51 protein-coding genes (1 of these 51 only partly in view) are annotated in these 55972 nt (G+C 65.2%); 28 read left to right on the forward strand and 23 right to left on the reverse strand.

What is annotated here, in order from left to right; translation table 11 throughout:
* Positions 1 to 30: 30 nt before the first annotated feature.
* Entirely contained in the window at positions 31 to 1026 is a 996-nt protein-coding gene (locus tag ABXH26_RS02040) for a YihY/virulence factor BrkB family protein (protein WP_353565363.1), read from the forward strand.
* 283 nt (positions 1027 to 1309) lie between these two features.
* On the opposite strand, the gene ABXH26_RS02045 is transcribed toward ABXH26_RS02040, so the two are convergent.
* Both ABXH26_RS02045 and ABXH26_RS02050 read right to left on the reverse strand, forming a co-directional pair.
* Positions 1310 to 1939: a response regulator gene (locus ABXH26_RS02045; RefSeq protein ID WP_353565364.1), complete on the reverse strand. Its 630-nt coding sequence runs from the start codon at positions 1937 to 1939 to the stop codon at positions 1310 to 1312.
* The gene (locus tag ABXH26_RS02050) at positions 1936 to 2871 is read right to left on the reverse strand and encodes a sensor histidine kinase (protein ID WP_353565365.1); all 936 of its coding nucleotides are present in this window, start codon (positions 2869 to 2871) and stop codon (positions 1936 to 1938) included. The genes ABXH26_RS02045 and ABXH26_RS02050 overlap by 4 nt, the downstream gene beginning before the upstream one ends.
* A 318-nt stretch (positions 2872 to 3189) precedes the next feature.
* Between ABXH26_RS02050 and ABXH26_RS02055 the strand changes: the two genes are divergently transcribed.
* Positions 3190 to 3675 carry a hypothetical protein gene (locus ABXH26_RS02055; RefSeq protein WP_353565366.1) on the forward strand — a complete coding sequence of 162 codons (486 nt, stop codon included), beginning with the start codon at positions 3190 to 3192 and terminating at the stop codon, positions 3673 to 3675.
* 115 nt (positions 3676 to 3790) lie between these two features.
* Here ABXH26_RS02055 and ABXH26_RS02060 read toward each other — a convergent pair whose 3' ends face one another.
* Positions 3791 to 7117, reverse strand: a complete 3327-nt coding sequence (locus tag ABXH26_RS02060) for a class I tRNA ligase family protein (RefSeq protein WP_353565367.1) — start codon at positions 7115 to 7117, stop codon at positions 3791 to 3793.
* Positions 7118 to 7275: 158 nt separating this feature from the next.
* Between ABXH26_RS02060 and ABXH26_RS02065 the strand changes: the two genes are divergently transcribed.
* The gene (locus ABXH26_RS02065; RefSeq protein WP_353565368.1) at positions 7276 to 7671 is read left to right on the forward strand and encodes a response regulator; all 396 of its coding nucleotides are present in this window, start codon (positions 7276 to 7278) and stop codon (positions 7669 to 7671) included.
* A gap of 7 nt (positions 7672 to 7678) precedes the next feature.
* Here ABXH26_RS02065 and ABXH26_RS02070 read toward each other — a convergent pair whose 3' ends face one another.
* The 3 genes from ABXH26_RS02070 to ABXH26_RS02080 all read right to left on the reverse strand — a co-directional run bounded on the left by ABXH26_RS02070 (position 7679) and on the right by ABXH26_RS02080 (position 11595).
* Positions 7679 to 9979, reverse strand: a complete 2301-nt coding sequence (locus tag ABXH26_RS02070; protein ID WP_353565369.1) for an ATP-binding protein — start codon at positions 9977 to 9979, stop codon at positions 7679 to 7681.
* Between the two features lie 3 nt (positions 9980 to 9982).
* Positions 9983 to 10903: a CheR family methyltransferase gene (locus ABXH26_RS02075; RefSeq protein WP_353565370.1), complete on the reverse strand. Its 921-nt coding sequence runs from the start codon at positions 10901 to 10903 to the stop codon at positions 9983 to 9985.
* 233 nt (positions 10904 to 11136) lie between these two features.
* On the reverse strand, positions 11137 to 11595 hold the full coding sequence (locus ABXH26_RS02080) for a thioredoxin family protein (RefSeq protein WP_353565371.1): 459 nt from the start codon (positions 11593 to 11595) through the stop codon (positions 11137 to 11139).
* A 112-nt stretch (positions 11596 to 11707) separates the two neighbouring features.
* Here ABXH26_RS02080 and rdgB point away from each other — a divergent pair, with 112 nt between their 5' ends.
* Both rdgB and ABXH26_RS02090 read left to right on the forward strand, forming a co-directional pair.
* Positions 11708 to 12310, forward strand: a complete 603-nt coding sequence (gene rdgB, locus ABXH26_RS02085) for an RdgB/HAM1 family non-canonical purine NTP pyrophosphatase (RefSeq protein WP_353565372.1) — start codon at positions 11708 to 11710, stop codon at positions 12308 to 12310.
* Positions 12311 to 12361: 51 nt separating this feature from the next.
* Positions 12362 to 12880: an NlpC/P60 family protein gene (locus tag ABXH26_RS02090; RefSeq protein WP_353565373.1), complete on the forward strand. Its 519-nt coding sequence runs from the start codon at positions 12362 to 12364 to the stop codon at positions 12878 to 12880.
* On the opposite strand, the gene ABXH26_RS02095 is transcribed toward ABXH26_RS02090, so the two are convergent.
* The gene (locus ABXH26_RS02095; RefSeq protein ID WP_353565374.1) at positions 12874 to 13332 is read right to left on the reverse strand and encodes a cupin domain-containing protein; all 459 of its coding nucleotides are present in this window, start codon (positions 13330 to 13332) and stop codon (positions 12874 to 12876) included. The two genes, ABXH26_RS02090 and ABXH26_RS02095, sit on opposite strands and share 7 nt — an antisense overlap.
* Before the next feature lie 160 nt (positions 13333 to 13492).
* Between ABXH26_RS02095 and ABXH26_RS02100 the strand changes: the two genes are divergently transcribed.
* Positions 13493 to 14353 carry an AraC family transcriptional regulator gene (locus ABXH26_RS02100; RefSeq protein ID WP_353565375.1) on the forward strand — a complete coding sequence of 287 codons (861 nt, stop codon included), beginning with the start codon at positions 13493 to 13495 and terminating at the stop codon, positions 14351 to 14353.
* Positions 14354 to 14471: 118 nt separating this feature from the next.
* Entirely contained in the window at positions 14472 to 17288 is a 2817-nt protein-coding gene (locus ABXH26_RS02105; RefSeq protein WP_353565376.1) for a DUF7133 domain-containing protein, read from the forward strand.
* 7 nt (positions 17289 to 17295) lie between these two features.
* On the opposite strand, the gene trmD is transcribed toward ABXH26_RS02105, so the two are convergent.
* From trmD to ABXH26_RS02125, 4 genes are all read right to left on the reverse strand, one after another.
* Positions 17296 to 17973, reverse strand: coding sequence for a tRNA (guanosine(37)-N1)-methyltransferase TrmD (gene trmD / locus ABXH26_RS02110; protein ID WP_353565377.1), 678 nt, complete (start codon positions 17971 to 17973; stop codon positions 17296 to 17298).
* A gap of 247 nt (positions 17974 to 18220) precedes the next feature.
* Positions 18221 to 19861 carry an RNA/DNA-binding domain-containing protein gene (locus tag ABXH26_RS02115; protein ID WP_353565378.1) on the reverse strand — a complete coding sequence of 547 codons (1641 nt, stop codon included), beginning with the start codon at positions 19859 to 19861 and terminating at the stop codon, positions 18221 to 18223.
* Between the two features lie 174 nt (positions 19862 to 20035).
* Complete coding sequence (locus ABXH26_RS02120; RefSeq protein WP_353565379.1) at positions 20036 to 21250, reverse strand: zinc ribbon domain-containing protein; 1215 nt, start codon at positions 21248 to 21250, stop codon at positions 20036 to 20038.
* Between the two features lie 32 nt (positions 21251 to 21282).
* Positions 21283 to 22353, reverse strand: coding sequence for an SPFH domain-containing protein (locus tag ABXH26_RS02125; RefSeq protein WP_353565380.1), 1071 nt, complete (start codon positions 22351 to 22353; stop codon positions 21283 to 21285).
* A 76-nt stretch (positions 22354 to 22429) separates the two neighbouring features.
* Here ABXH26_RS02125 and ABXH26_RS02130 point away from each other — a divergent pair, with 76 nt between their 5' ends.
* Complete coding sequence (locus ABXH26_RS02130) at positions 22430 to 24298, forward strand: SLC13 family permease (RefSeq protein ID WP_353565381.1); 1869 nt, start codon at positions 22430 to 22432, stop codon at positions 24296 to 24298.
* A 504-nt stretch (positions 24299 to 24802) separates the two neighbouring features.
* Here ABXH26_RS02130 and ABXH26_RS02135 read toward each other — a convergent pair.
* Positions 24803 to 25825, reverse strand: a complete 1023-nt coding sequence (locus ABXH26_RS02135) for a hypothetical protein (protein WP_353565382.1) — start codon at positions 25823 to 25825, stop codon at positions 24803 to 24805.
* Between the two features lie 175 nt (positions 25826 to 26000).
* Between ABXH26_RS02135 and ABXH26_RS02140 the strand changes: the two genes are divergently transcribed.
* The 4 genes from ABXH26_RS02140 to ABXH26_RS02155 all read left to right on the forward strand — a co-directional run bounded on the left by ABXH26_RS02140 (position 26001) and on the right by ABXH26_RS02155 (position 28376).
* Positions 26001 to 26918: a 6-phosphofructokinase gene (locus tag ABXH26_RS02140; protein WP_434783415.1), complete on the forward strand. Its 918-nt coding sequence runs from the start codon at positions 26001 to 26003 to the stop codon at positions 26916 to 26918.
* Positions 26919 to 26976: 58 nt separating this feature from the next.
* Positions 26977 to 27597 carry an aminoacyl-tRNA hydrolase gene (pth, locus tag ABXH26_RS02145; protein ID WP_353565384.1) on the forward strand — a complete coding sequence of 207 codons (621 nt, stop codon included), beginning with the start codon at positions 26977 to 26979 and terminating at the stop codon, positions 27595 to 27597.
* Positions 27563 to 27847 (forward strand): 30S ribosomal protein S6, encoded by a 285-nt coding sequence (gene rpsF, locus ABXH26_RS02150; protein ID WP_353565385.1) that lies wholly within the window; start codon positions 27563 to 27565, stop codon positions 27845 to 27847. The genes pth and rpsF overlap by 35 nt, the downstream gene beginning before the upstream one ends.
* Positions 27848 to 27917: 70 nt before the next feature.
* Positions 27918 to 28376: a single-stranded DNA-binding protein gene (locus ABXH26_RS02155; RefSeq protein ID WP_353565386.1), complete on the forward strand. Its 459-nt coding sequence runs from the start codon at positions 27918 to 27920 to the stop codon at positions 28374 to 28376.
* Between the two features lie 148 nt (positions 28377 to 28524).
* Here ABXH26_RS02155 and ABXH26_RS02160 read toward each other — a convergent pair whose 3' ends face one another.
* The 3 genes from ABXH26_RS02160 to ABXH26_RS02170 form a co-directional block, all read right to left on the reverse strand.
* Entirely contained in the window at positions 28525 to 29679 is a 1155-nt protein-coding gene (locus ABXH26_RS02160) for a 5-(carboxyamino)imidazole ribonucleotide synthase (RefSeq protein ID WP_353565387.1), read from the reverse strand.
* A gap of 11 nt (positions 29680 to 29690) precedes the next feature.
* On the reverse strand, positions 29691 to 30185 hold the full coding sequence (gene purE, locus ABXH26_RS02165) for a 5-(carboxyamino)imidazole ribonucleotide mutase (protein ID WP_353565388.1): 495 nt from the start codon (positions 30183 to 30185) through the stop codon (positions 29691 to 29693).
* A 316-nt stretch (positions 30186 to 30501) separates the two neighbouring features.
* Positions 30502 to 30975 (reverse strand): nucleoside deaminase, encoded by a 474-nt coding sequence (locus ABXH26_RS02170; RefSeq protein ID WP_353565389.1) that lies wholly within the window; start codon positions 30973 to 30975, stop codon positions 30502 to 30504.
* Between the two features lie 179 nt (positions 30976 to 31154).
* On the opposite strand from ABXH26_RS02170, the gene ABXH26_RS02175 reads away from it, so the two are divergent.
* The 5 genes from ABXH26_RS02175 to ABXH26_RS02195 all read left to right on the forward strand — a co-directional run bounded on the left by ABXH26_RS02175 (position 31155) and on the right by ABXH26_RS02195 (position 37283).
* Positions 31155 to 31883 (forward strand): N-acetylmuramoyl-L-alanine amidase, encoded by a 729-nt coding sequence (locus tag ABXH26_RS02175; protein WP_353565390.1) that lies wholly within the window; start codon positions 31155 to 31157, stop codon positions 31881 to 31883.
* An 8-nt stretch (positions 31884 to 31891) separates the two neighbouring features.
* Positions 31892 to 33436, forward strand: a complete 1545-nt coding sequence (locus ABXH26_RS02180) for a hypothetical protein (protein ID WP_353565391.1) — start codon at positions 31892 to 31894, stop codon at positions 33434 to 33436.
* Positions 33433 to 35160 (forward strand): hypothetical protein, encoded by a 1728-nt coding sequence (locus ABXH26_RS02185; RefSeq protein ID WP_353565392.1) that lies wholly within the window; start codon positions 33433 to 33435, stop codon positions 35158 to 35160. The genes ABXH26_RS02180 and ABXH26_RS02185 overlap by 4 nt, the downstream gene beginning before the upstream one ends.
* Before the next feature lie 84 nt (positions 35161 to 35244).
* On the forward strand, positions 35245 to 35934 hold the full coding sequence (locus ABXH26_RS02190; RefSeq protein WP_353565393.1) for a hypothetical protein: 690 nt from the start codon (positions 35245 to 35247) through the stop codon (positions 35932 to 35934).
* 131 nt (positions 35935 to 36065) lie between these two features.
* Positions 36066 to 37283: an SHD1 domain-containing protein gene (locus ABXH26_RS02195; protein WP_353565394.1), complete on the forward strand. Its 1218-nt coding sequence runs from the start codon at positions 36066 to 36068 to the stop codon at positions 37281 to 37283.
* A gap of 7 nt (positions 37284 to 37290) precedes the next feature.
* On the opposite strand, the gene ABXH26_RS02200 is transcribed toward ABXH26_RS02195, so the two are convergent.
* The 5 genes from ABXH26_RS02200 to ABXH26_RS02220 all read right to left on the reverse strand — a co-directional run bounded on the left by ABXH26_RS02200 (position 37291) and on the right by ABXH26_RS02220 (position 41083).
* Complete coding sequence (locus ABXH26_RS02200) at positions 37291 to 38289, reverse strand: HupE/UreJ family protein (protein ID WP_353565395.1); 999 nt, start codon at positions 38287 to 38289, stop codon at positions 37291 to 37293.
* A gap of 29 nt (positions 38290 to 38318) precedes the next feature.
* Positions 38319 to 39611 (reverse strand): threonine synthase, encoded by a 1293-nt coding sequence (gene thrC / locus ABXH26_RS02205; protein ID WP_353565396.1) that lies wholly within the window; start codon positions 39609 to 39611, stop codon positions 38319 to 38321.
* A gap of 49 nt (positions 39612 to 39660) precedes the next feature.
* Complete coding sequence (locus tag ABXH26_RS02210) at positions 39661 to 39843, reverse strand: type II toxin-antitoxin system HicA family toxin (RefSeq protein ID WP_353565397.1); 183 nt, start codon at positions 39841 to 39843, stop codon at positions 39661 to 39663.
* Between the two features lie 2 nt (positions 39844 to 39845).
* Positions 39846 to 40052 (reverse strand): type II toxin-antitoxin system HicB family antitoxin, encoded by a 207-nt coding sequence (locus ABXH26_RS02215; RefSeq protein ID WP_353565398.1) that lies wholly within the window; start codon positions 40050 to 40052, stop codon positions 39846 to 39848.
* A gap of 77 nt (positions 40053 to 40129) precedes the next feature.
* A complete protein-coding gene (locus tag ABXH26_RS02220; RefSeq protein WP_353565399.1) occupies positions 40130 to 41083 on the reverse strand; it encodes a homoserine kinase in 954 nt (317 codons plus the stop codon).
* 249 nt (positions 41084 to 41332) lie between these two features.
* Between ABXH26_RS02220 and ABXH26_RS02225 the strand changes: the two genes are divergently transcribed.
* On the forward strand, positions 41333 to 41707 hold the full coding sequence (locus ABXH26_RS02225; protein WP_353565400.1) for a hypothetical protein: 375 nt from the start codon (positions 41333 to 41335) through the stop codon (positions 41705 to 41707).
* Between the two features lie 110 nt (positions 41708 to 41817).
* Positions 41818 to 43029, forward strand: coding sequence for a TolC family protein (locus ABXH26_RS02230; RefSeq protein ID WP_353565401.1), 1212 nt, complete (start codon positions 41818 to 41820; stop codon positions 43027 to 43029).
* A gap of 31 nt (positions 43030 to 43060) precedes the next feature.
* On the opposite strand, the gene ABXH26_RS02235 is transcribed toward ABXH26_RS02230, so the two are convergent.
* Complete coding sequence (locus ABXH26_RS02235; RefSeq protein WP_353565402.1) at positions 43061 to 43402, reverse strand: HepT-like ribonuclease domain-containing protein; 342 nt, start codon at positions 43400 to 43402, stop codon at positions 43061 to 43063.
* The gene (locus tag ABXH26_RS02240; protein ID WP_353565403.1) at positions 43399 to 43692 is read right to left on the reverse strand and encodes a nucleotidyltransferase family protein; all 294 of its coding nucleotides are present in this window, start codon (positions 43690 to 43692) and stop codon (positions 43399 to 43401) included. Before ABXH26_RS02240 ends, ABXH26_RS02235 begins: the two co-directional genes overlap by 4 nt.
* A gap of 66 nt (positions 43693 to 43758) precedes the next feature.
* Between ABXH26_RS02240 and ABXH26_RS02245 the strand changes: the two genes are divergently transcribed.
* The 8 genes from ABXH26_RS02245 (at position 43759) to ABXH26_RS02280 (ending at position 54823) form a co-directional block, all read left to right on the forward strand.
* Positions 43759 to 44862, forward strand: a complete 1104-nt coding sequence (locus tag ABXH26_RS02245) for an efflux RND transporter periplasmic adaptor subunit (protein WP_353565404.1) — start codon at positions 43759 to 43761, stop codon at positions 44860 to 44862.
* A complete protein-coding gene (locus ABXH26_RS02250; RefSeq protein WP_353565405.1) occupies positions 44835 to 48017 on the forward strand; it encodes an efflux RND transporter permease subunit in 3183 nt (1060 codons plus the stop codon). The genes ABXH26_RS02245 and ABXH26_RS02250 overlap by 28 nt, the downstream gene beginning before the upstream one ends.
* 18 nt (positions 48018 to 48035) lie before the next feature.
* The gene (locus ABXH26_RS02255; RefSeq protein ID WP_353565406.1) at positions 48036 to 48494 is read left to right on the forward strand and encodes a hypothetical protein; all 459 of its coding nucleotides are present in this window, start codon (positions 48036 to 48038) and stop codon (positions 48492 to 48494) included.
* Positions 48494 to 49408, forward strand: a complete 915-nt coding sequence (locus tag ABXH26_RS02260) for a cation diffusion facilitator family transporter (protein WP_353565407.1) — start codon at positions 48494 to 48496, stop codon at positions 49406 to 49408. Before ABXH26_RS02255 ends, ABXH26_RS02260 begins: the two co-directional genes overlap by 1 nt.
* A gap of 121 nt (positions 49409 to 49529) precedes the next feature.
* Positions 49530 to 50033 carry a YciE/YciF ferroxidase family protein gene (locus ABXH26_RS02265; protein ID WP_353565408.1) on the forward strand — a complete coding sequence of 168 codons (504 nt, stop codon included), beginning with the start codon at positions 49530 to 49532 and terminating at the stop codon, positions 50031 to 50033.
* Between the two features lie 112 nt (positions 50034 to 50145).
* Positions 50146 to 51540, forward strand: a complete 1395-nt coding sequence (locus tag ABXH26_RS02270) for an O-antigen ligase family protein (RefSeq protein ID WP_353565409.1) — start codon at positions 50146 to 50148, stop codon at positions 51538 to 51540.
* An 82-nt stretch (positions 51541 to 51622) separates the two neighbouring features.
* On the forward strand, positions 51623 to 52969 hold the full coding sequence (locus tag ABXH26_RS02275) for a glycoside hydrolase family 183 protein (RefSeq protein ID WP_353565410.1): 1347 nt from the start codon (positions 51623 to 51625) through the stop codon (positions 52967 to 52969).
* 3 nt (positions 52970 to 52972) lie between these two features.
* Positions 52973 to 54823 carry a sialate O-acetylesterase gene (locus tag ABXH26_RS02280; protein WP_353565411.1) on the forward strand — a complete coding sequence of 617 codons (1851 nt, stop codon included), beginning with the start codon at positions 52973 to 52975 and terminating at the stop codon, positions 54821 to 54823.
* Between the two features lie 14 nt (positions 54824 to 54837).
* Here ABXH26_RS02280 and ABXH26_RS02285 read toward each other — a convergent pair whose 3' ends face one another.
* A complete protein-coding gene (locus tag ABXH26_RS02285; protein ID WP_353565412.1) occupies positions 54838 to 55752 on the reverse strand; it encodes a VPGUxxT family thioredoxin-like (seleno)protein, type 2 in 915 nt (304 codons plus the stop codon).
* A 165-nt stretch (positions 55753 to 55917) separates the two neighbouring features.
* Between ABXH26_RS02285 and ABXH26_RS02290 the strand changes: the two genes are divergently transcribed.
* A protein-coding gene (locus ABXH26_RS02290; RefSeq protein ID WP_353565413.1) for a lamin tail domain-containing protein crosses the window boundary here: on the forward strand, positions 55918 to 55972 show its start. It continues 4064 nt past the right edge of the window; 55 of the gene's 4119 nt are visible here — the first part of the coding sequence; the start codon lies at positions 55918 to 55920; the stop codon falls past the right edge of the window.

The raw sequence follows: 55972 nt of genomic DNA on the forward strand, positions 1-55972 counted from the left end.
CATGGCACGGCTCGTGATGGGCGGGGGACCATGGCCATTTCAGAACGTTCCACCCGGGCCACGGGTCGAGAGGCGTCCCAACCCCTCCAAATCCCCCTGAGCGGGTGGCTCTCGATCGGCAAGCGCGTCGTCGGGCAGATCGGGCAGGATCATGTCCAGATCGTCTCCGCGGGGGTGGCGTTTTATTTCTTCCTCAGCCTGTTCCCCGCCATCGCGGCCTTTCTTTCGATCTACGGGTTGATCACCACGCCTGCGGAGGCGGCGGAGCAGATGCAGCGCCTGCAGCCGCTGCTGCCCGGCGAGGGCTTCAAGTTGATCTCCGATTTCGCCGGAACCCTGGCTGCCAATGAAAGCAGCAACCTCGGATGGGGAGTGGTGGTGAGCATCCTCCTGAGCATCTGGAGCACCAACAAGGGCACCACCGCGCTCTTCACCGGACTGAACATCGCCTACGACGAAAAGGACTCGCGGTCATTCCTGAAGAAGAAGCTGATGACGCTGGGCGTGACCGTCGGGGCGATCCTCACCGGCACCATCCTCCTCTCCGCGGTCGCGGTGTTGCCCGCCGTGCGGAATTTTCTCCCCGTCCCCGGCTGGGTCGATTCATGGGTCGGTGTGCTGCGCTGGCCGCTGTTTGCGGCCGTCGCCCTGTTCGGCCTCGCCTTTCTCTACAAAATCGCCCCCCACCGGACGAATCCGGAGTGGCACTGGATCACGCCCGGCTCGATCGTCGCCACGGGGCTGTGGCTACTGGGCTCGGTGGCCTTCGCCTGGTACATCGAGAAGTTCGGCGACATGTCGAAGACCTACGGCAGCGTGGCGGCGATCGCCGTGATGATGCTGTGGTTTTACATCACCGCGTTCTCGATCCTGCTCGGGGCGGAGATCAACGGCGAGGCAGAGCATCAGACCGCGCGCGACTCGACCGTCGGGCCGGATGAACCGCTGGGGCAGCGGGGTGCGTTTTACGCCGATCACGTGGCAGGCAAGAGCGGCGACGCCGGAGGATTCGCCGACAAGGGCTGAGCCGGGAGGCGCGCCGTCGGCGCCCATGAGCTATTTTTCCCCCCTAATGGTAACATTCCGCGGTTTCCCCCCAGAAACGTCGCGGAACCGATAGCCCATGGTGCCGACGGCAGGTCTCCCGAACCGAAGAAGCTGGCCCGGCACCAAATGCCGGTGTCCCCAAGCCTCCTCTGATCCGGAGCGACCAAAGTCACACCAAACGAGGTGACCTTGGCAGGAAACGGTCCTTGGGTCTGTCGGAGACCTGTCCGATTCGCTTGTAGGGAAAACACCCGACACGCTGCTAGTCGATCAGCCCCTGTTTCAGGGCAAAGCGCGTCAGGTCGACGTTGGTGGCGAGTCCGAGTTTGGAGGAAATCCGCGCCCGGTAGGTGGCGATTGTCTTTTCGCTCAGGGCCAGCTTCGAGGCGATGCTCTTCAGCGAGTGGCCCGCGGCGACCAGCTTCAGGACCTCCAGCTCGCGATTGGAAAGGGCGGCCTGCGGGGCGTCGATCGCCGGTCCGCCCAGCTGGCCCGCCAGGTCCTCCGCCAGCGCGGGACTGACGTAGCGTCCGCCAGCGAGCACCCGCCGGACGGCGGAAATCAGCACCTCGGTCGCGCTTTCCTTGGAGATGAAGCCCGCCGCTCCGAGCTTGAAGGCGCGCACGGCGTATTCCTTTTCCGCCAGGGCGCTGACGACCAGCACGGGGAGGTTCGGCCGGCACGATCGCAGGTCGCGCAGCAAATCCAGGCCGCTGCGGCCGGGCATGGTCACGTCGGCGATCACGAGATCGAATTTCTCCTCCATCGCGAGGTTGAGCGCCTCTTCCGAGCTACCGCATTCCCGCCATTGGAGGCCCATGATTTCCTCCCGCAGCAGCGAAACGATGCCCATGCGGACCACGGCGTGATCGTCGGCGATGAGGATCTTCATGCGGCCTGGGTTTCGCGCGGGTGAGGGTCCACGGGAAGCTCCAGATGGACGGTGGTGCCCTCGCCGGCGGAGGTTTCGAACGACAGATGCCCGCCCGCATTGCGCGCGCGCTCCCACATGCCGAGCAGGCCGAGGGTGGACGGGGCTTCCGCCAGCGTCGGATTCATGCCCGTGCCATTGTCGCGGACCGACAGCGTCAGACATCCTCCGCTCATCGCGCAGGCGGCGGCGACCTCGGTGGCCCTCGCGTGGCGGGCCACGTTGGTCAGGGATTCCTGGAAAATCCGGAAGGCGGCCGTGGCCATCGGGCGCGGCAGCGGGTCGGACATGTCGCCCACCGAGAGCTGGCAGGGAATCCCGGTGCGCTCGGTGAAAACCCGTGCCTCCTCCTCCAGCGCCGCGGCCAGGCCCACCTTGTCCAGCGTTTCCGGCCGCAGCCCGTAGGAGACCCTGCGTGCCGCCTGGATCGTCTCATCGACCAGCGCCGAGGTTTCGACGACCAGATCGACCAGCGGGTTGAGTTCACGGTCGTCACGGCGGTCGAGGATCTTCTCCGCCAGCCCGAGCTTGAGCTTGATGCCGGTGAGCCGTTGGCCGAATTCATCGTGGATCTCCCGCGCCAGCTCGGCCCGCTTGTCCTCGCTCCGCGCCTGCAGGCCGGCCGACAGTTCGCGGAACTTCTCGCTGGAGGCGATCAGCTCGGCGGCCCTCAGGCTCTCGGCCTTGCGCCACCCTCCGAAGGACCGGTGGAGCGCCACAAATAGCAAGGCAGCGGTGATGAAGATGAAATTGAGGCCCTTGAAGGAGTGAAGCATCGCCGCCATCGGGTGGTTCTTGGCCAGGGATTCCACCAGGGCGTCCGATCCGAGAATCCAGGCACAGCCCAGCAGGAGATAGGCGGTGGAGATCCGGACCTCGGGAAGGCGGACCACGGCATGGAGCTTCTCCCACGGGTCGGGCTCGGGGTTTTGACGGGCCTCCGGGGGCGGCCCCGGGTCCATGGCGTTGGGCTTTGATAACGGCAAGGGACCATGCAATCAGCCACGGAAGCCTGAGTCACGAAGGGAATAGGGGAGAAGCATGATTAATGTAGTGAAGTTTGTCATGAACGACCTCCGTCTCTACGCGGATCCTGCTGAACCAGTGGGAGACGCGCCATCGAAAGGTGGTCAAATGAACATTTTTCTTGCGGATCTCGACGGGATCCGGCAAATCGGAAACGCGCCGTTGGGCGCCAACCTCATGTTTCGATGAAAACCGACACCTCCCTCCCTCCCTCCGATCCGGTCCTCCGCTCCGATGCCACGGCGACCCGTCGGCCGCAGCATGCCATTTACAAGCCGAACTCCCGCGGCACCGGCGGGGTGGTCCGTTTCGAACTCAACGGTTACAAGGAGGCGGTCTTCGTCGATGCCGCCCCCCAGTCCGGCGATCGGCAGTTCGACTGGGAGGCCAAGCTGACCATGAAGTGGGGCCTGTCCGACCTCGGAGCCGCCTTGTCGGTATTTCAAGGGCGGCAACCCGCGGCGAAGCTCTTCCACCGCTCGGAGAAGTCCAACAGCGCTTGTGAAATCGTCGCCCGCGACGACGCGGATCGCTCACCCTTTTTGTTCAGCCTCTCCCGGCAGGAAGAAGACAAGTCGGTGAGGAAGATCGCGATCCCGGTGACCCACGCCGAAGCCGCGATCCTGGAAGTGGTTCTCGGCCGGGCGGTGGAAACCCTGGCCGGCTGGTAGGCCGGGACTATCCCTGCCAAGTCGCGCCGGTGAGGGGCCGGGCGCGCCGGCGGCCCGGTTTGCGCCGTGGTGGTCGTTGCCGGGATCAGGGGGCGCGCTGGGGGGCTTGCCGGGATCAGTGGGCCACGATGTTCACCAGTCGCCCGGGGACGACGATGATCTTGCGGACCGTCTTGCCGGCGAGTTGTTCCTGGATCTTGTCGGTGGCCTGGGCGGCGGCCTCGATGTCTTCCTTCGGCGCGTCCTTGGCGACGGTGATCTTGTCGCGGAGCTTGCCGTTCACCTGCACGACGATCTCGATTTCCGACTCGATCAGCGCGGCTTCATCATGCTCGGGCCATGGCTGGTGGGCGAGCTGCGGCTTTCCGCCGATGAGGCGGTTGATTTCCTCGGTCAGGTGCGGGGCGAAGGGGTTCAGCACGCTCAGCAGAAGGGTGAACTCCTTCATCGGCACAACTTCGGCGGCGGTGAAGGCATTGGTGCAGACCATCATCTGCGAGATCGCCGTGTTGAAGGACATCTTGGCGATGTCGTCGGTGACCTTCTTGATGGTTTCGTGGACGACCTTGAGCAGTGACTTGTCGGTGCAGGGGACGTCCTGGAGCTTTGAGGAAACGGTCCATTCGCCGGCCTGGTCCTGCTCCATGGCCACGCGCCAGACGCGGGCGAGGAAACGGGACACGCCCTCGACCCCTTTCATTTGCCACGGCTTCACCTCGGTGAGCGGGCCCATGAACATTTCGTAGAGGCGCAGCGCGTCGGCGCCGTAGTCGCGGACGACCTCGTCGGGGTTCACGACGTTGCCGCGGGACTTCGACATTTTCTGGCCGTCTTCGCCGAGAATGAGGCCTTGATTGACGAGTTTCTGGAAGGGCTCGTTGGTGGAGAGGTGGCCGAGGTCGTGGAGGACCTTGTGCCAGAAGCGGGCGTAGAGCAGGTGCAGCACGGCGTGCTCGGTGCCGCCGACGTAGAGGTCCACCATTGCCGATTGCCGATTGCCGATTGCCGATTGTCCCTCTGGAGTTCCGCTCCAATAAGATTCGACGTCCTCGCCGATGAAGCGGTCGTTGTTACGGGGATCGCAGTAGCGGAGATAGTACCAGCAGGAGCCGGCCCACTGGGGCATGGTGTTGGTTTCGCGCTCGAATTGGTCGGTGTAGTTGATCCAATCGGTCGCTTTGACCAGCGGGCCGCGGGGGTCGCCGGTGGGTTTGAAGTCTTCCATGTCGGGCTGCAGCAGGGGCAGCTCGCTTTCCGGGATGGCTTCGTGCTCGCCGGTCTGCTTGTTCCAGATCAGCGGGAAAGGCTCGCCCCAGTAGCGCTGGCGGCTGAACAGCCAGTCGCGCAGCTTGTAATTGATGCGGCGGACGCCTTTGCCCTCGGACTCCAGCCAGTCGATCATCTTCGCCTTGGCCTCGGCGGTCGGCAGGCCATCCAGGAAGCCGGAGTTGATGGCGGTGCCGTGGTCGGAAAACGGGAGCACAGGCGTCCCGCCTGTGGAAGGGGGCAGCCCGTTGCTTTCTTTCACATACAGTCCGCCTTCATCCACCGTGGTTCCGGCCTTCGCGGGGTTCTCCGAGATGTATTTCCGGACCGCCCCCAGATGCCGTGGGCTGCGGATGATGCGATCGAAGGACTCATCCTGCCAGACCTCGCCGCTGGTCTCGCGGGCCTTGTTGATTTCCTTTGAGGTGAAGCTTTTCCAGGAATGGAGGACTTTCGAGAGGTCCTCGCCCTCGTGGAGGCGGACGGCAACGTGGACATGGTTCGGCATGACCACGAAAGCTTCCAAGTCGTAGCGTTCGCCATCGAAGTGACGAAGGGCGGAGGCCACGATGCGGTTGCATGCGGGATCGGCGAGCAGGCAGGAGCCCATGCCTTGGTCGAGCCAGTCGTCGATGCGGGCACTGAAGAGGTCGTGGAACTCGGCTTGCTGGTCGTCGGTGAGTTCGCCGGGGTGGTTCTTGGTCCATTCGGCGCGCTCAAGCTTCCACTGGTTGAGCTTTTCCTGCGGAAGGCTGTCGGCGAGGCGCCAGGTGACGAAGTAGCTGCGGCCGTCCTGTTGCCAGTGGGGCAGGTTGCGTTCGGTGGCGGTGGTGGGGATGTTGCCGCTGGGGTCGTAGTAGGGTGAATGGAGGGTCGGGCTGCCGGGGTTCACAGGCGGGACGCCTGTGCTCCTTTGTACGACCGGAACGATCGGCAGCTCGAACTTCTTCGCAAACTCGAAGTCGCGTTCGTCGTGCGCCGGGACGGCCATGATGGCGCCGGTGCCGTAGCCCATCATGACGTAGTCGGCGATCCAGATGGGGATCTGCTCGTCGTTGACCGGGTTGATCGCAAAGGCGCCGGTGAAGACGCCGGACTTGTCCTTGTTCAGGTCGCCGCGCTCGAGGTCGGACTTGCTGGCGCAGGCCTTGATGTAGCTCTCGACGGCGTCCTTCTGCTCGGCGGTGGTGATTTCCGAAACATACGGATGCTCGGGCGCGAGCACCATGTAAGTCGCGCCGAACAGCGTGTCGGGTCGGGTGGTGAAGGCGGTGATCACGTGTTCTGCGATCTTCGATGGCACCGGTGGACGTCCGTCGACCTCGGTCCAGTCGTCGACTGCAGTGGGGGAAACAATACCAGGGATATCAAAGTGGACCTCCGCGCCTTCGCTGCGGCCGATCCAGTTCTTCTGCAAGAGCTTGATGCCCTCGGGCCAGTCGAGCGGGTCGAGCTCGTCGATCAGCCGCTGGGCGTACTTCGTGATGCGGAACATCCACTGCTTCAGCGGACGGCGCTCGACGGTGTGGCCCTTCGACTTCCATTCCTCGACTTCCTCGTTGGCGAGGACGGTGCCGAGGTCGGGGGACCAGTTGACCGGGGCTTCGTGGATGTAGGCCAAACGGACGGCGTCGATCTGCTCGCGGGTCCAGCCTTTCGCTTCCAGCTCGGAAACGGGGGCGGCCTTGCCGGTTTCCTCGTTGAAATACGACTTGTAGAGCTGGAGGAAGATCCACTGGGTCCAGCGGACGTATTCGGGGTCGGTGGTGGCGATCTCGCGATCCCAGTCGTAGCCGAAGCCGAGCGACTTCAGCTGGCGCTTGAAGGTCTTGATGTTCGCCTCGGTGGTGACGCGCGGGTGCTGGCCGGTCTTGATGGCATACTGCTCGGCGGGCAGGCCGAAGGAGTCCCAGCCCATCGGGTGGAGGACGTTGAAACCTTGCCGCATCTTGGCGCGGCCGATGATGTCGGTGGCGGTGTAGCCCTCGGGATGGCCGACGTGGAGGCCGGCTCCGCTCGGGTAGGGAAACATGTCGAGGACGTAGAACTTCGGCTTCGAGGCGTCGAAGTCGGCATCGCCGGGATTGGGCGTGCGGAAGGTTTTTTCCGCGTCCCAGAGCTGCTGCCAGCGGGGCTCGAACTCGTCGAAAGGAAACGGTTTGCGGCGGTCGGACATGGTCGGAGAAGGGTCGGGATTTCCCGCGAGGGGCCGCGGAAATTGGCGGAAGGGGCTGGATTTGAAAAGGAAAACTCCGGCCGGGTCCGAGGCCTGCGCAGAGATTCCGGGAGGTTTCGGTTGCGCGGCGGCGGGCAGGTCGTTTGTTCTCCACCGACATGCCCGACGCTCCCGCTCCGTCTGCCAGCCGTCTGAAAGTCCTGATTGTCGATGACGGCCGCAACGCCGCAGACGTGATGGGGATGTTTTTCGAGATGGAGGGCCATCAACCGAAGGTCGTCTATGACGGGCTGTCGGCGATCGAGGCCATTCCGGAGTTCGAGCCGGATCTGGTGATCATGGATCTGACCATGCCAGGCATGGATGGCCTCCGGGCAGCCCGCGAAATCCGCGCCCGCCACCCGCACCGCGAGCTGCGCATGATCGCCTGCTCCGGCGGCCAGCCGGAGGTCGATGAGCGGTTGGCGCTGGAGGCCGGCTTCGATGGCCACCTGCCGAAGCCCGTCACGCCGGCGATGCTCCGCGAGTGCCTCGCCGACCCGCTGGCGGGCTGAGCGGCCGTCAATTCATCAACGGCAGGTCGGGGCGCTGGCTGGACAGCGCGGACTTGAGCTTCTCGATATCGACCGGCTTCGGGATCAATTCGTCGGCGCCGAGCAGCTTCACCTCCTCGATGCGCTCCGGGCGGACATCGCCGGAGACGACGAAGATCGAGCTCAGCGACTCGCAGCGGCTGGCTTGGAGGCTCTTGAGGATTTCGGTGCCGTCGAAGTCGGGAAGGTTGAGATCGAGCAGCAGGATGTCGGGATTGCAGGACGATAGGAGGTTGAGCGCCTCGCGGCCGGTGGCGGCCTCGAAAATCTCGGCACCTTCGGCGGCGAGCAGCGCGGAGGTCGTTTTGCGGGCCGTCTCGTGATCCTCAACCAGCAGGATGCGCACGCCGTCGAGCAGCGCCTTCGGGGCCTCTCGGGCGGGCCGCCGGTGGCGCTCGTGGATGGCGGAGAGGTCGCCCGACACCTTGCGGTCGGGAGTTTCCGGCTTCGCCGAAAGGAGGGTCGCCGGCAGGCGGATGCTGAAAGTCGAGCCGACACCGACCAGGCTCTTCACGCCCAGCGTGCCGCCCAGGCTATCGAGCAGGCGGCGGCAGATGGCGAGACCGAGACCGGCGCCCTTGTCGCGGTTCCGCTCGGGGTTCTGGAGCTGGAAAAACTCGTCGAACACATGCTCGACCTTGTCGCTGGGGATGCCCACGCCGGTGTCGATCACGTGCAGCGCGAAGCCGCCGTCGTCGAGGATTTCGCCGTGGATGCGGACTTCGCCGTGCTCGGTGAACTTGAGCGCGTTGCCGACGAGGTTGCCGATGACGCGCTGGAGCTTGGTGCGATCGGTGCGCAGGCGGATGGGCGAGGCGGGCAGCTCGATGGACAGCCGGAGGCCCTTCTTTTCCGCCACCGGCGAGGACTGGCGGTGCTCCCCCTCGACCAGGTCGGTCAGGGAAAAATCGCTGACTTCCAAGTCGCTGACGCCGGTGTCGAATCGCGTCAGGTCGAGCACGTCGCTGACCAGATCGATCATCGAGCGGGCGTTGCTGCCCAGGTCGTGGGCGAGCTTGGGCACCTGCTGGATGCGTTCGGGATCATCGGCGCAGCGCTCGATCAGCTCGGCCAGCAGCGAGATCGCGTTGGCCGGCGTGCGGACGTCGTGCGAGACGGCGGCGAGGAAGCGCGATTTCTGCAGCGAGGCCTGCTCGGCGGCCTCGCGCTTCTGCTCCAGCTCCTGCTGGAAGCGCAGCGATTGCAGGGCCAGCGCGGCCTGGGCGGCGAGCCACTCGATGACCTTGAAGTCATCCTCGCTCCACTGCCGCGGGCGGTGGCTGAAGACCTCCAGCGCCGCGATCACTTTCCCCTGATACCAGATCGGCGAGCCGAGGATGGCGCGGAAAGGCCGGCCGGCTCCGGGTTTCGGAAGCTGGAGGTCGGGGCGGTTGGCCACGTCCTCGAGGCTGGCGGTACGACCACTCTCGTAGATCAGCGCGGCGAAGGTGTCGGCGAAGGGGATGTCGGGCGTGACGGCGCCGTGCAGGCCGAAGCCGGAATCGCCGCGCAGATGGAGTCGTCCGCTGCGGTTCTCGACCACGCAGGAGGCGTGCACGGCATCGCCGAGGATCTGCAGGGCGGCATCGCAGATGCCATTCATCACCACCGCCTCGCTGAGGTCGCCGCGCAGCCAGCGGCCGGATTCCAGCAGGATCTGCAGGCCGCGCTCGCGGCGGCTCAGCTCTTCGTTCACGTGCTGGAGGTTCGAGCTTTGCTGCTCCATTTCCTCGGTCTGCTGGCGCAGCTCCTCGGACTGCTGCTCCAGCTCCTCGGCCTGGCATTGGAGTTCCTCGTTCTGGCGGCTGATCTCCTCCTCGCGGGCGGCGAGTTCCTCGTTGCTGGCGGAGAGTTCCTCATTGCCGGCCTCCAATTCGGCGTTCAGCTCGGACAGCTTGCGCGCCTGGGTGACGAGCTGGCGGCGGTGGCGGATCACGGCGTGCAGCACGCCGGCGAAGATCCAGATGTCGCACAGCTGGGTGGCCATGGCGAGGTTCTCGTTCGCGCGCGTGAGCGTGCGTTCAGGGATCACCTCGGTGATTTTGTAAATGGTCAGCGCCGAGAGCACTGCGGCCATGCCGTAGAGCACGCGCAGGTCCCGGTTCCACAGGCACAGCAGCAGCGGCAGCGCGGCGGAGAGCGGAAAAATCCGGTCGTCGAAGACGCTGACCCGCGCCCAGATCATCAGCGCGGCGGCGGCGATGCAGACCAGCAGGGAAACCGGCAGGGATACGGACGGGCCGGGCTTGCTCTCGAAGTCGGGCTTCATGGTTCAGGAGGCGTCTTTTCGGTAAATGCAGGACGATGCGCGGTGCAGGCCATCGATCTCGGGCTTCTCGGCTTTTCCCACGACCAGATAGCCGCCGGGGGCGAGCGAGGCGTGGAGCTGGAGCCACAATTGCCGCGCCTGGTGCGGGCTCAGGTAGATGGCGAGGTTGCGGCAGAGGATCAGGTTCCAGCCGGTGCCCTCGGTTTCCGCCAGCAGATCGGCGAGCTTCCATTCGAGGCGGGTGGAAATGACGGGCTGCAGCCGGCAGTGCTTGTCATCGCGGCGCAGGAAACGCTCGCGCAGGTCCGCTGGGAAGAGGTCGGCCGCCTCGACCGGGTAGCTGCCTTCGATCGCACGGCCGATCGCCGATGGCCGGCAATCCGTGCCGAGGAAGCGGGTGCGGTCGAGCCCGCCGTGTTTGGCGAAAAGCATGGCCACGGACGAAAGCTCGGAGCCGTCCGAGCAGGCCGCGCTCCACACCTGCGGCTTGGCGCAGCGGGTCAGCAGCTCGGGCACGATCCGCTGGTCGAGTTCATGAAACACCGTCGTGTCCCGGAAGAAGCTGGTGGTCCCGATGAGCAGCGCATTCACGCCGATCTGGAGCCGGTTCGGGTCGTTGGCCGCGATGCGGTCGGCGCTGTCCATGTCCCGCGCCCGCAGCGCCCGCAGGCAGGCCGGGATGCGGCGGACCAACGGCGTAATCCGGTAGCCTTCCGCCCGGATGCCCGCCATGCGCAGGATGCGCCGCACGAAGGCGACCTGCTCCATCGGGTAGTCCTCGATCTCCTCGGCTGGCGGCGGGCTCAGCTGGCTGCATTTCGCCGGCGTGTTCCCGATCTCGCCGCTGAGCGCCACAGGCACCGCCCGGGTGCCGGCGAAGCGGATGTGGCGGAAGCGGGGATGATCGTCGGCAGGCTCATCCAAATGAACGGGCTCCACTCCGTCCCTCGGGGGGACGAAGCTCGAACTGGGGGCCACAGATTTCTCTGCTGATTCGACGCGCACGCGCCCGAATAACGTTTCTTTTACCGCGATGTCAAAAACGTCACGCCAACCCTGCGATTTGCACGGCGCGGAAGTTCGGGGGTGGGTTTCAGGCCACGAAAAAGCCCGACGCCATGAGCATCGGGCTTGGAGGAGAAAAAAGGGCTCGTCGATCAGTCAAGCTTGGCGCGGTCCGAGACCTTGGCCAGGTGGGCGAGAAACTTATCAATCGAGGGATATTCGGAAGCGTAGAAACGGGACAGCTCCTTGCCGGAATCGCTGAGAATGATGACCGTCGGGAAGCCGTCGATGTCGTACTTTTTCGCCAGCGGTTCATTCTTTTTCCGCACCTCCTCATCGCCGCGCGGGAAGTCGAGTTCGACCAGGATGAAGTCCTTCGAGGCCTTGCTGACGAACTCGTCCTTCGAGAACACGTTCTTGCGCATCATCTGGCAGGGCGGGCACCAGTCCGAGCCGGTGAACTCCACGAGCACCGCCTTTTCCTTGGCCTTGGCGTCCTTGAGGGCCTTGTCGAGATCGGTGGTCCAGCCCTTCGGGACGTTGGCCAGCGCACTGCTGACCATGGCGGACCCGGCGAGGGCGAAGGAGGCAAGGTAGGTGATCGCTTTCATCGACCTCTAGGCGTAGCACCCGGCCGGATTATTTCAAATTTCTTGTCGGCGGAGGCTCGGTCAGCCGCATCGCCACTTGCCCGGATCGGATCGCTCCGCTGTCCTCGCATCCATGCAAACGGACAAGCCCCGGCTGGTGGTGGCCACGCGCAACGCGCACAAAACCGACGAAATCCGGCAGATGATCGGCGACCGCTTCGTGGTGCTCAATGCGACCGACTTTCCGGACCTGCCGGAGGTCGAGGAAACGGGCACCACCTTTCTGGAAAACGCGACCCTCAAGGCGGTGGCGGTGAGCCGGCAGGTCGGCGGGATCGTGCTGTCCGATGACTCGGGCCTGGAGGTCGATGCGCTCGGCGGCCGGCCCGGGGTGTGGTCGAGCAGCTTCGGTGGCGAGGAGGGAAATCATGCCAGGAACAACGCCCGCCTGGCCGAGGAAATGGCCGGCGTGGAGGATCGGGCCGCCCGTTTCCGCTGCGTCATGGTGCTGGCGCGGGACGGCGAGGTGGTGGCCGATTTTTCCGGCGCGGTCGAGGGCCGGATCCTGACCGAAATGTCCGGCGCGGGGGGCTTCGGATACGATCCGTTTTTCGCGCCCGAGGGATCTGACCAAAGCTTCGCCGAACTCGGCGCGGAGGTGAAAAACCAGCTCAGCCATCGCGGCCGGGCGCTGCGGCAGGTCGTTCGATTTCTTGAAAAGGAGGACGTTGGTTAAATTCTAAAAATATTTTGTAAAAATTAAACAAATGCGCTACAAGCACCGCCCATGAAAGCGTTGACGTGGTCGGTGATGACCGTTCTGGCCGTTTCGGCGATGACTTCCTGCAGCCGGCAGGTGAAGGCGCGGCACGAGGTGGCGTATCACTTCGAGAAGGGGGAGACCGCTCTTTTGAAAAACGGCCTGGCCTACGCGCCTCCCGGGGCTCCCAAGGCCGTGAAGCTGGCGATCCAGGCCGGCAACCGCCTGCAGAACAAGCCCTACAAGTGGGGCGGTGGCCACGCCAGGCTCGATGACAATGGCTACGACTGCTCCGGCTCCGTGTCCTATGTCCTGCGCGAGGCGGGCCTGATGGACGGCCAGATGCCGTCGCGAGGGTTTTTCAACTACGGTAAGAAGGGCCCGGGCAACTGGATCACGGTCTATGTTCGCGACGGCCACGTGTTCATGACGGTCGCCGGCCTGCGGCTCGATACCGGCTACGGCGGCGGTCGCACGGGTCCGCGGTGGAAACCGATGCCCCGTCCGGGGGCCGGCCATGTGATGCGCCATCCGGCCGGTTATTGATCGTCGCGCAGCAGCGTGCACGGCGTGAGGCCGTCGCGGAGCGTCGACCACGGCGCTTCGCCGGAGACGTCGCACGGGTCCGGATCGGCATCGAGCGGCGGCGCGAGCATCGCCGGCGAGAGAATGGCGTGGAAAACGAGCGGCTCGTCGAAGGGATTGTAGGTCGCATGGACCACGCCGGGCGGGATGACGGCGACCTCGCCGGGGCCGAGGATGCGGCGTTCCTCGCCGACCCATTGCTCGGCCCGGCCTTCGAGCACGTGGATGATCTCCTCCCGGTGCGGGTGGCGGTGAAACGGATGGCAATGCCGGGGCTTCATGCGCGCCCGGACCATCAGCAGCCGCTCGGCTTCCGCGATGTCCGGCCGGCACAGCCACTCGTTGTGGGTCCAGTCGTTCGTTTCGTGGACCACCTCGGGGTGGGAAATGAAGTGCTTGGAAGGATTCGGCATGGCTCGAGACTGGACCGGGCCCGGACCGCGGAAGAGCCTGCATGATGTCCGGATAGGTGAAAGGGGATCCGGGATATATTTGCCGCGCCACGGGGCTGGGAAAGACGGCCCGATCTATTCACGATCCCACCCGACGCTCTCGCGACTCCCGTCCTTTTCCATGTCCGCCACCCAAGTCCCGCTCCGCCGCTCGCACGTCGTCCGCTGCGATGACCGGGACCAGCGCGAGTGGCTCCGCAGCCAGCCGGTGTGCGGGCTGCTCAAGCAGCACCACATCGCCCACGTGGAGATCATCGAGGCCGGCCGGCCATTCCAGATGATGCGGCGCGACCAGTCCGGCACCTTCATGTTCGCCTGCTTCGGCGGCGAGGGCCTGGTGCTGGCCGATGGCAAATGGCAGCCGGTCCGGTCGGGCGAGGCCTGCCTTTTGCCGCCCTTCATCACCAATGGCATCAAGGCGACCGGCTCCACGCCGTGGCAGCTCTGCGGCGTGCGCTACCTCGAATCGCGGGAAACCGTGCCGATCGTGGCCCAGCGCTCGCCGGTCATCGGGGCCTACGAGCCAGAGCCACTGAGGCTGGCGATCCAAGGCCTGCACGCGGAAAGCTCCAAGGGATCGCCGGCGCAGATGCATCTGTGGACGGAGCTCATCCATTCCTACGTGCTGCGTTTTGCCGAAGGCTACCAGACCGACCCCCGGCTGTGGAAACTCTGGGAGCAGGTCGGCGCGACGCTCGGCCAGCCATGGACGCTCGACGAGTTGGCGACCTGCGCGTGCCTGAGCAAGGAGCAGCTGCGCAAGCTCTGCCACCGCGAACTCGGCCGCACCCCGATGCAGCAGGTCGCCTTCCTGCGCATGCAGCGCGCCCGCCACCTGCTTTCCACCACGCGGGACAAGATCGAGTCGATCTCGCGCCAGGTCGGCTACGCGAACCCGTTCACCTTTTCGAACACCTTCCAGAAATGGATCGGCTGGCGGCCATCGCAGATCCGACGCGCCGGTCAGGCGGGAGATATCTGAAATCCACATCCGGTTATTTGTCCGGCTCCGGGGCTATACAGCCGGATGGTCGCCGGTAGTAGTGGGAGCGGGTCGTCCGCGCCGACCTTTCCGCCGGCCGCCGACCCCGAACCCGCCCATGAAACTTTCGAAAACCCTGCCCCTCTCCCTTTTCCTGATCCCCTCCCTCCATGCCGCGGAGGGCTGGGATCCGGATGTGGTTTATGAGGCCCTGAAGCCCGCGGAAGCGATCCGGACGATCGAGGTGCCCGACGGCTACGAGCTGAAGTGCGTGGCGAGCGAGCCGATGGTTCAGGATCCCACTTCGTTCGCGTTTGATGGAAATGGGGCGCTCTACGTGTGCTGTTGGCGGACCTACATGCAGGACGAACACGGCACCGACCAGCTGGCGCCGGACAGCCAGGTGGTGAAGCTGGTCGATACCGATGGCGACGGCGTGATGGATCGAAAAACGGTTTTCATCGACAACGTTGTCCTTCCGCGGGCCGTGCTGCCCTTGTTCGACCGCGTATTGGTGCACTTCACCCAGGACTCGTCGATCTGGTCGTATTTCGACGACGACAAGGACGGCGTCGCGGACCGGCGGGAGCTTTCGTGGCGAGGCGAGCCCACCAACGAAAACGCCGAGTTCCAGCAGAACGGCCTGCTCTGGAACCTCGACAACACCATCTGCACGAACGACCGGCGTTTCCGCTGGGAGGATGGAAAGCTGGTGGAGATGCGGCACGACGTCGGCCGCCTCGGGCAGTTCGGGCTCGCGCGCGATGATGATGGCCGGCTGGTCTGCAGCTGGGGCGGCGGTGGAAATCCCGCGCACTCGTTCCAGCTTCCGGCGGGCTATCCGGTCCTGCAGGTGGACGAGCACGCGCCGGGCTATGAGCGCACCTGGGGGATCTGCCCGGTGTGGGATGACAGCGACGGCGGCTTCGACATGGAGCGGCGCGCGACCTTGTATCGCTTCACGGCCTGCTGCGGCCAGACGGTGCTCCGCTCACCGCTGATGCCGGAGTGGTATGGAAACGCCGTCACCTGCGAGCCGGCGGGCCGCTTGATCCGGATGAGCCGTTTCGAGTGGAAGGATGGCGTCGGGGTCGCCCACAACGCCTTCCCGGGTCGCGAGTTCATCCGCAGCACCGATGCCTTTTTCCGCCCGGTGTGGACCGAAAGCGGACCGGATGGCGCGCTCTACATCTCCGACATGTATCGCGGCGTCATCCAGGACAAGGAGTGGTTTCCGACCGAAATCACTCAGGAGCTCCGGGACCGATATGTGGAGGACTATCGAAAGAACAAACTGGAGGAATGGGTCGCGAGGTATGAGCGGGTGAAAAAATGGGGGATGCTCGAGGTGGTTCGTCACGGCCGGATCTATAGGCTCCTGCCGAAGGACGCCCAACCGCTCGCGGTTCCCCGGATGCTGGAGGAAACGCCGGTGCAGTGGGTTTCCCACCTCGCGAGCCCCAACGGCTGGACGCGGGACATGGCCCAGGCCCTTCTGGTCTCTTACGGCGATCCCGCCGCCATTCCGGCACTACGCCAGCTGGCGGAAAATAGCGAATCGCCGCGGGCCCGGATTCACGCCTTGTGGTGCCTGCGGGGGCTTGATGCCTTGCCGCCGTCGCTGATCCTGAAATCCCTTTCCCACGACGATGCCGACCTGCGGCGGGCCGCCGTCCAGCTCGCGGAGCCGCTGCTCATTGAGGGAGATCCGGCGATTTCCTCCGCGCTCTCCGGCATGCAGGACGATCCCGATGCGCGGGTGGCCACCCAGGTCTACCTCGCCTATCGTGCGGCCGGGCAGCTTCCTGTCTCCTTCACGTCGTCGACACGTCCGCTGCCCTTGGTTTCAAAAATCATCGAGCGGGACCGGCAGCAAGCGCTTCAAAAGCTCAGTGCGGAGGGGAAAAAGGGCAAGTTGGTCTATGAAAGCCTGTGCACCGCCTGCCACGGGCCCGATGGCAGCGGCCTCCGGGTGGCGGGCAAGCTCATGGCGCCGGCGCTTACGGAATCCACATGGTTCGATGGCGACGGCAATGTTCCGGTCCTCGCCCGCATTCTGCTCAAGGGGCAGGCCGGGCCGATCGATGGCGTCGAGTTCGGTGAAGGACTCATGATGCCGCTGGAGCATTCCCACAGCGACGAGCAGATCGCCCAGGTGCTGTCCTACATCGGCGAAGCGTGGCATGACTGGTCCCGGCCTGCTGACGCCAGCCAGATCACCGCCGTCCGAAGCGAGGTCGCCGAGCGCAAGGATCCGTGGAGCCACGCCGAATTGGTCGCTTGGGAAAAACATCGCCTGGAGTCGTTTCATCCCGTGCCGCTTGGCGAGGCGGCCACCGCCGACGGCTCGCGCGGCGTTTATTTCTCGCAGGAAACCCGCGGCGATCGGGTCGGACTCAAGCGTTATGGCCTCGTCCAGGAACGTGGCATTCCGTTTCAGTTTCAGGAGCCGGCAGCAGGCGGAAAGAACGTGATCGTCCTGCAGGGAGGCATGGATGCGAACGCCTTCAGCTGCACGATGCCTCGCGAGGTGGAGATCCCGGTGAACAACGCCGCCGGTCGCTTGCATGTCCTCGGTGCGGTCGCCGGCTGGGGCTACCCGGCATTCGGGGAAAAGGTGCCTCTCTTGAATATCACCGTTCATTACCGGGGCGGCGGAGAACAAGAGATCGTCCTGCGCAACGGCATCGACATCGCCGACCACGTCGCCGGCGTCGATGTTCCCGGCTCGGCGCGCACCAGCCTCACCGACCACGGCCAGATCCGCTACCTGTGGCGGGATCTGGAAAAAACCGACCTGGTCATCGAGGCGATCACCCTGAACAGTCCGGGCACCATGGCCGCGCCGATGATCGCCGCGATCACGCTGGAGTCCGCCGGCGAGGACGGGCAACTGGCGCCGCCTCCGGCTGACGGGGGACCGGTGCCGAAGTGAAGCCTTCTCAGTCTTCGAGCAGATCCGGCCGGTTGGCGCGGGTGCGCTCGAGGGCCTTCTGCTTTTTCCACTCCGTGATCTTCGCGTGGTGGCCGGAAAGCAGCACCTCGGGGACCTTCAGTCCGCGGAAATCAGCGGGCTTGGTATAAGCCGGCGCTTCGAGCATTTTCGGATCGGAAAACGACTCGTCTTCCGGCGAGCGGGCGTCGCCGAGCGCACCGGGCAGCAGGCGGACGATCGCATCGGTGACCACCGCGGCGGCGATCGCGCCGTTGGTCAGAACGTAGTCGCCGATCGAGAGCTCGAGGTCGATGAGCTGCTCGATCACGCGGTGATCGACGCCCTCGTAATGGCCGCAGACGATGAGCAGGTGCCCGCCTTTTTCCGCCAGCTCGCGGGCGACGGCCTGCTTGAAGGGTTTTCCCTGTGGCGTCATGAGGATGACCGTGGTGTCCGGTCGCTTGAGCTCGCCGATGGCGTCGAACAGCGGACCGGGCAGCATCAGCATCCCCTGGCCGCCGCCGCAGAGGTAGTCGTCGGTGCGGCGGTGCTTGTCGGTGGCCCAGTCGCGCAGATTGTGGGCGCGGATGGCAACGATGCCCGCCTCCCGGGCGCGCTTGATGATGCTCTCGCCCAGCGGAGCGAGCGCGATCTCGGGAAAGAGGGTGAGGATGTCGATTTCCATGGGGTTCAGCGCTTGGGCATAGGCTTGCTCTCCTTGATGAGCTTGATCAGGGCGCGCTTTCTTGTCTCGGAGAGGTCGTAGCGAGCGGATTCAGGGCCGGGCATGGCGGATGGGCGAAGAATGGATTTGGACCGGACTTTTGACTGGTTTTGAAATGATCCAGAGATTCAAAGGGTCATATAGAGAGCTGATTGCCAGCGACTTGAGTTTTTGATTTGGGCGGATTTTGGCTGCGTTTGAACGCATTTCATTTAAAACCGGCATCCTCGGGGAGATGCCAGCGGGAACCTCGGCGCGATCCCCTGAGCTGAATCCTGTTCTCGGTCCTCAGTTCTTGGAGGAGCGACTGGACGACTTTTCGAGAGCAAGCCGGGAGAACCTGGCAAAGTTCGGAAATTGGCGCGCCCCCGGGGCTGTTGTGATCCAGATGCCGCAATAACAGTTCCTTGTTTGTTTCATGATCGAGCCCCCGCTGGCGCGTGTAAGCCCCGGGGCTACCCATTTCCGCAAAAAGCTCCCTGGAAAGAAAGTGTCGGGCTCCCCGGCCTCTTCCTTGGGATTCGACGGCCCCGATTTCCATCAGGCGAGGAAGCCTCTCGCGCATCGCCGGCGTGAGAGGGGCGTCGCGCCCCAAGGCATCCAGAGCGAGGAAGTCGAGAGTGCTAAGGTTCTGCAGATGCTCTTCGCCGAGCCGTTCGAGGAAACGGATGAATGCTGGATTCTGAACAGTGCCGGCAAGAGTGAGCCGCACTTCATGAGCGGACGATCCGGAGAAGTCGGGCAATGGCTTCGTCTGGCGGACGGCATTCTCAATCATGAGGTTCACGCCTTGGCCGGATCGCTCGATGAATCCGCAACGGTTCAGGGCTTCTGCGAGGCGGCGGTTCCGCGGGTTCTGCTGATCGGCGATGTTCTCCTGCGTAATGCCGGTGGGGAAGCCGCCAGGACTGACGATCTCAAGTCTCCGGGCATACTGGCGGATGAAAACCGATCCGCCCGCCCGATAGTCCCGGTGGCAGACGGCGTTGAGCACGGCCTCACGGACCGAGGTCTCGTCGAAGGTGGGGATGTCGTAGCGGAAGAAGTCCTGCTGGTAGCTCTGACGGTCGTTGCGGAGGCTAATCTTGGCCCACAGCCGGTCGTGATAGAGGAGAAAGGGTTCGCGATATTCTTCCCGGTCGGCGGCGGGGCCGGCGGCCTCGCTGGCGCGATACTCGAAAACGACCTCCGCCTGTGGCAGATACCGGGCGATCGACTCGGCACGCCCGAGAAGGATCAGTGCGGCGTAGTTGATCCGGTTGCCATCAATGAGTGTGGAATCATTCAAGATCTGGCCGGCGGTATGAGTGCGCAGGCGGACGTTGACGGATTTTCGGATGACCCGCTCCCGGAACTCGTCGATCGCGGACGGGTCGAGATCAGCGGTGGTGGCGCCCGGAATCCACTCGGCGGTGAAGTCAGGACCGGTTTCGGCGAAAATGTCGCGCAACTCATGGTCGGAGAGAGGCGTGAGTGCGTCGCCGGCACGTTTCAGAAAGCGCCCCCGATACTGCCAGGCGCACCCGGGGAGCCGGCTCGGAACGTGGAAGAGAAGGACGCGGTGTCCTTCGGAGGTCAGCTCTTCCACCGGGATCCGGTGGTGCAGCCGTTGGTGAAGACCGGCCTCAGTTCTCCCGGGTTCGTCAAATGCGGAGGTGCCGGTGACCGTACGGGGGCGGCGGTCGGTCACGCCGAGAATGATGATCCCTCCTCCTTCGTTGGCGAGGGCCACGCAGTAGTCGGTGATTTCGTCGAAATCGAAACGGTGCTGCGCGGTTTTAAACTCGAGGCTGGTTCCCTCGGGTTCGGAGAGGTAGTGCCGGAACTGCTCTGGAGTGGTGGTCGGCATCAGTCCTGATCATCCATGGCGTTGGCGGCAACATCGGGGTTGCCATCGACCTTCATGCAGCGGACCGAGCGCTCGCTGGGGACGAGCGAAGCGTGAGAGGAGGGAGAATTCGGGTGCTGGCCCATTCTTGGGGCGACGCTACAAGTTGAGCGTTTGGGGTCAATCTCCGGAGGCTCAGCGCTGGGCGAGGAGGAGGAAAATACCGATCGCCAGGAGCACGAGAAGAACTACCAGCGCGACCTTCCATGGCGAGATGGGGAACTTGGCGTAGGTCTGGCCGGTGACGGCGTTGGCGGCGCCGTGGTAGGTTTTTCCGCGATACTGGTAGGCGAGGATCCAGATCGGGCAGAGGATGTGCTTGAAGGTCTTGTCCGAGTAATCGGGTTGGATGCGGAGGTTGCGGTAGGTGTCGCCGGGCACCTCGCGGGCGCACATTTCCCTCAGCATGCCCTCCATGACGCCGAAGCCGGTGCGCGCGGCCTGCAGCAGCGGGATCTGGTACTGCTCGACGTCCCAGCCGGAAACGTAGCGGGTTTCGTAGGGAATCAGGTCCTTGGTGGGAAACGGCTCGAGCTTGGAGAGAATGGTCGGATCGACGCCCTGCGAGCCGGCGACGAGGATGTCGTCGAACCAGGTCGAAACGTGCCCGCTCGCCGGCCGCCAACGGACTTTCCTCTCCTGGTAGGTCTGCGTTTTCCCGTCGGGACCGCGTCGGGTACGGGTGACGTAGTAGTAGGTGCCGCTGTCGGCCGTCCACGGACACTCGGCGGCGCTGTCGAAGGTCCAGTAGGGCAGGTAGATGCCGTGGATGCGGTCGACGAGGTTGCGGCGCTTGAGATCGCCGGGCGCGAACCACTTCGAGCCGAGGAAGTGCTTCAGGTGATGGTAGGCCTGCTCCTTGGAAACGATGGCCGGCAGGAGGGATTCCGGCCGGACGGGTGCCTCGATCTCCTCGTAGTCGAGCATTTCCGGCGAGCCGCAGAAATCGCAGCTCTTGCCGACGTTCGAGGCATCGCGGGTGAGAACCGCGTGACAGTGGGTGCACTGGACCTTGCGCTCGGTGGTGCGGACGGACGAGGCCTTGTCGCCGAGCTGGGCGAGCATGGCATCGAGATCGTGCTCCTCGATCGAGCCGGGTGGCGGCGGTGGCGCGACGCGGTCGAAAACCGTGCCGCAGTAGGGGCAGACCAGCTTGCGCTTGGCGGGATCCCACTCGCCCTTGCCGCCGCATTCGGGGCACACGTGGCGCTCCAACGACCGCACCTCGGCGGCCGAGCCGCGGAGGTTCGGCAGCGGCGGCGGGACGCGCTTCTTTTCGACGACGAGCGGGGAGGTGTCGGCCTCGTCCGGTTCGGCGTCGCTAGGGAAAGGTGGTGGCTCGGGGGCCATGGTTCAGACACAGGCGGGACGCCTGTGCTCCCTTACTTGGCGAGGAACTCGTCGAGGGCGGCGCGGGTGATGCGGTGGGCGGACCCGATCTTCTTGGCGGGCAGGTTGCCGGCCTCGATCTCGGCCATCACGTCGGCCTCGGTGACGCCGAGCATGCGGGCGACGGTCGGCGGGTCGAGGATGTCGGGGTTTTGCGCCACCGGCGCGGCGGCACCGGGCTGGCCGGGAAGCGGCGGCGGCGAGCCGGCCATGCCGGAGGTCTTCATCATTTCCTGTGCCATGGCGAAGCCGATCGCCATCTCGCTGGCCATGCCGCCCGCGCCGCCTCCGCCCTCGCCCTTGGCCATGCCCTGGCCCATCTGGTATTTGACGTAGTCGTTGAGGTTGCCGATGGCGGACATGGCGGAGCGCTTGTCGATGGCTTCCTCGACTTCCGGCGGGACGCTGACGTTTTCGACGATGAACGAGGCGACCTCGATGCCGTATTTCGTCGAAATGGCGGGGTTGATGATGGGCAGCAGCGCGTCGCCGAGTTCGGAGTAGCGGGTGGCGACGTCGAGCACCGGCACGTGGGCCTGGGCGAGGGCTTCGGAGAAGATGCTGACGACCCGCGAGCGCATGGTGTCGGCGAACTCATCGACGCGGAAGTCGTGATCGGAACCGGCGACCTCCTTGAGGAAGGTCTGCACGTTGACGACCTTGAAATCATACGTGCCGAAGGCGCGGGCGCGGACGATGCCGAAGTCCGGATCGCGCAACATGATGGGATTCGAGGTGCCCCACTTGTTGCCGGTGAAAAGGCGGGTGTTGACGAAATAAACGTCGGCCTTGAAGGGCGACTGGAAGCCGTATTTCCAGCCCTTGAGGCGGGTCAGGACCGGGATGTTGTCGGTGGTCAGCGTGTGCTTGCCGGGACCGAAGGTGTCGCCGAACTGGCCAAGATAGACGAACTGCGCGGTCTGGCTTTCGCGGACGATGAGCTGGGCGCCGTTCTTGATCGCCTTGTCGTCGTCGGGAAAGCGCCAGGCGATGGTGTCGCGTGAATCGTCCTGCCACTCGATGATTTCGAGCAGCTCACCTTTGATGAAATCCATGATGCCCATAGTCGTGATCGTCTGAGGTTGGGTGGCATCTTGGCCGTTAGGCGGTGCGGGGGGCAATGAGAAATCCGGGACGGAAATGGAACCGGCGCGCCGCAATTCGATCTTGGCCGCGGGGCGGGTCCGGCGGATGCTCGCCGACGTGTCGCCCGACTGGCATCAGTGGTTTGTTTTCGCTCTCACGATCGCGATTTTCGCGGCCTTCCTGTGGGATCGCTGGTCCGTGGAGCTGGTGGCGCTCGGCGGGGCCGGGGCTTTGTTGCTGACCGGCATCATCGACCGCGACGACCTGCTGGCCGCCTTCGCCAACCCGGCGCCGGTGACCATCGGCGCGCTCTTCATCATCAGCGCCGCGCTGGAAAAAACCGGCCAGATCGCGCGGCTGGGCGAGCTTTTCAACTCGGTCGCCAAGGGCAGCGAGCACCGGGCGCTGGTCGCCATCCTGATCGGTTGCACCGTCTGTTCGGCCTTTATCAACAACACCCCGCTGGTGGTGATCCTGCTGCCGGTGATCCTCGGATTTTGCCGCGACAGCGGTGCCAAGCCCTCGCGGCTGCTCATCCCGCTGTCCTACGCCACCATTCTCGGCGGGACCTGCTCGATGGCCGGCACTTCGACGAACATCCTCGTCGACGGCATCGCCCGCAACCAGGGCCTGGCTCCCTTCCACCTGTTCGCGATCGCGCCGCTCGGCATCATCTACGCGCTGGTCGGCGGGCTTTACCTGGTGCTTTTCGGAAAAAAACTGCTGCCTGCGCGCGACACGCTGGCCACGCTGCTCGATGCCACACGGGGACGCGAATTCCTCATCCAGGCGGCCGTGACCGAGGGCTCGTCGCTGATCGGAAAGTCGGTCATCGAGGCCATGAGCGGCCGCTCCCGCAAGCTGCGCGTGATGGAAGTCCGGCGTCGCGGCCGGGTGCTCGACGCTTCGCTCGGCGAGATCCGCCTTGAAGTCGGCGACCGTTTGCTGATCCGCACCGGCACCAAGGGCGTGGCCGAGCTGCACCGCTCGGAGGGCGTCAACGTCGGCCTCGGTGAAAGCGACCTGGCGCCGATGGAGCAACGGGAAGCCGTGCTGTTGGAGGGCATGATCGGGCCGAACTCCTCGCTGGTCGGCCGCACGCTCAAGGAGATTGCTTTCCGCCAACGCTTCGGTGCCCTGATCCTGGCCATCCACCGCGAGGGGCAGAACATCACGCGGGATTTTGAAACGCTGACCCTCGAATTCGGCGATACCCTGCTGGTCGAGGGCGCGCGGGAAGGCATCGAGCGGCTCAAGGCGGAGCGGGACTTCATCACCCTGTCCGAGCCGCGGCCGGAGTCGTTCAACCTCCGCAAGGCCCCTTTCGCCCTCGGCGGGATCGGGCTGTTCGTGTTCCTCGCGTCGTTCGATTTCCGCTGGATCGGGCTCGATCTGAATCTCGACACCTTCTCCGCCGCCTTCATTGCCGCCCTTTTCGTGCTGCTCACGAAATGCCTGCGGCCGCGCGAGGCCTACGAGGCGGTCGATTGGAAAATCCTGCTGTTGATCATCGGCATGCTGGTGCTTGGCACCGCCATGGAAAAGACCGGTGCGGCCCGGACGCTGGCGGAGCTGGTGGCTACCAAGCTGGAGCCGCTCGGGCCTTGGGGAATCCTTTGTGGCATCTATTTGCTGGCCAGCATCATGACGGAAATGGTGTCCAACAACGCCGTGGCGGTGGTCCTCGCGCCGATCGCGATCCGCATCGCCGAGGCGGTCGATGTTTCTCCAACGCCCTTCCTGGTGGCGGTCATGTTCGGCGCCAGCGCGTCGTTCGCCACGCCGATCGGCTACCAGACGAACACCTACGTGTTCGGTGCCGGCGGCTACAAGTTCAAGGACTTCGTGAAGGTCGGCCTGCCACTGAACCTGACCTTGTGGGTCGTGGCCTCCGTCGCGATTCCGCTGATTTGGCCGTTCTGAAAAGCGGGGCGGCGGGCATCGACCGCCGGGCGGGGGGGCTGGAGGGGGGCAGTTGAAGGAGCGACTTGGAGGTCTTGGAAGTGCCGCCACCGTGGGGTGAGTCGGGCTGCCGCCTGCCCGCCGCGGGGCGGCGGGCATCGACCGCCGGGCGGGGGGGCTGAAGGGGGTCAGTTGAAGGAGCGACTTGGAGGTCTTGGAAGTGCAGCCACCGTGGGGTGAGTCGGGCTGCCGCCTGCTCGGAGCCATTCCGCCGGGGGTCCCGCTGCGACGCCCCTGCCCGGCGGTCGATGTCCGCCGCCCCCATCGCTGGTGGGCACGAGTCGGGCTGCCGCTTGCTCGGAGCCATTCCGCCGGGGGGCCCGCTGCGACACCCCTGCCCGGCGGTCGATGCCCGCCGCCCCCATCGCTGGTGGGCACGAGTCGGGCTGCCGCTTGCTCGGCACCATTCCGCCGGGGGTCCGACTGCGACAACCCTGCCCGGCGGTCGATGCCCGCCGCCCCCCATCACAAATCCAGCATGTGCGTGATGTGGGCGGCGGTCAGCTCGCCCATCGTCCGGCAGTCGCGGAAAATGTCGGTGTGGTGATACTTGGCGAGATCCTTCGAGAGCTGCACCACGTGCTCGCGCGGCGCGAGTTCCTCCCGCTGCATCACGCCGAGCAGGGCCTTGAGCCGGCCACTCTCGACCTTGGCCCGCCGCGTCATCTGCGCGTGCTCCTCGGCCACATATTGCTCGATTGCCCGCCGGTTCAGCACCTCGAAGGCCAGCCGGGTGACGGTGCGGTTCGAGTCGAAGTGGTATGCCAGGTAGATCTTGCCCTTTCCCTGGTAGCTCTGCTGGTCGAAGTCGATCGGCCGCACGCGGTACTGCACCTCCTCGAAGTCCGGCGTGATCTCGACCACGTAGTTCACGCTCCGCATGTCGCCCAGCAGGCGGATGAAGCAGCGCTCGTTGAACTTGGTGAACTCCTTGGCGATCCGGACCTTGTTGAGGCCCTTTCGTTTCATGTGCTCGTGCTGATAGACGTCGCCCGGCACGCCGGCGATGTGCTCCTCGATCAGCGTGTTCCCCTTTACCAGATAGTTGATTCGGCTGGGCGAAAGGATGTGCTCCAGCTCCAGGCCGTAGATCCGCGAGGCGTCGGCGTGCTTGACGTAGAAATAGTCCGAGTTGTCGTTGTCGAGGTTGGTGATGCGGATCCGGAAGGGCCGGGAATTCCCGAACTCTCCGAAATCGATGCGGTCGACCAGCAGGTGGTCGTGCCTTTCAGTGGCGCCCCCGACTTTCAGCTCGGTGTAGATCTCCGTCAGCTTCGGCCGCAGCTCGGCCATGTGCTGGGGCTCGTAAAACACCGTCAGCCAAAGCGTTTCCTTGCCCGTGGGGTCTTCGTAGGGGATCGACCCGGAAAAGTGGAACAGGTCGTCGTAGACCTGCGGGATCTCCCGCATGCGGTCGAAGTGGTAGAGATACTGCCACAACGGCGGGCTGACCGGATAGCGCTGCTTGCGGCGCGAAATCATCGCCATGCCGGCGGATCATGCCCGGCAGCCTCGGCGATGGCCAGCCCGGGTGCGGATTTCCGGTGTCAGCCGGACCCGGGCACAAGGCGTGCTTGCCATGGCAAGGGCGGTCGTCATTCCCTCCCGCGCAAACATGAGCAAGGGACTCGCCATATTCACCTCAGGAGGAGATTCGGCCGGCATGAACCCGGCCGTGAAGTGCGCCGCCGAATACGCCGCGCGGATGGGCTACAAGCCGTGGGTCGTCTACGACGGCCTGCGCGGGCTCATCGACGACAAGTTCGCCGAGGCCGACAAGGCGCTCATGTCCGGCATCCTCCACCGCGGCGGGACTTTCCTGCGCTCGTCCCGCTCGAAGCGCTTCTTCGATATCGAGTTCCGCCGCCAGGCCTTTGAAAACCTCCAGAAGCGGGGGATTGAAAAACTGATCGTCGTCGGTGGCGACGGCTCGTTCCGGGCGATGAACCAGTTCTATGCCGACTTCGGCATCCCCTTCGCCGGCATCCCTGCGACCATCGACAACGACATTCCGGAAACCGACTACTGCCTCGGCGTCGACACGGCCCTCAACATGATCCGCCAGTCGGTCGATTCGATCCGCGACACGGCCGACTCGTTTTCCCGTGCCTTCGTCATCGAGGTGATGGGCCGCCACTGCGGCTACCTCGCCATGGTCAGTGCGCTGGCCTGCGGGGCGGAGATCTGCCTGACGCCCGAGCTGCCCTACAACCTCGACTCCATCGGCGAGCGGCTGCGGGCGGACTTCAAGCGCGGCCGGAACTACATCCTGGCGATCGTTGCGGAAGGCACCAAGATGGGCGACTACCTCACCCGCTGGATCAATGACACCATCGGCATGGAAGCCCGGCTCACCGTGCTCGGCCACGTCCAGCGCGGCGGCTCGCCGACGGTGCGGGACCGCCTCATGGCCTACAAGTTCGCCGTCGGGGCCGTGGATGCCCTCGAGCGCGGCGAGAAGGACTCGATCATGATCTACCGCGACGGGACCTACGCCACCAAGCCGATCCACGAAGTCTGCGATTCCCGCTATCAGCTGGACCCCACCGTGCTCCGCCTCTGCCGGCCGCTGTGCCAGTGAGCGCGGCGTGCGGGAAGTTGGAACTTGGCACCTGCCGGTCCGGCGCGAAGCTGCCGCCGTGCCTGCGTTTCCCCTGATCGTCGGCCTCGGCAACCCGGGGCGGCAGTATGAAAACACCCGCCACAACGTCGGCTTCATGGTGCTCGACCGGCTGGCCGCGGAGGCCGGCGTGGGATTCGAGTCGAAGCCGAAATGGCAGGCCCACCTCGCCAAGCTGCCGGACGGCACCTTGCTGGTGAAACCGCAGACCTTCATGAACCTGAGCGGCCGCTCCGTGCGGCAGATCGCTTCGTTTCACAAATGGGCGCCGGACGACCTGCTGGTGGTGTACGACGATGCCGCCCTGCCGCTCGGCCGACTGCGGTTGCGGGAAAAAGGCAGCGCCGGCGGGCACAACGGAATCCGCTCGATGATCGAGCACCTGGGGTCGGAATCGTTTCCACGGCTGAAGGTGGGAATCGGCGCGGCGGGGCCGGGAAACATGACCGGACACGTGCTCGGGAGCTTCCGCGAGGAGGAGCGGGAGGTGCTGGAAAACACGCTTGCAAGCGCGGTTTCAGCCGTTCAGCTTGCGCGTTCCCAAGGGTTCGCGACCGCCGCGAACCGCTACAACGCCACCTCTCCTCCATCCCAGAATGCAGACCATGAGCCGCAATTACGAAGGCCTGATCATCCTTAACACCAAGGGTCTCGACAGCAGCGTCGAGGACCTCGTCCAAGCGATCGGCAAGGAAATCGAAGCCGAGGGCGCCAAGCTTGAGGAAGTGAAGCCGATCGGCCGCCGCCAGTTCGCCTATCCGCAGAAGAACGCCGAGAGCGGCCACTACGTGAACTACCACTTCTCCGCCGATCCGAGCGTGATCGATGCCATCCAGAAGCGCCTGAAGCTCAACCCGCAGGTGCAGCTTCAGCACTACCAGGCCCGCTGAGGCCCGGTTCTGTTCACGGGAACAGTTTTTTTGACGGGCGGCGTGGGTGCTGCCCAAGCTTCAGACCGCCATGGCCAACCTGAACAAAGTCCTGCTGCTGGGCAACCTGACCCGCGACCCCGAGCTGCGTTACACGCCAAAGGGCACCGCGGTGGCCGACCTTTCCATCGCCGTCAATCGCCGGGTCTCGGACGGTTCGGGCAACTGGAGTGACGAGACGACCTTCGTCGACGTCACCGTGTGGGGAAACACCGCGGAAAACTCACAGAAGTACCTTACCAAGGGCCGCGGCGTGTTCATCGAGGGCCGGCTCCAGCTCGATACCTGGGAGGACAAGCAGAGCGGCCAGAAGCGCAGCAAGCTGAAGGTCGTGGGCGAAACCGTCCAGTTCCTTCCCGACGGTCGCGGAGGTTCCGGCTCCGGGGGTGCCAGCCGTCCCGCCGAAAGCGGGTCGAGCGGCCCGCCGCAAGGAGGCTCCGCCGCCTCGCCGGAGGATTACGAGGACGAGGGCGACGACATCCCGTTCTGAGAACGGCTCCGCCGCGGTCTGAACGTCCAAGGTCGAAAAGTCTCAAAGTCCGAACTGCCGGCTGGGTCCGCGGTTCGGACTTTTGGCGTGATGGCGAGCTCCGAACTGCCGGCTTGGCTCGCCGTCCGGACCTCGGGACTTTCGACTTTCAGCCCTTCGACGCGATTTCGAGCCAACCGGCTTTGAGCTTTTCGGCCCGTGCGAGGCAGTCGTCGAGGTCCGGGCCGGTGAGGTTGGCGTGGCCCATTTTGCGGCGTCCGCGGGCGTGGTGCTTGCCGTAGAGGTGCAGGTAGGCCTGCGGGTCGGCGAAGAGCGGGGTCCAATCCGGCGCCGTGGTTTCCTCCGGCCACATATCGCCGAGGAGATTGAGCATGACCACCGGCGTGAGCAGTCGGGTGGAGGCCAGCGGGTGGCCGCAGATGGCGCGCAGCTGCTGCTCGAACTGCGAGGTGGCGCAGGCGTCGAGCGTGTGGTGGCCGCTGTTGTGCGGCCGGGGGGCCATCTCGTTGACCAGCAGGGTGCCGTCTTTCAGCATGAAAAACTCGACCCCCAGGATGCCGCGGTAGTTGAGCGCCTCGGCTACGCCGGTGGCGATTTTTTGCGCCTCCGCCGCGACCTCGGGGCTGATGCGGGCGGGCACGATGGAAAGATCGAGCACGTGGTGGCGGTGCTGGTTTTCCGCCGGATCGTAGCACGCGAACTTGCCGCGGCCGTTGCAGGCGACCATGACGGAAAGCTCCAGCTTGAAGGGGACGAAGGCTTCGAGCACGGCGCGGGCGCCATCGAAATCGCGCCAGATGGCCTCCGCGTCGTCGCCGTCCTCGATCTTGCGCTGGCCTTTGCCATCGTAGCCGAAGTCGGCGGTCTTGAGCACGGCGGGGGTGCCGATTTCCTTGAGGGCATCGGCGAGTTCCTCGGCGCTGGAGACCACGGCGAACTCGGCGCAGGGGATGCCGTTGGACTGAAGGAAGGTTTTTTCCCGCTCGCGGTTCTGGCAGATGGCGAGGGCGTCGGGCGAGGGGTGGATTGGGATTTCCCCGGCCACGGCCTCCAAGGTGCCGTGCGGGATGTTTTCAAACTCGACCGTGGCGACATCGACGCGGGCCACGAAGTCGTGCAGCGCGCCGGGGTCGTTGAAGGGCAGGTCGATGGCATCATCGGCCACCACCATGGCGGGTGCCTCGAGGGCCCCGGTCCAGACGAGGGTGGAGTAGCCCATGCGGCGGGCGGCCATGCAGAACATGCGGCCGAGTTGTCCGCCGCCGATGATGCCGACGGTCGATCCGGGAGGGAAGACGTCCATGGGAAAGCGGGTCAGGAAAGGGCGGGGAGTTCGGCGGCCTTGACGGTGGCGTTCTGGTTGTCGCGAAAGGCCTGGAGCTTGGTCAGCAGGCCGGCGTTTTCCCCGGCGAGCATGGCGGTGGCGAAGAGGGCGGCATTGATCGCGCCGGCCTTGCCGATGGCGAAGGTGGCGGTGGGGATGCCGCCGGGCATCTGGACGATGGAGAGCAGCGAGTCCATGCCCTTGAGGGCCTTGGATTCGACGGGCACGCCGAGCACGGGCAGGTCGGTGATGGCGGCGGTCATGCCCGGCAGGTGGGCGGCCCCGCCGGCGCCGGCGATGATGCACTTCAGCCCGCGCCCGCGGGCTTCGCTGGCGTAGGAGAAGAGCTTGTCCGGAGTGCGGTGGGCGCTGACGACCTCCGCCTCCCAGGCGATCCCGAAATCCTCAAGCGTGCGGGCGGCATGTTCCATGGTGGGCCAGTCCGAAGTGCTGCCCATGATGATGCCGACGAGTGCGTCTGCCATGCGCCAAGCGTGGCGGGGGAAGGCGGGGTTTCAAGCGCCAAGTGCCCCGGGGTGGCGGCTGCGCCGCGGGCTTGGTGCTTGGTGCTTGGTGCTTGGTGCTTGGTGCTTGGTGCTTGGTGCTTGGTGCTTGGTGCTTGGTGCTTGGTGCTTGGTGCTTGGTGCTTGGTGCTTGGTGCTTGGTGCTTGGTCGTGGTCCGTGGTCCGTGGTCCGTGGTCCGTGGTCCGTGGTCCGAAAAGAAGAACCTTGAGGCGGGGCTCCAGCCTGGGGGCGATCTTCAATCTTCAATCTTCAATCTTCAATCTTCAATCCACCATCTCAGTACCGCGTGCGCTCGGGGAGGGCGGCGTATTCGGCGATGAGCTGGAGGGCTTCGGCGGTCAGCAGGGGAGTGGCGGCGACCTTTCGCTCGTTCTCAGGCTTGGTGAATTCCTCGAAAAATTCGCGGTCGTCGAAGCCGATGGTGGCCGCATCGGCGATGCCGAAGCCGAAGTAGATGCGGGAAATGCGGGCCCAGTGGATGGCGCCGAGGCACATCGGGCAGGGCTGCCCGGTGGTGTAGATCTCGGCCCCGGCCAGGCTGAAATCGCCAAGCCGCGAGCAGGCGTCGCGGATGGCCACGACCTCGCCGTGGGCGGTGGGATCGTGGCTGCCGACCACTTGGTTCCAGCCTTCGCCGATGATCTCGCCCTCGCGCACGACCACGGCCCCGAACGGCCCGCCCGATCCCGAGTTCATGCCTTGTCTCGCCAGCTCGATGGCCCGTCGCATGAAACCTTCGCCCTTGTCCATGTGGTCGATCCTTTCGCCCGGCTCCCGGGCTGTCACTGATTTCCCCGGGGGAAACGCAGAATTCGTTCCAGTTGTCGGGCTGCGTGAGGGGAGCGTGGCCGCCGCCAAGCGGTTCCGCCTCCCGGGACGAGGACATTTCACCTAGCGCGGCCGAGGTCGCTTTGCCATGCTGCGGCACGATGCGAAATCTGCTGCTTTTCTGTGGGCTCGTCCTGGCCGCCGTGTCCTGTGCTCCATCGCCGAGCGGCCCGACCACCAGCTGGAAACGCGATTACTGGGGTCACCGCGCCGGGCCGAAGGGCTTTGCCACGGTGATTCTCGATGCCGGCCATGGCGGGAAGGACTCCGGCGCGGTGTCCGGAAGCACCGGGGCCATGGAAAAAAACCTGGCGCTCGATACCGTGAAGCGCGTCCAGGCGAAACTTCGCGGCCGGGCGAACGTGATCCTGATGCGCTCCGACGACACCTTCGTGGACCTCGACGAGCGGGTCAACCGCGCCAGCCGCCGGGATGGCACCATCCTGGTCAGCATCCACTACAACTCGGGTCCCTCGCGCATGCGCGGACCGGAACTCTACTGGTGGCGGGTCGATAGCTGGGGCCTGGCCACCCGCCTGCAGCGCAATCTCGAAGCCGCGGTGCCCGGCGAGAGCGGCAACCGCGGCCAGGTCCGCCGCCGGCTGCGCCTGACCCGCAACCCGAATGTGCCCAGCGTGCTCGTCGAGTGCGGCTACCTCAGCAACCCCGCCGAGGCCCGCATGTGCAACAACGCCGGCTATCGCGACAAGCTCGCCTCGGCCATCGCCGACGCCATCCTCGACCAGCAGCGCGAGGGTGATCCGGCCGGCTCGTTGCCGCGCCCGATCAATGCGCCGCCGAGCCGTCCGACCGATCCTCCGGGCTCATGAGTTGAAGCATGAAGGCAGCTCCGGCATGGCTTTTGGCGGCGGTGGCGATCGGCTTCGCGGCGGGATTCGCCGCCCGCCGCGCCGGCACGGGTGGACCCGCGGAAACGCAGGCCGCGCCGGCGAACGGGCTTCCGTGGAGCGAACGCCGACCTTTCTCCGCTGACGGCTTGGCGGCCGCGCCCGGGATTTCGTGGAACCCGAAGCACCAGCGGTCGGCCGACACGGTGGAGGACCTCGAACTGCTCGAAGACGGCCCGCTTTACGGCCGGTTGGCCCTTTGGCTGCAGGATGCCGAGGTCGCGGACATCGCGCGGTTCTGGGAAAGCTATCGCCAGCGGGAGGCGACCGACAGCTGGACCATCGACCTGATTTTCTCGCGCTGGACGCGACTCGATCCGCGGGGAGCGATCGCCGCGGTGAAGGGGACCGATCAGGAAGGGATCGCCTGGTGGGCCTGGGGCATGAATTCACCGGAAAAGGCGCTGGCGGCGGTGAAGGCCGAAGCGCCCAGGTATGGCTCGTATGTCCTGCGTTCGGTCGGCCAGTTCCACGGAGGCGAGGCGGGGAAATGGCGGGAGCTCTATCCCGAGTTCGTCGATTGGCGGTCGATCGAGGGCCTGAGCGAAGGTCTCGCCCGCCAGGACCCGCGGGCGGCGCTGGATTTCGCCCTGGAGCACGGGCAGGTGGACGAGGACCGCCTCGTTTCCTGGCTGCGCGATGACCCGGTGGCGGCGATCGATTGGGCCATGCAGAACGACCGCGACCAGCACGGCAGTCAGAACCCGACCCGCATCGTTTTCAACACCCTGCTGCGGGAGGATCCCGAAATGGCGAGCAACCTGATCCACGGGATGCCGGTCGGAAAGACGCGCCACGAGCTGGAGATGGAGCTTTTCCGCCAGACGGCGGATGAAGACCCGGATGCGGCGGAAAAGGCGGCCCGGCAGGCACCCTCGGACCGGATCCGGGTGGAGCAGCTGATGATGGTCGGCAAGGTGCTGCTGCGGGACGATCCGGACCGGGCGTTCGGCCTGTTGGCGGAGGCGCTCGACTTCTGTCCCGACGCCTTGAACGGGGTGAAGCTGCATTTCGGTCCGAACGGGCTTCAGAGCAGCGGGGCGGAGGACGATTCGCTACGGGATCTCCGCAGCCGCCTGGTGGAGGCGGACCCGGAGCGGCTGATGGACATGGTGAGCGGCAGGTTTTCCGAAGAGCAGATGCGGGAGTTCGGCAACGAGGTGTTTCCCCGCTGGGCGGAGGCCGAGCCGCAGGGATTGGCGGAGTGGTTGAACCAGGCCGAGGCCGGCGAGGTCCGGGACCAGGGCGTGTTTCAGCTCAGCAGTTATCTTTCGCAGCTGGGGTCGATCCAGGAGGCGGTCGATTGGGTGAAATCGATGGATGCCTCGACTTACCGGGGCTCGGCCTTGAGCAACGTGGTGCAAATCTCGAACTGGAGCGTCGAGGATTGGCGCGAACTCATCGCGCAGGACGCCTTTTCGGAGTCGGACCGGCGGGCGGTGGAAAACGTCCTGCACTGGAAGGAGCGCCGATGAAATCATGGGTCGTTCTGGGATCGGCCATCACGGCCGGCGTGCTTTCCGCAGCGGCCGGCTGGGCGGCGGCGGGGAAAGCGCCATCGGCAGGCGGTCCGGACTCGGCCCGCCTCACCGAGCGCCATGGAGCCAAGGCCACCCTTCGCCCGCAGAGGTCGCGCGAGGTCGATGAGCGGCTTGCCAAGCTCCACGCGGCACGCAACCCGGAAGACCGCATCCGGCTGGCCGTTGCCTTGGCCCACGAGCTGTCGCTCGACGAACTCCGGCAGTGGTTCGAGGGCAATTGGCTGCGCAACGACGGCGACCTGGCGGCCACGATTTTCTACCGCGTGGCGCGCCAGCGCTGGCTGGAAGAGGATCCGGAAGGGCTGTTCCGCTACGACCTGAAGCACGACTCCGACTATCTGGCGAAGACCGCCGAATGCCTCGGCCAGCGGGATCCCGCTGCCGCTCTTGAGATGATGCGAGGCAAAGGGGCCGCACGCGTGGGGCCGGCTGCGGCTGCGGCCTTGCTCAAGGGTCTCGCCCGGACCGATCCGGCCGCGGCTCGCGAGGCATGGGAGCTTTTCCGCCAGATTCCCGGCGTGACCGACGACTACCGGCTGAATGTCGCCCTCGAGGCGCTGGCCCTCTGGCAGCCCGGGGTGCTTGAGGCGTCGATGGACGAGCTGCCTGACAAGATGCGCCGGCAGGCCCTGACCATCACGACCCGCCTCGCGCTGCAGGCTGATTTTTCCGCGGAAATGGCGCGCCTGGCCGCGGATCCGGACGGCTTCCGGCGTTTCGAGGAGGTGCTCAAGACAGGAGGGGGCGAGCTTTTGCTGCCCGAGCATCTGGGCGACCTGCCGAAGGAGTGGATCGGCTGGCTCGGGGACCGGTTTGCCCGACTCGCCGATGGAGGATCCGCCGAGGCGTGGCTGGACCAGGATCTGGCGGCCATGGGGGTGGACGAGGGAAAGGTGGAACAGATCCGCTTCCAGGCCCTTTTTTCGCTGGTGTGGAGCCATCCGGAGGAGGTTTTCAAACGAATGGCCCACGTCGCCATGACCGCAGATCAGCGGGCAAGTTTGATCCAGCAGACGATGCGGGCCTTGCTGCAACAGGACCCTGAACAAGCACGGCGGATGGCGTCGGAACTCGATGATCCTGAAGATGTTGCTCAAGCCGCCGCGAGCATCGATCAGTACGGAGATGAAAGAGAAGGACAAAGCGAGAAGAAATCCCCCGATCCCCGAACGTGGTTGGAGTCGTTGGTCACTTCCGAATGGGATGACCCATTTGGCGGCGCGCCCACTTATCCCGAGGCGGATGAAGCGAAGAAGGCCGAACTCGTCAGGGAGTTCCGATCCATGGACGAGCCGGCGCGAATCAGCGTCGCCAGGAAGTTGTTTGCCGATGGCGGGACGAGCAGCCCGGCGGGAGATCCGCTGGCGGCCGCCGCGGCGCGGGAGCTGATGCTCCATCCGCCGGAGGGAGCGGACTGGAATGGGACCGAGTTTTCCTCCGACCTCAGCCGCTTTACCGTCAACTGGGCCGACGAGGCGCCCGCCGAGGCCGCCGCCTGGGCCAAGAGCCTGCCCGCCGGCGAGCCGGGCAACCTGGCCGCCCGCAATGTGGCTCTCCGCTGGGCGGATTACGACCCCGCGGCCGCCCGGGCATGGGCCCGTACGCTGCCGGCCGAAATGCGGGCCGCCGTGATGGAAACCCTGGGCCCCGGCCGGTGATTTCCTACCGCTTCGAGGGGGTTTGCCGGATTCCACAGCGCGCCATTGACTCCCGGCAGTCCGCGGCCGAGGATGTCATTCGATATGAAAAAGCTATGGATGGTGGGAGTGGCCGGAGCGGGGTGTCTGGCCGGGAGTTTGCAGGCGAAGGATGTGGAAATCCGGGCCATCACGGTGTTTCAAAACCAGCCACCCGCCGAGGTGTATGTGCACCAGGAGGGGTCGACGTCCCCCGGCACCGCCCTTTCGGTGAAACGCTATCTTAATCGGGAAAGCACCACGCTCGACCTCAAGACCGGCAAGCTGATCCTTACCACGGAAGCCTCGGCCAAAAGCGTGAACGATGAGGCAAAGTGCCTCGGCAAGATCGAGGTGCCGGGCAAGGTCAGCCGCGGAATCCTCGTTTTCGTGCCCGCGGAAGGCGACCAGCCGGCCACCGCGCATCTCGTGGACGATTCCGCCAAGGCTTTCCCGAGTGGCTCGTTCCTGGTGCTCAACCTCACGCCCATGACGGTGCGCGTGGAACTCGAGGGCAAGGATTTCGAATGCTCCGGCAATGCCCAAACCCCGATCAAGGACCCGCCGGTGGATGAACGCAGCGCCTCCGCCATGCGCGCCTTCTACCGCGAACAAGAGGGTGACGAGTGGATCCAGGTCTCCTCCGGCCGCTGGCCTCACCCGGGGAAAAAGCGCGTCCTCCAGGTCGTGATGCGCGATCCCCAGTCGAAGAGCGTCCAGCTCCGCGGCGTCACCGATGTGGTGGAGGTGGACTGATGGAGCGGGCAGCGGTTCCTGCGACCGCAGGGGGTCGCCATGACCATGGAAACACAGGGGCGGAACTGTCATTTTGCCCAGTCGATTTAACTGGTCGAGTGAAGGGTTCCGCGATTCCATGGCTCCCGATGATGAGACGGAAGATAGCGGGCCCCCTCGCGGCGCTGCTGGTGACTTTCTTCGGGGCCAGGCTGGAGGCGAGGACCTGGACCGACGTGCTGGGACGGAAGATTGAAGCGGAACTCATCGCTCACGATGACACCGAAGTCGTGCTCCGGCTGGCCAACGGACGGAACGCGACCGTGCCCCTGTCCAGGTTGTGCGAAGCGGACATTGCCTTTCTCAACGGGGAAACCGAAGAGACGCCGGAGCCCGCTCCGGTGCTGGATTCCGACGACAAGGACGAGCCCGCCGGGGAGCCGCTGCTGAACTGGGATGAGCCTTGGCCCGAGTCCGTCGACTACAAGGCCGACCCCGAGATCAACGTCGTGGAGGAAGACGAAACGGCGAAACGTTGGGTTTATGAATCCTCGCACTATCGATTCATCTGCGATGTCCGGCTTTCGAAGTCGGTGGTCAGCAACTTCGCGGAGATGTTCGAGTCGACACTCCAGTACACCCGCGCCCTGCCCCTCGCCATCACGGGGGGCACCATGCGCGAGGGGCGTTTTGAAATCCTGCTGTTCGAGGAATTCGATGACTACGTGAAGGCCGGCGGGCCGCCCACCAGCGCGGGTGTCTTCATCGGTGGCAAGAACCAGGTCATGGTGCCGCTGGAAAGCCTCGGCGTGCGGAAGGTTGGAAGCGGCTACATGCGGGACCGGGACAAGAGCAACAAGACCTTGGTTCACGAGCTGACCCATCAGCTCACCCCGGGCGGCTACTACATCTACGGGGCCATGGGCTGGTTCACCGAGGGCCTCGCGGAATACTGCGCGGTGACCCCCTATCGCAACGGTCGCTTCAAGGTCCGGAACACCTTCGACTCCCTGAAGGACTATACCACCGGTTATGACCGGAAAACCCAGCGAGGCCGTGCCATCGGTACCTCCTTCTCGGCACCGGACCTCAGGGAGTTCATGTTGATGGATTATGGGGATTTCACCGGGACGAACGCGAACTTCAACTATGCATTCGGCGCGATCGTCACTGGATATTTCGTCCATCTCGATGGTGAGGGCGATGCGGCGCGGCTGAAGAATTTTCTCAAGAAGATCCGGCAAGGCGAGGAGGTGAAGGACGGGGATGGACCGCTTTCAGCCCTCCTCGACGGCCGGACTTGGGATCAGCTCGAAAAAGAGATCGCCAAGGCCTGGAGCCGCAAGGGCGTCGACATCGAGTTCGACTGAAACCGGATCATCCGAGGCGCTGGACGAACCAGGCCAGCGCGATCGCCGCCAGTGCCAGATTCGCCACGGTGCGGAACCGCGGGTAGACGGGAGATTTTCCCCAGCCGAGCGTAAGCACCCAGGCGCTGGAAAGCACCGCCACCTGGGCCGCCTCGACGCCGAGGTTGGCGCAGACCAGCCGCGCGGCGAAGCCATCACCCGCGCCGAGTCCTTTCGCCAATACCGAGGCGAAGCCCATGCCGTGGACCAGGCCGAAGCCGAAGATCACCGCCAGGCGCCACCTGTGGAAATCGCGCACCAGCAGGTTCTCGATCGCCAGCGCGGCGATGCTCAGCGCGATCGCTGGCTCGACCCAGCGGGACGAAGGCGCGATCACCCCCGCCGCGCCGAGCCCGAGCGTGATCGTGTGAGCGATCGTGAAAGCCAGGGATGACCACAGCAGCGGCCGCCATTTCCTGACCAAAAGGAAAATCGCGAGGATGAACAGGATGTGGTCGAGCCCCGCCGGCAGCACGTGCACGAAGCCCTCGCGGAACGCATGGACCAACGCCGGGAGCCCGTGCGGGTGCATGCCGAGGTCCAGCGAGTCGCCGGGTTTCAGCGTCCGATAGGTGTCGTCCGGCAGGCGGACGGCGAGGTCGGGAAAACTCCCCGCGGCAACCGCCAGCGGCGCTTCGAGCGGGACCCGGATTCGGTAGTAGGCGCCGTTCGAAAGCAGGCGCTCGAAGTCCGCCGGATCGTGGTCGAAATCGGGAAAGGAAAGTTCCGCTCCCTTGTCCAAGCCGAGATAGTGGCGGACGTATTCGGCCGATTCCCGCCGCAGCGCCTCGTGCTGCGCGGGCGTCCGGGAAACCAGCCAGTCACGCGTCGGCTGTGGCTCGAAGGGATCATCGCGGGTCTGCGGATCGGCATACCCGACGTCGAACAACAGCTCGATGCCGCCCTCGACCGTCTCGGCATGGAACTGCTCGACGACGTGCGCCCCCGCGGGGGCAGCAAACGCCAAAGCAAAGACAAGGCTGCGAAACGGCGGATTCACTGCGTCGCCAGCCAGTCCTTGAAGGCGGCCTCGTCCATGGTCAGCGGGTGGGCGACCTTCTGTCGGTCGGCCAGGATGGCGAGGCGCTCGGGGATCTCGACCGGGTTCGGCCCGAGTTCCTCGTTCATCACATCAAGGAACTTCGACGGATGCGCGGTTTCCAGCGTGATCGTCTCGCTGCCGGGGTGGTCCTCGCGCCACTGGCGGGCGGCCAGCCAGCCGACCGCGCCGTGCGGATCGATGGTGTAGTCGAGCGTTTCCTTCACCTCGCGGATCGCGGCGCGGGTCTCGTCGTCGGTGTAGGAAACCCCGGAGATCTTCCCGCGCATCGCGTCCCAGGACTTTTCGAAGATGGCCTCCATGCGGGCGAAGTTCGAGGGCGCCCCCACGTCCATTGCGTTCGAGATGGTCGCGGCGCTCGGCCGCGGCGTGTAAGTGCCGCTCTGGAGGTAGGCGGGGACCACGTCGTTGATGTTGGTGGCGGCGACGAACTTCTCCACCGACAGCCCGAGCTGTCGGGCGAGCAGGCCGGCGGTGAGGTTGCCGAAGTTTCCCGACGGGACGACGAACACGGGCTTCGCCTCGATCTGCCGGGCACTATGAATGTAGTAGAAACTCTGCGGGGCCAGGCGGCTGAGGTTGATCGAGTTCGCCGAGGTCAGGTTCATCCGCTCGGACAGCTCGCGGTCGAGGAAAGCGGACTTCACGAGGCGCTGGCAGTCGTCGAAGGTGCCATCGACCTCCAGCGCGTGGATGTTTCCGCCGAGCGTGGTGAGCTGTTTTTCCTGCAGCCCGGAGACTTTTCCCTTCGGGTAAAGAATGAAGACGCGGGTGCCCTCGACGTGGTGGAAGGCGGAGGCGACCGCCCCGCCGGTGTCGCCGGAGGTGGCGACGAGCACGGTCAGTTCGCGGTCCTCAGCGCGGGTCAGCCATGCCATCAGCCGGGCCATGAAACGTGCGCCGAAGTCCTTGAAGGCGAGCGTTGGGCCGTGGAACAGCTCGAGGATGTGATCGCCCGGCGCGAGCGTCACCACCGGGGCGTCGAACTCGAGGGTGCCGTCGACGATTTCCGACAGGGCCTCCTCCGGCACATCCTCGCCGAAAAACGCATCGGCCACGGCGTAGCCGATTTCCTGAAAACTCAGGTCGCGCCAGATCTTCCAGAAATCCTCGCCGAGGGTCGGCAGGGTGTTGGGCATGTAGAGCCCGTTGTCCGGCGGCAGCGAGCGCAGCACGGCTTCCTTCAGGTCGACCTGGTGGGCGGGGTTGTTGGTGGAGTGGTAGAGCATTTCCTGTTGGGGAATAGCGATCTTCAGGGGTTGAGCAGTTGCTCGATGGTCAGTCCGATGTCTTTGGCGATCTGCCTGAGCAGAGGCGGTGAAATGTCGCGCCCCTTGTGGTCTGGCGACCGTCGTTGTGTCGGTATTGGCAGTGCGATTCCTTTTGCCGGATGAGAACGAAGCCATGCCGATCCAGAAGCCGTTTGACCTCTCGCGGCTTGAGAATGGGGATTGGGCCCATGGTCAGACGGTCACGGTCTGGGTGCCGACGAATTCCGATTCTAGCTTCGGTTCACCTTCCTCGAGGAGAAGTTCGATCACTTCCTTCAGATTGGCCTGAAGCTCGTCCAAGCTCTTCGCCTGAGTGTGTGCTCCCGGCCAACCGGGGACGTGAGCGACGAGGTATCCGGTCTCGGGGCATTTCTCAATGATCGCGGTGTAGGCTTTCATGGCTCGGGAAGGGGAGGATGAGGCGGGTGCGGTGGCAAACTAGACCTTTTCCGCCAGCTTCACACGCCTCAGTTCGTTCACTTCTCCTCCACCACGTGCACGCCGTGGGGGTTGATCTTGGAGACGTAGATCTGGTTGCCGAGCGGGACGGCGTCGAAGACCTTGCCGATCGCCTTGGCCACCTTGTTCGCGCTCTCCTCGCCCTCGCACAGGGCGAAGACCGACGGGCCCGCGCCCGAGATCGAGAAACCGAGCGCCCCGGCGTTGATGGCGGCGTGCTTGGCCTTGTAGAAATCCGGGATGAGCTTCTGGCGGCGCGGCTCGGCGATGACGTCGTGCAGCGAGCGGGCCATCAGGCCGTAGTCTTCCTGAATGATGCCGCACAGCAGGCCGCCGAGGTTGCCGATCTGCTGGGTGGCGTTGATCAGCGGGATGTCCTTGGGCAGGATTTCCCGCGCGACCTTGGTGAGGATCTCGATGTCCGGATGGACGACAGCCGCCCACAGATCCTTCGGCGGGGCGAGCTGGGCGATGTCGAGTTCCTCGTTGCTGCGGATGAAAACGATGCCGCCCAGCAGGCAGGGCGCGACGTTGTCGGCGTGCCAGGCGCCGTCGGCCGAGGCCTCGCCGGCCATGGCGAAAGGGAGGAGCTGCTTTTTCGTCAGCGGCTTCCCGATCAGGCAGTTCACGGCGTAGGCGCCGGCGACGGCCGAAGCGGCCGACGAGCCGAGGCCCGAGCCGAAGGGCATCTTCTTGTGAATCTCCATCTCGATGCCGCGGTCGGTCATGCCGAGGTGGCGCAGCAGGTCCAGCGCGGCGACGCCGGCGGTGTTCTTTTCGGCAGCCTTGGGCAGCTTGCCTTCGTCGCCGGTGATGGCGGTGAGGTGCAGGCCGGGTTTTTCACAATGGCGGACGACCACCTCGTCGCCGGGCGAGTCGATGGCGAACCCGAGCACGTCATATCCGCAAGCCACGTTGGCGACGGTGGCGGGGGCGAAAACGCGCACTTCCTGAACGGCTTCCTGAATCATGGGGCGCGGGAGTTAGCAGGCGGCCCGGGGATTGTCGAACGCGGGTTTTTGGGGGAATGACGGGCTGCCGGGAGCGGGTCGCTGGATGGATAGGATGCTCAGGATGAATGGGATGGGATTTGCGGTCGGGAATCGGGTCGGATCCATCCGTTTTATCCCATTCATCCTGCTCTCCCACGCCCTCGTAGCCCGTCTGTTCTTGAGAAAAATCCCTTGCGAACCGGTCTCAGGAAGGCTTAGTCCGGGGTCGTGATCCGTGGATTGTTCGCATGGTTGATGATGTTCGGCGTGTTCGCCGGGCTCGCCGTGCGTGCGCTGCCGGAGCTCCAGGAAATGGCGCACCATCATGGCGTGTGCCACCACGAGACCCCATCCGATGCCCTCGTGGACGGTCATGACCATGGCAAGACCTGCGATCACGACCACACCGGGGATGGCAACCCGCATGTCCCCTGCCATCACCATCACGATGGCTGCTGCGGCTCGCCCCTGAATCTCTCGGCCGAATACTTTGCGGCCGTGAGCTTGTCTCCGCCCGGCGGCTCGTTGCTGGGCGTGGGCCTGCATCATGACCGGATGCCGGACCCGCCGGTGTTCGAGGAAGACGCTCCGCCGTTGATCTGAGGCGCGATTTTTTCGTGCCGCGGTCCCTCCTTTCAAAAGGACCGCCCTTGATTCCGTGCGCCCCTCTCGGGGAGTCGCCGGACCCTTTGGATCAACTGGTTTCCGTCTTCATGAAGTATCTCCCATTTTTGCTCTATCTTTCCCTGTGCCCGTTGTGGGCTGAACCCGGCGTCGTGGTGACGCTCGGGTCCGTCGGCTCCCGCGTCCGCGCCGACAATCCCGACCTCGCCGCAGCCAACCTCGCCATCAACGAAGCCACCGGTCGCGCCCGCCAGGCCGGCCGGCTGGAGAACCCGGAACTGGAGGTCGGCTTCCAGCACAACGACCGCTTTTCCGAGCGCAGCTTCGAAGTCGGGCTGAGCCAGCGGTTTCCGGTCACCAACCGGCTGAGCCTGGAGAAAAACCTCGGCTCGACCCAGATCCAGTCGGCCCAGCGCGAGGTCGCGGAGGTGGCCAACCGGCTGGTCGGCGAGGCGCGCGCGGCGGTGGTCGAGGTGCTGGCGCTGCGCGGCCGCGGCGAGCTGCTCCAAAAGCAACAGGGCGTGTCGCGGGAGCTGGTCGATTTCACCTCGGAGATCGCGGACAAGGGCGAGGGCTCGGTGCTCGATGCCGGCCAGGCACGGCTGGCGATGTCGAAGTTTTCGACGGAAATCCGGCGCCTCGCGGCCGAGGAACAGCGGGCGGTCGGTCGGCTGAAACCGCTGCTCGGCATGGCGCCGGGTGAGTCGTTGACGGTGTCGGGCTCCCTGCCGGAGATGAGCCTGCCGGCAGGCATGGATCCCGAGGGTCGGCCGGCGATCGAGCTGGCAAGGCTCGCCGTGCTGGAGGCCGAGCAGCAGGCGGCGCTTGAGCGGACGAAGCGCTACGGCGACGTGCAGGCGGGCTTTTTCGCGGGTGCCGAGCGCAAGGTCGATGCTCCGGAGCCGGCGGAAAAAGAGGCGATCGTGGGCGTGAAGTTCACCATCCCGCTGCCGTTCTGGGACAAGAACGAGGGCAACATCGAAGCCGCCGAGGCGCGGGCCGAGCGCAAGCGCAAGGAGCTGGACGCGCTCGGACAATCGATCCGCCTCGAGGCCGAGGCGGCGCGCAACGAAATGCTCGAGTGGGCGAAGCTGGCCCGCGAGGTCGAGAACGAGCTGCTGCCGCAGGCCGCGGAGCAGACCGACCTCGCTGAACAGGCATGGCGCAACGGCCAGGGCGACCTCTTCACCGTCCTGCGCTCCCGCGAACAAGGCCTCGAGCTGGCGGCGGCCCGGCTCGACGCCCTGAAAAACTTCCACCTGGCGCGCGTGCGCTACCGGACCGCCCTCGGTAATCCTTGAGACGATGACCCCCCTTTCTCCAACGCAGCCATCAACCAGCACCGAGTCTCTCCAACAGATCGTCTACCTGTTTTCGGAGAGGTTCGAGATGAAGGGTGACGATGTCCCACAGGGTGTCCCAGTTCACATCGAAGTAGTCGTGAACCAGAATGTGCCGGGTGCCCTCGATCTTTCGCCACGGGATCTCCGAATGGGCGGTCTTGAAGTCTTTCGAAATCTTGAACGCCGCTTCACCGATGATCTCCACCTGTTTCAGCAGAAAAAAGCGGACGACCTCGTCGGCCTCGAAATCGGACCGCCCGGACGGGAGGTGCCGGAAGGCGGCGTCGATGGCATCCCGCATGTCCCTCAGCCGCTCTTCGGTCGTTCTCATAGCGGGACGAGATCCCGCTCAATGCTGCCCCGCAGTCGCGCACGCATCAGTGGCTGGTCGGTGATCAGGTCGATCTTGCACCCGAGCAGCGCCTCGAGGCCCTCCTTGAGGTCCAGCATGAAAAACGGATCACTGCCCGGTTTCCGCCGAACCAGGAAATCGATGTCGCTGTCCGGCCGCTCGTCGCCACGCGCGACCGAGCCAAAGAGCTTGATGCTCTCGATCTCGAACTTCGCCGCCAGCGCGAGGATTTCCTCGCGATGCCGGTTCACCAAATCCCGCTTGGGCATGGCCGAGCCTAGCCCGGCCGTTTTCCGACCTCAATCTTCCGTTTCATCCCCTTGCCTCCTGTTTTCATGAAGAACATCATCTATTTCCTGCTCGCCGTCTCCGCCCTCGGCCAGGACTCCAACACCGTCATCCTCGACGAAACCGCGGTGAAGAACCTGCGGCTGGAAACGGTCGTCGCCGAGGAGCGCGACTTCGAACGTACGGTGTTCGCCGTAGGTCGGGTCGAGGAAATCCCCGGCAACCGGTATTCCGTTTCCTCCCGGATCTCCGGCCGGGCCATCGAGGTGAACGCCTTCATGGGCGAGCAGGTCACCGAGGGCCAGGTACTGGTGCGCGTCGAGAGCCGCCAGCCGGGCAACCCGCCGCCGACCATCGAGCTGCGCGCGCCGCACGACGGACTGATCACCGCCTCTCACGTGCTGAAAGGCCAGCCGGTCGAGCCGGACAAGGACCTGCTCGACATTTCCGACCGCTCCGAGCTGTGGGTGGTCGCCCAGATCCCCGAGCAGATGGCGGCGGGGATCGGCAAGGGTACCAGCGCACGCATTCATTTCCCCGCGCTCGGCGGCGAGCCGGTGACCGCCGAGCTGCTGCGCTTCGGGGTGCAGGCGAACCGCGATGCGGGCTCGGTGGAAGGCGTCTTCCAAGTGCCGAACGAGGACGGACGCCTGTTGCCCGGCATGCGCGCGGAGTTCGAGATCGTGGTGGATACGCGGCCCGGCGTGCTCGCGATTCCCGAGACGGCGGTCCAGGGCGATCCCGCCTCGCGGGTCGTGTTCGTGCGCGATTTCGACCTGCCCAACGCCTTCGACCGCGTTCCGGTGGTGCTCGGCGAAAAGGGAGGCGGCTGGGTCGAGGTCCAGGAAGGGCTTTTCCCCGGCGATGAGGTGGTGACACGGGGCTCCTACTCGCTCGGCTTCGTCGGCGGGGCCAGCGGGATGTCGCTGAAGGAGGCGCTCGATGCCGCCCACGGCCACGAGCACAACGAGGACGGCTCCGAGATGACCGCCGAGCAGAAGGCGGAGCATGATCATGAGGACGGCGACCACGACGACCACGCGGAAGCCTCCTCCGCGCCCGGCTGGGTGCTGTGGTTCGCGATCTCGGCGAGCATCGCCGCCCTGGTCTTCGCGCAGCTCTGGTGGAACTCCCAACGGAAGGAAGCCTGATGCTCAACCAACTGATTCGATTTTCCCTCGCCCAGCGCGGTCTCGTGCTCGCCGTGGCGGTGGTGTTGCTGGTGTTCGGCATCAAGAAGACGACCGAGATGCCGGTCGACGTGCTGCCCGACCTGACCAAACCGACCGTGACCTTGCTCACCGAGGCCAAGGGCTACGCGCCCGAGGAGGTCGAGACGCTGGTCACCATCCCGCTCGAGAACTCGCTGATGGGCGTGACCGGCGTCGACCGGCTGCGCTCGGTCAATGACATCGGGCTGTCGCTGATCTTCGTCGAGTTCGACTGGGGCACCGACATCTACAAGGCGCGCCAGTTCGTGCAGGAGCGGCTGATGGGCACCTCCGAGACGCTGCCCGAGGGCGTCACGCCCTACATGACGCCGGTGACCTCGCTGATGGGCGACATCATGCTGGTCGGCCTGCGCGACACCACGGGAAACATCGCGCCGCGAGACCTGCGGGAGACCGCCGACTGGGTCGTGGCCCGGCGTTTGCAGTCGATCAAGGGCATCGCCGAGGTGCTGGCCATGGGCGGCGGCGTGAAGCAGCTCCAGATCCAGCCCGACCCCGAGCGGATGCTGCTCCACCAGGTGACCTACGAGGACATCCGTAGTTCCGCCGCGGAGGCCGTCGGCAACACCACCGGCGGCTTCCTCACCGAGCGGCCGCAGGAAATCATGGTCCGCAACCTGGCCATGACCACCGCCCCGGACGTCATCGGGGAAACGGTCGTCGCCTACCGCCAGGACCGGCCGGTGCACATCCGCGATGTCGCCAAGGTGCAGTGGGACATCGAGCCGATGCGCGGCGATGCCGGCTTCGGCGTGGCCGATGGCACGCCCGACGACGAAGGCAACCTCGCCCGCCGCGGCGTCATCCTCAGCGTGCGGAAATCGCCGGGATTCAACACGCTGGAGCTCGACAAGGAAGTCCGCGCCGCGCTCGACGAGCTGCAGGCGACCATGCCCGAGGGCGTCGAGCTGACCCCGCTCTACCGCCAGGCGGACTTCATCCACCTCTCGATCGACAACCTCATGGAAGCGCTCCGCGACGGTTCGATCATGGTGGCGGTGGTGCTGTTCCTCTTCCTGCTGAACTTCCGCATCACGCTGATCACGCTGACCGCGATCCCGCTTTCGCTCGGCATCACCATTCTGGTCTTCGACCTGATGAATCTGAGCGTGAACTCCATGACCCTCGGCGGCCTCGCGGTGGCGGTGGGCATGGTGGTCGATGATGCCATCGTGGACGTGGAAAACGTCTTCCGAAGGCTGAAGGAAAACGCCAGCCGCACGCAGCCGCTGCCGAAGCTGGAAGTCATCGCGCGCGCCTCCGCCGAGGTCCGTTCGTCCATTCTCTATGCGACCATCCTCATCATCCTCGTGTTCCTGCCGTTGATGGCGCTGAGCGGGGTCGAGGGCCGGCTTTTCACGCCGATCGCCATCGCGACCATCGTCAGCATGGCGGCCTCGTTCGTCGTCTCACTTACGGTGATTCCCGTACTAAGTTCCTTCCTCCTCAACCCGAAGCCCGGCAAGGACCATGGCGACTTCATCTTCGTTCGCTGGCTGAAGGCGGCGTTTCGTGGAACCTGGATGAAACTGGCCCTGTCCCAGCCGCTGCTGGTCATCGCCATCACCGGCGTGCTCGCGTGGCTGAGCTGGATCGCCTACTCGGAGATGGGCCGCAATTTCCTGCCCGCCTTCCGCGAACCGACGGCACTGGTCGCCACCACGCTGAGTCCGGGGACCTCGTTGAAAATGACGACCGAGCTGGCCGACACGGCCGAGGAACGATTGCTGCGGATTCCGGGAGTGAAAACCGTCGGCTACCGCGCCGGCCGGGCCGAGCGCGGCGACCACGTGGTGCCGGTTTCGACGGTCGAGTTCGACATCGAGTTCGACGAGTCGTCCGGCCGCACGCACGCGGAGGTCATCAATGACATCCGCGAGACCATGAAGGGCATCCCCGGAACCTTCAGCGCCATGAGCGGGCCGCTGGCCGACCGTATCGGCCACATGCTCAGCGGCGTGTCGGCCAAGGTGGCGGTGAAGGTTTTCGGCCCCGACCTCAATGAGCTGCGGCGGATCGGCGACGAGATCGTCGGCGTGGCCCGCGAAATCCCCGGCCTCGAGGAAGCGCGTGGCGAGCAGCAGGCACCGGTGGCGCAGCTCCGCATCGAGCCCGACCCCGAGCGCGCCGCGGCCTACGCGGTCACGCCCGGCGCGCTGACCTCGGAAATGGCCAGCCTGATGGGCGGGGAGAAGGTTTCCGAGACCTACGAAGGCGTGCGGGTGTATGACCTGGTCGTCCGCTTGCCGGAGGAATGGCGCGAGAATCCGGAGCGGCTGGAGAACTTCTACGTCGACACCAAGGACGACCAGCTGGTGCCGCTCGGGTCGGTGGCGGACATCCGCATGGCCAGCGGCCCGAATAACATCCTGCGCGAGAACTCGCGGCGGCGCTTCGTGGTGCAGATCAACCCGACCGTCAGCGACCTTGTTTCCGCCGTCGATCGGCTGAAGGCCGAGGTGGCGGAAAAGGTCGACCTGCCGGAAGGCTACACGATTTCCTACGAGGGCGAATACCAGGCGCAGAAGGAGGCGTCGCGGACGATCCTGGTGATGTCCTCGGTGATCCTGCTGGTGGTGATGGTACTGCTTTACTCGTACTTCCGCAGCCTCCGCTTCGTGCTGCTGGTGCTGACCATCATCCCGGTCTCGCTGATCGGGGCGGTGCTCTACACCGGGAGCACGCTGAACAACGTCAGCATCGCCACGCTGGTCGGCTTCATCGCCGTGGCCGGCATCGCGGCGCGGAACAACATCATGCTGATCTCGCATTACCTGCACCTCATGCGGCACGAGGGCGAGGTCTTCAGCCGCAAGATGGTGATCCGCGGCACCGAGGAGCGGCTGGTGCCGATCCTCATGACCGCGCTGTCCGCCGGCCTCGCGCTGGTGCCGCTGGTCCTGGCCTCGGAGAAACCCGGGAAAGAAATCCTGAATCCGGTGGCGATCGTCATCGTCGGTGGTTTGGTGAGTTCGACCCTGCTCGGGCTCGCCGTCACGCCGGCACTCTTCTTCCGCTTCTGCCGCCGTGCGGCGGAAAAAGCCCTCGAACGCAATGCGGCCGCGGCCGCCTGAATCTAAAGACAAACGACCATGAAAACCAAAATGATCCTCGCCGCCTGTGCGGCCCTACTTTCCCCGCTGTCCCAAGCCGAAGAACCTCATCACCATGAGAAAATCACCGCGCCGAACGGCGGCCGCGTGCTGACCTCGGTCGAGCCGCACCTCGAGTTCTACCGCATGGACGACGGCAAGGTGAAGATCACCGCCGTGGACGACGATGGAAAGGTCCGGCCGATCGGCGACACGGAAGTGACGGTGACCGGCGGCGAGCGCTCGAAGCCGACCCGGCTCACGTTTTCCAAGAACGGCGACGCGCTGATCTCCGACAAGGCGTTTCCCGAGGGCAAGAGCCTGCCGGTGGTGGTGCGCATCAAGACGTCCGCCGATGCCAAGCCGGTCTATGAGCGCTTCAGCCTGAACCTGGCCACCTGCCCCGAGTGCGAGCATCCCGAGTATGCCTGTTCCTGCGAGCACGATCACGACCACTGATGGGGCACAATCACCACCACGATCATGGCAGCGAGGGCAACCTGAAGGTCGCCTTCTTCCTGAACGCGGCCTTCACGGTGGTGGAGATCTTCGGCGGGCTGTGGACGAACAGCATCGCCATCCTCGCCGACGCCCTGCACGACGCGGGCGACACCGCCTCGCTCGGCCTCGCATGGTACTTCGAGCGCATGTCGCGCCGCGGGCGGACCTCCCGGCACACCTACGGCTACCGGCGTTTCCGCCTGCTGGGCGGGCTCATCACCGGGTTGGTGCTGCTGGCCGGGCTGGTCACGGTGCTGTGGCAGGCGGTCGATCGGCTGAGGTCGCCGGAAACGGTCAACGCCCCCGGCATGATCGGGCTGGCGGTGCTCGGGATCGTCGTCAATGGCGCGGCGGTGCTGCGGGTGAAACGCGGCTCCTCGCTGACCGAGCAGGTCGTCAGCTGGCACTTGCTCGAGGACACGCTTGGCTGGGTGGCGGTCCTGATCGGCGCGGGCGTGATGGCGATCTGGGACCTGCCGATCATCGACCCGTTGCTGTCGATCGGCATCTCGCTTTTCATCCTGTGGAACGTCGGCCGCAACCTCTGGCGGGTGATGGCGGTGTTCCTTCAGACCACGCCCGATTCCTTCGACCCGGATCGTTTTGAAACCGATCTCCGTGAGCGGGCGAAGGTCGAGGACGTGCATCACCTGCACGTCTGGTCTCTCGATGGGGAAAAGCACGTCCTCACCTTCCACGTGGTGATGGCCGGGGATGCGACGCGTGGGGAAATCGTGGCGCTCAAGACCTGGGTTCGGGATCACCTCGACGACGAGGATTTCCCGCACGTGACGGTGGACGTGGAGTTGGCCGGGGAATGCTGCGTTTCCGCCGATGGAGTCATGCATCCTTCACCGGAGCACGGTGCATAACGACGTGCCCGGCTCGGATCGCGCCGCCTGAACCAAGCAAACTCAAGGACTTCGGGCGTGGCATGAGGTCTGCCAGATGTCTGCTGGGCATCCCGCCCGCAAACCACAACTCCACCAAGCCATGATTGAAGATCTGAAAGCACTCTATTTCGACCAACTCCGCGACCTCTACAGCGCGGAAACCCAACTGATTGAAGCCTTGCCCAAGATGGTGCTCAAGGCCTCCAACTCCGACCTGAAGGACGCCTTTTCCGACCACCTTGAGGAAACCCGCGGACAGAAGTCCCGCCTTGAGGAAATCTGCGCCCGGCATGGCATCGCGCCGGAAGGCGAGACCTGTGACGCCATGAAGGGCCTCGTCAAGGAGGCCGAAAAGCACGGCGAGGAAACGCCCGGGGGCCCGGTCCGCGATGCGGTCCTGATCGCTTCGGCCAACCGCGTCGAGCACTACGAGATCGCCGGCTACGGCACTGCCAAGTGCTATGCGGACATCCTCGGCTTCGACGAGGACGTGAAGCAGCTTGACGAGACGCTCGATCAAGAGGGTGCCGCCGACAAGAAGCTGACCAAGCTCGCCACCGGCAAGCTCCTGCGCGACGGCATCAACGAGGAGGCGCTGGCCTGATCCGGATTTTGCGCCATGAATCGAAGGGCGGCATCCTGCGGGGTGCCGCCCTTTCGTGTGTTGACGGGTTTGAACTCGCCAGTCGTGGGGCGGACTGTTGGATTGGGTGCGGGTGGAAATCGTCAAGACGCTGCTGAAGGTCGTCGTCATCGCCTTCGTTTATCTCGGCATCGGACCGGCGCTCGGTTTCCTGATGAAGGGAAGGGACAGGTGGCGGCGATTCCTGCTCGGCTTCATGGCCTTCGAGCTGGTGCGGCCGCCATCGGACTTCACTTTGATGCTCGACTCGATCGAGACCTACCGCGGGCACACCAAGGGTTTCGAATTCAACTTCCTGGAAGCCATTGCGATCGGCTTCGCGCTGGCGGCCTTGCTGGAGAAGCGGAAGGACTTCCGCTGGTTTGCGCCGGGGCTGTGGGTTTGGTTCCTGTGGATCGGGGCCTCGTTGGTGTCGGTGGTGGCGGCGCTGGAGCCGCTGTATGTCTTCATGCCCGCCTTCAAGTTCGCCAAGATGGGCTTCATCTTCGTCGGCGTGTTCGCGGCGCTGCGCGGGGAAAAGGACGTGCTGGCGATGATGCGAGGCTTCGCGATCGCGCTGCTGGTGCAGGTGGTGATCTGCCTGTGGGGGCGATACGTGCAGGGCGGCTTCCGGGTGATGGGCTGGTTCGAGCACCAGAATCCGATGGCGATGTGGTCCTACTTCGTCGCCTTCCCGCTATTGGCGCTGGCGATTTCGAAGGAGACGAAAATGAAGGACGTGTGCCTGTTTTTCGCGGCCTTCGGGGCGGCCGGGCTGGTGGTGGTGCTGTCGGTTTCCCGGGCCTCGCTGGCGGCGTTCGGGGTGGGCTCGGCGCTGGTGATGCTCGGCTCCTTCGTCCACGGATTGACCATCCGGCGGGTGTCGCTCGGCCTGGCCGGGGCGGTGGGTGGGGTGCTGGTGCTGGCGATGGCGGCGGACACTTTCATGGAGCGGATGGACGAGGACAGCACGCCGGAGAACGACCTGCGCTTTGCGCTCAACAACCAGTCGAAGGCGATGCTGCACGATCATCCGCTGACAGGCATCGGCTGGAACAACTACGGCCTCGCGAACAGCCGGCCGCGGGGCTTGGAATACTCGCGCGTGCTGGAACGCTGGGAGGAGAACCGCGGCCGGCGCATCTACCCGGAGATGTTCCGGAAAAACCCGCTGACCGAGAGCCTTTACTGGCTGATGCTGGCGGAAAACGGCGTGCTCGGCTTCGGTGCTTTCATGCTTTTCGTGGGGGTGACGATGTTGTTCGGGACCCGCGCGACGTTCGCGTTCTGGAAAACCCCGCTCGGCTTGGTGCTGATGGCGGTCACGATCTCGCTCGGCATCACCTATCTCCACGGCCAGGTGGAGCGGGTGCTGACGCAAACGAAGAACCTGACCACGTGGATCATCTTCTGTGCTCTCGTTTCGCGGGCGGAGTGGTGGCGGCGCCAGGCGAAGAAAGCCGGCACACCGAAAACGCTCCCGACCTGATGGCCCGCTGCCACGCCCGGGCGTAAGTTTTGCCGGGTCCGCTCCGTCCTTTTCCGGGATGCGATGGTTTCATGGATGCCTCATGGCCGCCGGCCTGGCGCTGCCCGCCGGGGCGCGGGTGCCCTTCAAGGTGACGGTGATCGACAAGGAGAACGGCTGGCCGGTCCCGCTGGTGCGGCTGACGACCACCAGCGACGTCGAGTTTTACACCGACAACGCCGGCGTGGTGGCCTTCGACCTGCCGGAATTCATGGGCACGGAAACCTGGCTGCATGTTTTTTCCCACGGCTACGAGGTGGCGGCGGATGGTTTTGGAAACCGGGGCCAACGCGTGACGCCGGAGCCGGGCGGGGCGGCGACCATCACCATCGAGCGCAAGCAGATCGCCAAGCGGCTAGGCCGCTTGACGGGTGCGGGCCTGTTCGCCGAATCGCAGAAGCTGGGCGAGTTCGAAAAATGGCAGGAATCCGGCCTGACCGGGCAGGACACCGTGCAGCTCACCCGCTACAAGGACCGGCTGTTCTGGTTGTGGGGCGATACCAACCTGCCGGGCTACCCGTTGGGCTTTTTCGACACCTCGGGGGCGACCACGTCGCTTGACCCGCTGATCTCGCTCGAGCCGCCGACGGGGATCAAGTACGACTACTTCCGTAGCAAGGAAGGCAAGCCGCGGGGCGTGGCGAAGATGCCGGGTGACGGCCCGACCTGGCTTTCGGGCTTCGTTTCCCTGCGCGACGCCCGCGGACGCGAGCACCTGGTGGCGACCTACGCGAAGATCCGGAATCAGCTCGAGCCCTATGAATTCGGCCTGGTCGAGTGGAATGACCGCGCGGAGAACTTCGAGCAGGTCCTGGTTTTCTGGGAGAAGAAGGGGGACGAGAAAGGCCCGCCGAAACCCTATCCGGACGGCCATCCGCTGATCTGGAAGGACAAGCAGGGCAAGGAATGGCTGTATTTCAACGGGCCCGCGGACTTCCGCTGCCCGGCGACCTACGAGGCGTGGAAGGACCGCTCGACGTGGGAAAAGGTGGAGAGCTCGAGGATGCTGGACACGGTCGATGGCGAACGCATCGAGGTGGCCTCGGCCTCGGTGGCGTGGAACGAATACCGCCGGCGCTGGGTGATGGTCGTGCAGCAGAAGTTCGGCAAGCCGTCGGGCTTTGGCGAGGTGTGGTATCTGGAGGGCGACTCGCCGGAGGGCCCGTGGGGACCGGCGGTGAAGGTGGCCACGCACGAGAACTACACGTTTTACAACGTGCAGATCGACTGGCAGCTAAGCGACCCGAAGACGCCGGTGCTGTTGTTCGAGGGGACCTACACCCACACCTTCAGCAGCAATCCGGTCAAGACGCCGCGCTACGATTACAATCAGGTGCTTTACCGGCTGGACCTCGACGATCCGGCCCTGAAGAAAGCGCAACAGAACTGAGGCATGAAAACGATGGGATTACTGGCCGCCTGGATGGTGGCGGGCACGGCGCTGGCGGAGGTGACGATCGATCCGCCCTTCGCCTCGCACATGGTGCTGCAGCGCGGGGTGCCGATCGAGCTCTCGGGCACGGCCGCTGCGGGTGCCGGGGTGAAGGTCACGATGGGCGCGACCACCGCACAGGCCACGGCCGACGAACATGGAGCTTGGCGGGTGAAACTGGGTCCGCAGCCGGCGGGCGGGCCGATGGAGATCGTCGCGCGCGATGGCGGCGGCGAGGCATTGCTGGAAGACGTGCTGCTCGGGGACGTGTGGCTTTTTTCCGGCCAGTCGAACATGCAGATGGGCCTCGATGAGGTGATCGGGGGCCCCGAGGCGATCACCGCGGCGGGGTCGAACCCGCAGGTCCGCGTGCTCTCCATGCCGAAGGCGGGATCGCCGGAGCCGGTGAGCGACATCGGCGCGGAGTGGCGGAGCTGCACGCCGGAATCGCTGACCAAGTTCTCGGCGGTGGCGTGGTTTTTCGGCAAGCACCTGCGGGATGACCCGAAGCTGGACGGCGTGCCGCTGGGATTGATCGACAGCAGCTTCGGCGGCACGGCGATCGAGGCCTGGACGCCGCCGGGGACCCTGCCGGAAATCCCGGCCGATCAGGTGAGCGGGTCGATGTTCGGCATTCCGGCGTCGGAACTCTTCAACCGCATGATTCACCCGCTGACCGCGCTGCCGGTGAAAGGCGCGGCGTGGTATCAGGGCGAGGCGAATGCCGGGCACCCGGGTGTGTATGACGAGCTGCTGGAAAACCTCATTAGCCGCTGGCGGGAGGCCTGGAGGCAGCCGGACCTGCCGTTTTTCGTGGTCCAGCTCCCGGCCTTCGAGGGCACCATGGGCGGGCTCGATTTCGGCTGGCTGAGGGAGGCGGAAACCCGGGCCTGCGAGGCGACCGAGCGGGCCTGGCAGGCGGTGAGCTACGACACCACCGATGGCTCCGACCTGCATCCGTGGGAAAAGGAGGAGATCGGCCGGCGGATTGCCCTGATCGCCCGGCGTGAGGTTTACGGCAGCGAAGTGGTGGCGCACGGGCCGCGCTTCGAGGGCGTGCGGGTTGAGGGAAAGTCGCTCGTTTTGAGTTTCGACCAGGCGCTCAAGACCACCGACGGCGAGCCGGTCCGCGGCTTGGCGGTGGCGGGAAAGGATGGGGATTTCCGCTTCGTCGAGGGTCGCGTGGAAAAGGAGACGGTCGTCCTCACGCCGGACTCGATGTCCACCCCGCCGCAGGTTCGTTTCGCCTGGGGCGGGCTGCCGGACGCGAACCTGGTGAACGAAGCCGGCCTGCCGGCGGTGCCGTTCCGGACCGATGACCTGCCGCCAGCGTCGCTCGCCTTCCAGCCGGAGCCGACCGTTTACCGGATCGAAACGCCGGGCTATTCGCTGGAGACCGGCCGTGGAGGTTCGGTGACGAGCCTGGTGACCGGAGGCAAGCAGTTCATGTCCCACGAACCGGGCGGCGGCACGAAGATCCCCGGCGGCTGGGGACCGCGCAATCTGGGCAAGCTCACCCTCACCGGCCCCAACCGCATGACCTTGTCGGATGGCAGGGCGGTGCTGGAATTGGCCTGTGCGGAAAACGCCATGACCTGGACGCTGACCAATCCGGACAAGGACGCGTTCGAGTTCCGCATCGCGATCGCCTCCGAGGTGCAAGTGCAGGCCGGAGAAACGCTGCGGCTATCGCGGGACGGGGCCGGCTTCGAGCTGCGCGGAGTGACCCGGACCGATGGCCACACGCTGGTGGTCGAAGTTCCCGGCGGCGGGACGCGCGAGCTCAGCTGGACCGTGAGGCCCGGCCGGTGACGACCGCGGAGCGCTCAGTGGAGTTTTTCCAGGTAGCGGCGCTGGGCGAAAGTCAGGTAGTCCAGCGCCTTGTCGCGGTCTTTGCGGAACCACGCGTTGACCTTGGTCGATTGCTCGGCGCTGAGATTGATTTTCGCCACAGCTGAGTCGAGGAGCATGCGCTTCTGGTCGGACGAGGGAGCTTTCCGGTAATCGTCCTCCTCGAAGCGCGCGGTGCCGGCCCGCCGGTCGCGGGCGGGCAGCCAGGTCTTGTCCGCGCAATCGACGGCGCGGGCCTTTTCGATCAGGTCGACGGTGGAAATACGGGAAGCATCGTAGGTGAGCCGAACCACCTCGTGGCCGTCGAGGTAGCCGGCCTCGGTCGTCAGGACGCCCTCGATGCGGCCGAGCTTTTCCTCGCCGCTCCAGAAACAGCCCATGGCGAAGACGGCCTCGGCGGGCGGGTGACCGGCGGCCATGAGCTTCAGCTCCTCCGGCACGGGCCGGCCGGCCTTTTCCAGGGCGGCGACCATGCGCGGGGCGAGTTCCTCGGTCGACCACACCCGGTCCTTGCGCGGGATGAGGTCCGTGCCACCGGCATCGAGGAAACGCACGACCTGGTAGTTCCAGGCGGGCTCGTCGTAGCGCTCGCGGATCTCGCCTTCCTTGCCGCCGACATTGTTGCGGACGAGGACCGGGACGAAATCCGACTCGATGATCCGGACCAGCCGTTCGTCGCCGAGCACGTCCTTGCCGAACTGCTTGCAGCCCGAGCAGCCGGGCACCTCCTGAAACAGCAGGAACACCGGCTTGCCGGAGTCCCGAGCGTCGGCGAGCGCGGCATCGAAGTCGCGCCGCCAATCGACCTTGCCGGTTTCCACGGCCGTCGTTTCCGCCGGCGCGGTGCAGGCGACGAGTGACGCAAAAAGGAGAAAAGCAAGCCAGCGCATGCTTGTGAGACGGATATCCGTGGGTTTTTATTCCACTCAACCACCCGTCTCCACGAACTGCCGCGCCCATGGAAATCTACCGGAAAGGGGAATGGATCAGAGGGTGGGATCGAGGAGACTCGTCCGACGCCGCGCCGGCCACCGGCCCCGGCGCCTGCCAATGCCATGACGCCCCGACACGTTTACCCGCTCCTCCTGTTGGCCGCCGGCACGCTTCTGC

Source organism: Haloferula sargassicola (assembly GCF_040362925.1).
Lineage (GTDB): Bacteria > Verrucomicrobiota > Verrucomicrobiia > Verrucomicrobiales > Akkermansiaceae > Haloferula > Haloferula sargassicola.

What these genes read in the sequence shown, in the direction of transcription:
- ABXH26_RS02040 (WP_353565363.1), top strand. Translation starts at nt 31, where the DNA reads ATGGCCATTTCAGAACGTTCCACCCGGGCCACGGGTCGAGAGGCGTCC.
- ABXH26_RS02045 (WP_353565364.1), bottom strand. Translation starts at nt 1,939, where the DNA reads ATGAAGATCCTCATCGCCGACGATCACGCCGTGGTCCGCATGGGCATC.
- ABXH26_RS02055 (WP_353565366.1), top strand. Translation starts at nt 3,190, where the DNA reads ATGAAAACCGACACCTCCCTCCCTCCCTCCGATCCGGTCCTCCGCTCC.
- ABXH26_RS02060 (WP_353565367.1), bottom strand. Translation starts at nt 7,117, where the DNA reads ATGTCCGACCGCCGCAAACCGTTTCCTTTCGACGAGTTCGAGCCCCGC.
- ABXH26_RS02065 (WP_353565368.1), top strand. Translation starts at nt 7,276, where the DNA reads ATGCCCGACGCTCCCGCTCCGTCTGCCAGCCGTCTGAAAGTCCTGATT.
- ABXH26_RS02070 (WP_353565369.1), bottom strand. Translation starts at nt 9,979, where the DNA reads ATGAAGCCCGACTTCGAGAGCAAGCCCGGCCCGTCCGTATCCCTGCCG.
- ABXH26_RS02080 (WP_353565371.1), bottom strand. Translation starts at nt 11,595, where the DNA reads ATGAAAGCGATCACCTACCTTGCCTCCTTCGCCCTCGCCGGGTCCGCC.
- rdgB (WP_353565372.1), top strand. Translation starts at nt 11,708, where the DNA reads ATGCAAACGGACAAGCCCCGGCTGGTGGTGGCCACGCGCAACGCGCAC.
- ABXH26_RS02090 (WP_353565373.1), top strand. Translation starts at nt 12,362, where the DNA reads ATGAAAGCGTTGACGTGGTCGGTGATGACCGTTCTGGCCGTTTCGGCG.
- ABXH26_RS02095 (WP_353565374.1), bottom strand. Translation starts at nt 13,332, where the DNA reads ATGCCGAATCCTTCCAAGCACTTCATTTCCCACCCCGAGGTGGTCCAC.
- ABXH26_RS02100 (WP_353565375.1), top strand. Translation starts at nt 13,493, where the DNA reads ATGTCCGCCACCCAAGTCCCGCTCCGCCGCTCGCACGTCGTCCGCTGC.
- ABXH26_RS02105 (WP_353565376.1), top strand. Translation starts at nt 14,472, where the DNA reads ATGAAACTTTCGAAAACCCTGCCCCTCTCCCTTTTCCTGATCCCCTCC.
- trmD (WP_353565377.1), bottom strand. Translation starts at nt 17,973, where the DNA reads ATGGAAATCGACATCCTCACCCTCTTTCCCGAGATCGCGCTCGCTCCG.
- ABXH26_RS02115 (WP_353565378.1), bottom strand. Translation starts at nt 19,861, where the DNA reads ATGCCGACCACCACTCCAGAGCAGTTCCGGCACTACCTCTCCGAACCC.
- ABXH26_RS02120 (WP_353565379.1), bottom strand. Translation starts at nt 21,250, where the DNA reads ATGGCCCCCGAGCCACCACCTTTCCCTAGCGACGCCGAACCGGACGAG.
- ABXH26_RS02125 (WP_353565380.1), bottom strand. Translation starts at nt 22,353, where the DNA reads ATGGGCATCATGGATTTCATCAAAGGTGAGCTGCTCGAAATCATCGAG.
- ABXH26_RS02130 (WP_353565381.1), top strand. Translation starts at nt 22,430, where the DNA reads ATGGAACCGGCGCGCCGCAATTCGATCTTGGCCGCGGGGCGGGTCCGG.
- ABXH26_RS02135 (WP_353565382.1), bottom strand. Translation starts at nt 25,825, where the DNA reads ATGGCGATGATTTCGCGCCGCAAGCAGCGCTATCCGGTCAGCCCGCCG.
- ABXH26_RS02140 (WP_434783415.1), top strand. Translation starts at nt 26,001, where the DNA reads ATGAACCCGGCCGTGAAGTGCGCCGCCGAATACGCCGCGCGGATGGGC.
- rpsF (WP_353565385.1), top strand. Translation starts at nt 27,563, where the DNA reads ATGAGCCGCAATTACGAAGGCCTGATCATCCTTAACACCAAGGGTCTC.
- ABXH26_RS02155 (WP_353565386.1), top strand. Translation starts at nt 27,918, where the DNA reads ATGGCCAACCTGAACAAAGTCCTGCTGCTGGGCAACCTGACCCGCGAC.
- ABXH26_RS02160 (WP_353565387.1), bottom strand. Translation starts at nt 29,679, where the DNA reads ATGGACGTCTTCCCTCCCGGATCGACCGTCGGCATCATCGGCGGCGGA.
- purE (WP_353565388.1), bottom strand. Translation starts at nt 30,185, where the DNA reads ATGGCAGACGCACTCGTCGGCATCATCATGGGCAGCACTTCGGACTGG.
- ABXH26_RS02170 (WP_353565389.1), bottom strand. Translation starts at nt 30,975, where the DNA reads ATGGACAAGGGCGAAGGTTTCATGCGACGGGCCATCGAGCTGGCGAGA.
- ABXH26_RS02175 (WP_353565390.1), top strand. Translation starts at nt 31,155, where the DNA reads ATGCGAAATCTGCTGCTTTTCTGTGGGCTCGTCCTGGCCGCCGTGTCC.
- ABXH26_RS02180 (WP_353565391.1), top strand. Translation starts at nt 31,892, where the DNA reads ATGAAGGCAGCTCCGGCATGGCTTTTGGCGGCGGTGGCGATCGGCTTC.
- ABXH26_RS02185 (WP_353565392.1), top strand. Translation starts at nt 33,433, where the DNA reads ATGAAATCATGGGTCGTTCTGGGATCGGCCATCACGGCCGGCGTGCTT.
- ABXH26_RS02190 (WP_353565393.1), top strand. Translation starts at nt 35,245, where the DNA reads ATGAAAAAGCTATGGATGGTGGGAGTGGCCGGAGCGGGGTGTCTGGCC.
- ABXH26_RS02195 (WP_353565394.1), top strand. Translation starts at nt 36,066, where the DNA reads ATGAGACGGAAGATAGCGGGCCCCCTCGCGGCGCTGCTGGTGACTTTC.
- thrC (WP_353565396.1), bottom strand. Translation starts at nt 39,611, where the DNA reads ATGCTCTACCACTCCACCAACAACCCCGCCCACCAGGTCGACCTGAAG.
- ABXH26_RS02210 (WP_353565397.1), bottom strand. Translation starts at nt 39,843, where the DNA reads ATGGGCCCAATCCCCATTCTCAAGCCGCGAGAGGTCAAACGGCTTCTG.
- ABXH26_RS02215 (WP_353565398.1), bottom strand. Translation starts at nt 40,052, where the DNA reads ATGAAAGCCTACACCGCGATCATTGAGAAATGCCCCGAGACCGGATAC.
- ABXH26_RS02220 (WP_353565399.1), bottom strand. Translation starts at nt 41,083, where the DNA reads ATGATTCAGGAAGCCGTTCAGGAAGTGCGCGTTTTCGCCCCCGCCACC.
- ABXH26_RS02230 (WP_353565401.1), top strand. Translation starts at nt 41,818, where the DNA reads ATGAAGTATCTCCCATTTTTGCTCTATCTTTCCCTGTGCCCGTTGTGG.
- ABXH26_RS02235 (WP_353565402.1), bottom strand. Translation starts at nt 43,402, where the DNA reads ATGAGAACGACCGAAGAGCGGCTGAGGGACATGCGGGATGCCATCGAC.
- ABXH26_RS02240 (WP_353565403.1), bottom strand. Translation starts at nt 43,692, where the DNA reads ATGCCCAAGCGGGATTTGGTGAACCGGCATCGCGAGGAAATCCTCGCG.
- ABXH26_RS02245 (WP_353565404.1), top strand. Translation starts at nt 43,759, where the DNA reads ATGAAGAACATCATCTATTTCCTGCTCGCCGTCTCCGCCCTCGGCCAG.
- ABXH26_RS02255 (WP_353565406.1), top strand. Translation starts at nt 48,036, where the DNA reads ATGAAAACCAAAATGATCCTCGCCGCCTGTGCGGCCCTACTTTCCCCG.
- ABXH26_RS02260 (WP_353565407.1), top strand. Translation starts at nt 48,494, where the DNA reads ATGGGGCACAATCACCACCACGATCATGGCAGCGAGGGCAACCTGAAG.
- ABXH26_RS02265 (WP_353565408.1), top strand. Translation starts at nt 49,530, where the DNA reads ATGATTGAAGATCTGAAAGCACTCTATTTCGACCAACTCCGCGACCTC.
- ABXH26_RS02275 (WP_353565410.1), top strand. Translation starts at nt 51,623, where the DNA reads ATGGCCGCCGGCCTGGCGCTGCCCGCCGGGGCGCGGGTGCCCTTCAAG.
- ABXH26_RS02280 (WP_353565411.1), top strand. Translation starts at nt 52,973, where the DNA reads ATGAAAACGATGGGATTACTGGCCGCCTGGATGGTGGCGGGCACGGCG.
- ABXH26_RS02285 (WP_353565412.1), bottom strand. Translation starts at nt 55,752, where the DNA reads ATGCGCTGGCTTGCTTTTCTCCTTTTTGCGTCACTCGTCGCCTGCACC.